Here is a 57,671-nt window from a genome sequence, read left to right as displayed (position 1 = left end):
GGCCAGCAGCGCGGCCTGGCGCAGCTGCGATGCGTCCACCCCGGCGAGCGCATGGAAGGCCGTGGCCTGGCGGTCGCCGTAGGTGATGGTGCCGGTCTTGTCCAGCAGCAGCACGTCCACGTCGCCCGCCACTTCGACGGCCTTGCCGGACTTGGCCAGCACATTGGCCTTGAGCGCGCGGTTCATGCCCGCGATGCCGATGGCCGGCAGCAGCCCGCCGATGGTGGTGGGGATCAGGCACACCAGCAGCGCCACCAGCAGCACGACATTGATCTGCACGCCGACGAAGCCGCCGATGAAGGGCAGCGTGACGACCACGGCGAGGAAGGTGACGGTCATCACCATGAGCAGGATTCCGAGCGCGATCTCGTTCGGCGTCTTCTGCCGGTTCGAGCCCTCCACCAGCGCGATCATGCAGTCCAGGAAGCTCGCGCCGGGCTCGGCCGTGACGCGCACGACGATGCGGTCGGACAGCACCTTGGTGCCGCCGATCACGCCGGACCGGTCGGTTCCCGACTCGCGCAGCACGGGGGCGGACTCGCCCGTGACGGCGGCCTCGTTGATGGTGGCCAGGCCTTCGGTGATCTCGCCGTCGGCGGGGATGAGCTGGCCCTCCTCCACCACGACCAGGTCGCCCGGGCGCAGCTCGGCGGCGGGCACGCTGGTCTCGTGCCCGTCCTGCAGGCGGCGCGCCACCAGGTCCTTGCGCGCACGCCGCAGCGAGGCGGCCTGGCCGCGGCCACGCGCTTCTGCCACAGCCTCGGCGAAGTTGGCGAACAGCACGGTCAGGAACAGGATGGCGGTCACGGCCCAGCCGAAGCCGGCGCCCGTCCAGCCGGCCAGCGTGGCCACGGCAGTGAGCACGGTGCCGAGCCAGACCACGGCCATCACGGGGTTGCGCACGGCATGCTGCGGCGCCAGCTTGAGAAAGGCGTCGGCCACGGCCGGCTTCAGTTGCATTGCATCCATGGGAATCTCCTCAACGGGCCAGCAAGGGGGTGAGCGACAGGTGGTCGGCCACCGGCCCCAGCACCAGCACCGGCATGAACTGCAGCAGCGTGAGGATGAGCACGATGCCGATCAGCGTCAGCGCGAAGGTGGGGCTCTCGATCTGCAGCGAGCCCGAACCTTCCGGCGCGCGCCGCTTGGCGGCCAGCATGGCGGCAATCGCCAGCGGGATCACCAGCGCCGGGTAGCGGCCCAGCGCCAGCACCAGCGCGCAGGTCACGTTCCACCACGGCGTGGCGTCGCCCAGGCCCTCGAAGCCCGAGCCGTTGTTGGCGAAGGCCGACACGTATTCGTAGAACACCTGGCTGATGCCGTGAAAGCCCGGGTTGGAGATGCCCGCCACGCCCGGCAGCGCCAGCGTGAGCGCCGTGAAGCCCAGGATCACCACGGGCTGCAGCAGCACCAGCACGGCCAGCAGCCGCACCTCGGGCCCTTCGATCTTGCGACCGAACAGCTCGGGCGTGCGCCCCGTCATCAGGCCGGCCAGGAACACCGCCAGCAGCAGGTAGACGATGAACTGCTGCAGCCCGCAGCCCACGCCGCCCCAGACCGCGTTGATGAGCATGTTGACCATGGACACCAGGCCGGTGAGTGGCGCGGTGGAGTCCAGCATGGCGTTGACCGAGCCGTTGTTGACCTGCGTGGTCAGCGAGGCCCACAGCGCCGAGGCACCGGTGCCGATGCGCAATTCCTTGCCCTCCATGAGCGCGATGTCGGTGGCGGTGCGCGAATAGCCCTCGGACCACAGCGCCAGGCCCGAGGAGATCACCGACATCGTGAGCATGGTGCCGAACACCAGGGCGCCGAACCGGCGGCGGCCAGTGAAGGGGCCGACCATGAAGACGATGCTGACGGGGATCAGCACGATGGCCACCATCGACATGAAATTGGACAACGGCGTCGGGTTCTCCAGCGGCACGGCGCTGTTCGGGCCGTACCAGCCGCCGCCGTTGCTGCCCAGCTGCTTGATGGCCACCATGGGCGCCACCGGGCCGAGCGGGATCTTCTGCTCCTTGAACTCCGCACTGGCCTCGACCGGGCTGGCCACCGGGCCGGCGGCCAGCGTGGCGGGCACGCCCTGCCAGGTGAGCAGCGCCGACAGCGCCAGGCACAGCGGCAGCACGAAGCGCAGCGTGGCGCGCACCACGTCGGCCCAGTAGTTGCCCACGTCGATGGCCTCGCTGCCGGCCGCCTGGCGGCCGCCAAACAGCCCGCGCAGCGTGGCCGCCACGATGGCCAAGCCCATGACGGGCGTGACCACCTGCAGGCCCACGATGCCCGTCATCTGCGACAGGTAGGACAGCTGGGCCTGGCCCGCGTAGTGCTGCTGGTTGGTGTTCGTGAGGAACGAGACCATGGTGTGCAGCGCCAGGTCCCAGGACATGTTGGGCACGCCGTCGGGGTTCAGCGGCAGCCAGGCCTGCGTCATGAACAGCACCCAGACCGCGAGCGCCAGCAGCGCGTTGGACAGCAGGAAGGCGCCGGCGTATCCGCGCCAGGTCATGCCCTGCTGCGGGTGCGTGCCCAGCAGCCGGTACAGCGGCCGCTCGATCCACGCAAACAGCGCATCGCTGCGCATTGCGTCGCCGCGCATGACGGCGGCCAGGTAGTGGCCGAGCGGCCAGGCCAGCGCCAGCACGAGGGCCAGCAGCAAGAGGGACTCAGCCATGGTGGGTGGCTCCGTCCGGGTCGAAGAAACGCATGTCGTATCCGCGGTCGCATGGCAAAAGTGCCGGCCGTCAGTGTTCGACGGGAGGGCATCAAATTGCCATTCGCGGCAGGCGGGTGGGCGTCAAATCTTCGTAAATTCGGCCGGTGTGGACGAGCGCCGTACGGCTGCAACCGACGACTGGCCGGGGAACGTCACCACGCGATTGCGCTTCGCGTGCGGCGTCTATCCAGGCGCCGAGCACACCAGCGACTGCACCATCTGGCAGAAGATGCCCAGATCGAAGGGCTTCGTCAGCACCTGCATCTCGGCGCGGAGTTGCCCATGCTCCAGCACGGCCCGCTCGGCGTAGCCTGTCACCACCAGAATCTTCAGATTCGGCCTCAAGGCCCGCGCGCGGTCGGCGACCTGCCTGCCGTTCAGTCCGCCAGGCAGGCCGACATCGGTGATCAGCAAGACGACCGACGGGTCTGCCTCCAATGCAGCCAGCGCGCTGGGCCCATCTGCGGCTTGCAGCACGCGGTAACCTATTTCTTCCAACACTTCCACCATGAGGCTGCGGATCGCCGCCTCGTCGTCCACGACGAGGATGGTCTCGCCCGTGGCGGCCGGCGCCGTGGTCGCGATGCCGCCGGCAGCCGCAGTCTCCGGGCCCGCCTCGCCGTCGTGCCGGGGCAGGTACAGGTAGACGCTGGTGCCCGCCCCGACGTTCGATTCGATCCGCACACGGCCGCCGGACTGGCGCGCGAAGCCATAAACCATCGACAGACCCAGACCCGTTCCCACCCCCACAGGCTTGGTCGTGAAGAAGGGATCGAATGCGCGCTCGATCACGTCCGGCGGCATGCCAACGCCGCTGTCCGTCACGCACACGCATGCATACGCGCCGGGCTCGCCGCCGTGGGCCTGCGCGTCTGCCGCGTCGATGTTGCAGTTGAAGGTCCGAATGGTGAGCAGCCCTCCATCGGGCATGGCATCGCGTGCGTTGATGCACAGGTTCAGCAGTGCGTTCTCAAGCTGTGCGTGGTCGGCTTGCACGAGCCAGAGGTCGGCCTCAGCCTCGACACGCAAGGCGATCTGCGGCCCGATGGTGCGACGCACGAGGTCCTGGAATCCGCTGATCAACTGGTTGACCCGCACCATCGTCGGGTCAAGCGGCTGCAGCCGCGAGAACGCCAGGAGCCTGTGCGTCAGCGCTGCCGCACGCTTGCTGGCGGCTCGACCGATGTCGACCAGGCGCAGCACGTCCTTGTGCTTGGGCAGTCGGCGCTGCAGCATCTCGAAGCTGCCCGAGATGGCCGCCAGCAGGTTGTTGAAGTCGTGGGCGATGCCGCTCGTCAGCTGGCCCACGGCTTCCATCTTCTGCGACTGGCGCAGGGCGGCCTCCGACGCCTGCAGGGCCTGCGTGCGTTCGCGCACCTGCTCTTCCAGTGATGCCGCCAGATCCCGCAGTTGCCGCTCGGCGCGGCGCCGTTCCACGGCCTGGCGGATGCGGTGCGCGACCTCCCGCACCAGCCCCGTCTCTTCAGGCGTCCACGTGCGAGCTGTGGCATGCGTCAGGTACAGCAGCGCGACCAGGGCACCGTTTTCATGCACGGGTACGTTGATCAGCGCCTGCGCATCGATGCTCGCCAGCGCATCTGCGGTGGCAACGGTCCTGCCGTCCAGGCGCGCATCTGACACGATCACCGTCTCGCCGCGCTTGAGGTTGTCGATGTAGCTGCCGAAGTCGCGGAACTGCAGGGTGCCGCTCAAGGTGCTGATGCCTTGCGCGTTCCAGTCGCGCCCGATCGTGATGGTCTCTGTCTGCGGGTCGACCACACCGTAGCCTGCCCGGCTGACATCCAGTACGCGGCCAAGTGCCCAGGATGCGGCAAAGGCAATCTGCGCCGGATCCTCGATGGTGCCGAACACATCGCGGTCCAGCGTCTCCAGCAGTTCGGTCCGCTGGCGTAGCAGCATCTCCTCCGTGATGTCCTGGGAAATGCCGGCCATGTAGCTGGGCTTGCCCTGCGCGTCCAGTTCGAGGCGGCCGAGGATCCGGACCCATCCCAGGCCACCGTCTGGGCGCTGGATGCGGTACTCGATGCGGTACTCGCTGCCCTTGGCGATTGCCTCCTTCACCGCGGCCTGCATGCGCTGCTGGTCGTCCACGTGCACGGCCGACTGCAGGTCCAGGTAGGTGAAGGGCTCATTCACGCTGCGCCCGAAGTTCGCCTTGCAATGGCCTGACGCCACCAAGTCCAGCGTCCGCAGATCCAGCTGCCACAGGCCCAGGTTGCCGGAGTCGGCAGCGGCCAGCAGCCGCGCCTCGACGGTTTTGACCGCCGCCGTCCGGTCGGCCAGTTCGGAGGTGAGCACGACATTGACGCGCTGCAGCTCCCACAGCTGCTCGCGCTCCAGCGTGACGTCCATCTGGCTGGAGTAGAAGTACACGACCTCGCCATCCGGGCCCGGCACGGGCCCGATGCGCAGGCGGTTCCAGAACGCGGTGCCGTCCTTGCGGTAATTGCGCAGGTCGGCTTCGGCCTTCGCATGGGTACTCACCGCCTGGCGGATGGTTTCGAGCGCCTCGCCGTCGGTCCCGGGTCCCTGCAGGAAGCGGCAGTTGCGGCCGATCACCTCGTCGCGGCTATAACCGGTGAGTTGGCAGAACGCGTCGTTGACGTAGACGATGGGGTTGTCCGAGCTTCTGGAATCGGTGATCGCCATGGGCATGGGCGTTGCGGCCACCGCGGCAAAAAACGGATCGGTGTCGTTGGAACTCAGACTTGGCAGCGACGAACGGTTCGGCGGTGCGCTGTACAGGGGCCCCGCAGGGTTCGATGGCATGTCCAGGTTGATCCTCCAAGGTGACGTCGGCAAGCCCAGGGCGCGCACGCGCTGGGCGGTCCGCCAAAATGCCGTGCCGTGCATCATGCCAACTTTGTGGCCGGTCCTGCATGACAGCCTTACGTGTTGGATCCAACCCCCGCCATGAATCTGCGCTGTCCTACCCAACCCGCTCTGTCTGCACCGCAACATATACAGGCGCCTCGTTGAAAACCAAGCGCTGTATCAGGAAAAATCTGAGAGAAAAGTCGATGCCGATCCACAAGTCCAGTGCCACGCGCGTGCTCGACACGTCTACAGGTGACCTCAGCAAGGAGGGCCACAACGTCTTCTTCGCCGCGGTACAGACCACCCGCATGCCGATGCTGGTGACAGATCCACACCAGCCGGACAACCCCATCATCTTTGCGAACCAGGCGTTCCTCGAGATGACCGGCTACAGCGCGCAGGAGATCGTCGGCGGCAACTGCCGCTTTCTGCAAGGCCCCGACACCGACCGTTCCGTCGTTTCCCGCGTGCGCACGGCGATCGAGCAGCGCACGGAGATCGCCGTCGAGCTGGTCAATTACCGCAAGGACGGCTCTGCGTTCTGGAACGCGCTGTTCATCTCTCCGGTGCTCAATGAGTCGGGAGAACTCACGTACTTCTTCGCGTCGCAGCTCGACGTGAGCCGCAGGCGCGATGCGGAAGACGGGCTGCGCCAGGCACAGAAAATGGAAGCGCTGGGCCAGCTGACGGGCGGGATCGCGCACGATTTCAACAACCTGCTGCAGGTGATCCTGGGGCACACCGATATCGTGCAGCGTGCCCTGGAAGAACCGCGCCCCCCGCGCGAGAAGATCGCGCGCAGCACCGAACGAGTGCGCGCCGCCGCCGAACGGGCCACGGCGCTCACGCAGCAGCTTCTGGCGTTCTCGCGCAAGCAGAAGCTGCACGGGCGCGTGGTCAACCTGAACTCGTTTGTCGAGTCGACGCGCGAGCTGGCCCGGCAGTCGCTGCCAGGTGTGGACGTCCGCATGGATCTGGCGCAAGCGGTCTGGAACAGCCGGCTGGACCCCACCCAGACCGAGGTGGCCTTCCTCAACATCTTCCAGAATGCCCGCGATGCGCTGGCGGGCCGCGACGCGCCGCAGTTCAGTGTGCAGACCAGGAATGTCGAGGTCGATGCCCAGCAGGCGACCCACTTCGATGCCCTGCTGCCCGGCCGCTACGTCAGCGTTTCCTTCACGGACAACGGTGCGGGCATGTCACCCGACGTGGCGGCGCGGGCCATGGACCCTTTCTTCACGACCAAAGCGGAAGGGCTCGGAACCGGGCTGGGCCTGAGCATGGTCTATGGGTTTGCCCGCCAATCAGGCGGCATCGCGCGCATCTACTCCGAAGACGGCGTCGGCACCACCGTGCGCCTGTACTTTCCCGCCGCCGACGAGGCACCTGACAAGGTGGCCGTGCAGCCAGTGCAGCCGCGCCGGCACGGGAGCGAGCGCTTGTTGATCGTGGACGATCGCCAGGACGTGGCGGACCTGGCTCGCCTGATCCTCGAAGACTTCGGCTATGAGGCCGATGTGACACACAGTGCGGCGCAGGCGTTGGGGCGTCTGGAGTTGCAGACGTACGACCTCCTGCTGACCGACCTCGTGATGCCGGGCGGCATGAACGGCGTGATGCTGGCGCGGGAAGCCAAGCGGCGCTGGCCCGACATGCCCAGCCTGCTGATGACCGGCTACGCGGAGAGCTCGATCGAGCGCACGGACCTGGGGGGCACCGAGCTGCCAGTGATTTCCAAGCCGTTCTTGCCGCAGGACCTGGCGCACAAGGTTCGGCAAGTGCTGGATGGTGCGTCCGGCGTGGAGTAAAAGCGCAACGGCCCACGCGGGATCTGCCGGAGCGCCCCCTGAGCCCACAAAAAACTTGAGACGACGAGCCGGACGGTGCGGCGGTCCGAGCCGGCAGTGTGCTCGCCGCCTTCAGTCGCGCAGCGTCCTGGCAACGACTGTCTCGAAGCTTTCCAGCACCCCGTGGATGGGGTAGCCCATCTGGGCGTGGACGATGGCGCCGTCCATCGCCAACGTGAGCGCACGTCCCGTCGACTTCGAAAGGCTGCCCAACGTCTCCTCCAGCACGGACGACACGTCCTCCTTGTGCCGACGGACGGTTGCGAGGATGTCGGAATCGGAGGCACCGAGTTCGGCTGCGGCATTGAGAAACGCGCAACCCCTGAAGTCGGGCTGGCTGAACCAGATCCTGAGCGTCGTGACGAGGGCGTCGACCGCCGAAGCCCCCTGGCCGGTGGCTTGCGCCAGGTTGGCCCGGAACCAGGAAAGCCACTTGTCGTGCCGGTCATCGAGGTACGCCCGCACCAGTTCGTCCTTGCTCGCGTACTGGCGATAGAAGGTCACCTTGCTCACCGCCGACCGCTCGATGATCCTGTCCACGCCTGTTGCCCTGATCCCTTCTCCGTAGAAGAGGGCGTGGGCCGCCATCAGGATGCGCTCCCTGGGGGGCAATGGCTCTGCCGCTGGTTCGGAAGTGTTCATGCGGCCATTGTAGACAGGTCGTTCCACATGGGCTAGCATCTGCATGTAGACAGATCGTTCTACATCTTATGAAAGGTGACATCATGGAATCACGCCCACCCCTGCCGCCCTTCTCGCGGGCCACCGCCGTGCAGAAGGTCCGCCTGGCCGAAGACGGTTGGAACACACGCGATGCGGCCAAGGTCGCCATGGCCTACACGCCCGACACGAAGTGGCGCAATCGGACGGAGTTTGCCGACAACCGTGCCGAAGCCCAGGCCTTTCTGGACAGAAAGTGGAGGAAGGAGCTCGACTACCGGCTCATCAAGGAGCTCTGGCTGCATGGCGAGGACCGCATCGCCGTTCGGTACGCCTACGAGTGGCATGACGACGCCGGCAACTGGTTCCGCTCCTATGGAAACGAGAACTGGGAGTTCGAGGCCAATGGGCTCATGCGGCGACGCTTCGCCTGCATCAACGACATGCCCATCAAGGAGGCCGAGCGCAAGTTCCACTGGCCGTTGGGCCGTCGCCCGGATGACCACCCTGGCTTGTCCGAGCTCGGTCTGTGAACTCCAGCTACCCCGCGTTGCGGCGCAACGGCCGCACACGGCCGGCGCCCGGTGCGCCCAGCGCCGCCAGGCTGGCCGCCGCGCGGTACTCGAACAAGGCCGCGCGCTGGCCCTGCGCCAGCTGCAGCGCCTGCCCGAAGCAGGCCCGGGCCGACGCCTCGTCCCGGGCCCGCAACCGCAACTCGCCGTGCAGGCGGTGCAGCTCGGCCGTGTACCAGTGCTCCCCGGTCTGCGTGGCGATGGCCAGGGCCTCCTCGACGCCCGCCAGGGCCACGTCCAGCCGGCCGGCCATGCCGTGCATGCGCGCGGCGACCGCCAGGGCGTGCGGCAGGGTCAGCAGCGTGCCGGCCTCGCGCCAGGCCCGCAGGCCCGTGTCGGTCAGGCGCTGGCCCTCCTCGTGTTGCGCCCGGCCCGCCAGCGCTGCACCGCGCAGGATCTGGCCGCCCGCCTGCCACAGCGGGTAGCCGCAGTCCACGCAGATGGCATCGAGGCGGCGCGTGGCGCGCTCCACGCGGTCCAGGTCGCCGTCGTCCAGTGCGATCACGGACTCGACCCACAGCATCTGCGCTTCGCCGAACGCGTGCTCCAGCCGGTACGCCAGCGCGGAGCCGGCGCGCAGGTGGTGCTCGGCGGCGTCGGCATCACCCAGCACCCAGCGCGACAGGGCCGCGTAGTGGTGGCTGGCGATGGCCGGGTCCTCGCCGTAGGTGGCGGCCAGGTGGCGGTGCGCCTGTGGGTCGTACAGGGCCAGCGTCTGGTCCACGTGCTCCAGCGATGCCGCTGCGCCGCCGACGAACAGCTGCGCCGTGCCGCGCACGTTGTGCGCGAGCATGGCCAGCACCACGTCGGGCTGGCGGCGCAGCTGCGCCAGCACCTGGTCGGCGATCTGCTGCACCTGGGCGAAGGCGCCGCGCGTCAGGTAGGAATTGAACAGGCCCGACAGCGCCGGCCCGATGGCCGCGCCGTCGTTGAGCTCGATGCCCAGCGCCAGCGCGCGCGTGTAGGTGGCCTCCACCTCGGGCGCGCCGTAGCCGCGCACCGTCAGCAGGGCCGCGCCCTCGATCAGGCGCAGGCGCAGCTCGGCCAACGGCCGGCCCGGCCGGTCGGCCGGGGCCGCGGCGAGCAGCGCCAGCCCCTTGGCCGCGTGGCCCAGCGCCTCGGGATGGGCGTAGCGGTGCAGCGCCTTGTCGCCCGCGTCGATGCGGTGCTGTGCGGCCTCCCAGGGCTGGTGCGCATTCTCGAAATGCAGGGCCAGCTCGGCCGCGATGTCGCCGCTGTGCCCCTGGTAGGCGCGTGCCAGGCGTGCCGCGATGGCGGCGTGCAGGCGCATGCGGCGGTCGCTGCCCAGCCGCCGGTACAGCGACTCGCGCACCAGGTCATGACGGAAGCCGTAGCGGCCACTGACGGTGCCGTCGCGCCAGGTGGCCAGCCCCCTGGCCTCGACGAACTGGCCCTGGCGCGCCAGCGTTTCCAGCACCTGCTCGGCCTGCTCGGCCGGCATCTGCAGGGCGGCGGCCACGGCGGCCGTGGCGAACTCGGCGCCGGCCACGCTGGCCGCCTCCAGCACGCGCAGCTGCTCGGCCGGCAGGCGGGCCGCCTGGGCCTCGATCAGCTCGCCGACCCCCGAAGGCACCTCGCCGGACAGGCCCGCGCCGTCAGGAAGGCGCTGCAGGTCGTCGGCGATGTGCACCATGAACAGCGGGTGGCCCTGCGAGCGCCGGAACACCGCCGCGGCCAGCGCCGGCACGGCCGCGCGGCCCTGCATGCGCTGGCGCACGTAGTCGCGCACCTCGGGGGCCGCGAGCCGGCCCAGCACGAGCTCCTGGGCCATCTGCCGCGCCACCAGGTCCCGCTTGACCTGCTGCAGGGGATGGCCCTGCACCGCCAGCTCCACGGGCCGGCAGGTGGCGATCACGAGCAGCCGCGAGCGCTCGCGGCGGCGCGCCAGCATGGCCAGCCAGTCCACCGTGGAAGGGTCGCTCCAGTGCATGTCCTCGAACACCAGGACGAGCGTGCGGTCGGCCGCGGCCAGGTCGACCACGTCGGCCATCTGGCGCGGCATGCGCTGGGCCGCGCCGGCGCCGGTGTCGGCCGGGCCCGGCGGCTCGGCGCCGAACAGCCCGGGCATCTGGGCCGCCCAGGCCGGCGCGTGCCGGCGCAGCAGTGCCACCAGCGGCCGGCCGCCGCGCTGGCGGCACAGGGCCGTCACCGCGTCGAGCAGCGGCAGGTAGGGCTCGCCCGCGCCGAAATGCTCGATGCACTGGCCGTGGCTCACGAGGTCGCCGCTGGCCTCGGGACTGGCCGCCAGCTCGGCCAGGAAGGACTCGACCAGCCGGGTCTTGCCGATGCCCGCCTCCCCGGCGATGAACAGCACCTGGCGCTGGCCGGCCGCGGCGCGCCGGTAGGCCTCGCGCAGCCTGACGCGCTCGGCGCCCCGGCCCACCAGCAGGGCGTCCATGGTGGGCGGGGCCAGCGGCGCAGCGTCCGCCGCCACGCGCTCGACCGGGGGCTGCGGCACGACGCCGGCATTGCCGGGCGAACGGTGCGCCACAGGCGCGATGAAGCGGTAGCCGATGCGGTGCGCCGTGGCGATGAAGCGCGGCGCGCGCGCGTCGTCGCCCAGGGCCACGCGCAGCTCGCGCAGCGTGGTGGACAGCACGCCTTCGCTGACCACCACGTCGGGCCACACGCGCGCCAGCATCTCGTCCTTGGTCACGACCTCGCCGGCCCGGCCCGCCAGCATCCACAGCAAGGCGAGCGGTTTGCGTGGCAGATCGACGGTGCTGCCCTGGTCCAGCAAGGGCCCATGCGGCCCGAGGAGGCGGAAGCCTGCGAACCGGAGTTCGCCCGAAATCGGAGCAGCAGAAGCAGAATTCACAACATCTCGCGCACGTTTTGTTTCAATCAGGCGGCGGTAGTGTGCCGAAAGTGTGAACTTGTGTCTTGCCAGCCTCAGATAAAGCCCAGAACTTGCTCAGGACACAGTGCGGGCCCTGGCATACCGTTCGCGGAATGACCGAAACGTCGCAGCCACAACTGTCCCCGAAGCGCGCCTCTGTGACCTGGTGTGCGCAGCGATCCGCGACGAAACCGCATCAATTGCTCGCTCGGAATGCATTGATGTATACCGTTACAGAGTGTTTGGCGGCCCTGGTGGCCGCCCATACCAGGCTGCGCCCCTACCCCATCGCCGCGAGCCCACGGTGAGCCCCGCGCCGAGCCTGGCCGCGCCTGCGGGACGCGCCGTGTCCACCCCGAACCGATTCCGTTGGCTGCCGCCAGGCAGCCGGCCGTGGCATGCGGCCAGCCCCTTGCTGCACCCGGCGGCGCGCACCGCGCGCCGCCGGCAGCCCCCTCACGAGCAGGGCTGCGGCCCGGAGAGAGCGTCATGAAGAAGAAGACAACGACCGCCACCCGCCCCGCCACCGGCCTGAGCGCCCTGGCCCGCGACCTGCTGCGCGGCTGGCGCGCCGCTGCATCGCCGGCCGGTGACGCGCGCACGCCGGCTGCGCGCCGCAGCGCCGCGCGCGAGGCCAGCCCCTACGAGATCGAGGCGCTGGAGCCGCGCCTGCTGCTCTCGGCCGACCCGGTGCTCGCGCTGAACGGAGCCGGCATGCTGCAGACCACGCTCACGCAGGGCGCCGACCACCTGGTCGTACAGCGCGTGGGCGGCGCGGCCGACGGCAGCGCGGTCATCGACCTGACCGTCAACGGCACGACGCAGCGCTTCGGCAGCGCCGAGCACGGCGTGCGCGCGCTGCAGGTGGACGCCGGTGCCGGCAACGACAGCCTGCAGATCGACGTGCCGGGCCTGGACGTCACGGTGGACGGCGGCCTGGGCGACGACGTGTTGCGCGGCGGTGTGGCCGACAGCACCTGGAACATCGACGGCGCCAACGCCGGGCACGTGGCCACGCTGCGTTTCATGGGCATCGAGAAGCTGGCCGGCGCCGACGGCAACCAGGACACCTTCGTGCTGCAGGACGGCGGCTCGCTTGCCGGCGGCGTGGACGGCGGCGCCGGCGGCTACGACATCCTGCGCGTGGACACCGTCGGCAGCCCCGACCTGGTGTACGAGGCCACGGGCGCGCAGTCCGGCCTGCTGCGGGTGGACGGCCGCAGCGTCGCCTTCGCCGGGCTGGAGCCGGTGAGCGTGCTGGCCGGCGCCAGTGGCGACGTGACCGTCTCGCTGGTGGGCATCGGCCGCACCGATGCCACGCTGACCTACGACAGCATCACCAACCAGCTCGCCATCGCCCCCACCACGCCGGGCGTGGGCGACTTCGAGACCTTCCTGTTCCGGGCGCCGACCAACCACACGCTGACCATCAACTTCGGCTTCGGCGCCGACAGCTTCCGCGCTGCCGACCTGCGCGGCCTGGCCGATGTGGGCAGCTTCACGCTGGCCATCACCGATGCGGACGACATCACCCTGGCCAGCAGCGTGCTGCTGGACGGCGCGCTGGACGTGAACGCGGGCGGCACCATCACCGTCGCCGACAACGTGGACATCACCGTGGCCGGCGACATCACCATGCTGGCCAATGCCGACTACGCGCTCAAGCCCGAGGCCTTCTCCTCGCTGAACCGCCAGATCGACGCTGCGGCCGCCATCCGCATCGGCGCCGGTGCGCGCCTGGACGCCGCCAACATCTCGATCACCAGCATCGCGACCAACCAGCGCTACCTGGACTTCTTCGTCAACGACATCGGCATCGCCTCGCTGACCGAGCATCAGAAGGTCGGCCTGCTGGTGCCCGCGCTGCCGCAGGACGCGATCGTGAGCTTTCGCGACAACGGCAGCGACCCCGACACCATCGTGCGCACCGACACCCAGGGCAACTGGGCCGCCGACGGCTTCCTGGCCGGCAGCTGGATCGAGGTGCAGGGCAGCCAGAGCAACGACGGCTACTACCAGATCGCCTCCGTCACGCCGACCACGCTCACGCTGCGCCCGGGCAAGGCCGTCACGGCCGAGACCGGCACCGGCGACATCGACATCCGCGCCGTGAACTTCATGGCGCCGGGCGCGGAGCTGACCTTCACGCACAACGACGTGCTCTCGTCCGACACCGTGCGCCGCAACGACGGCGGCAGCTGGCTCGCCGAAGGCTTCAAGAAGTTCCAGCTCGTGCGCTTCGCCGGCACGGGCGTGAACGACGGCGAATACCTGATCTCCGGCGTCACGGCCGACACGCTCACGCTGTTCTACCCCTCCAGCATCGTGGCGCAGACGGTCACGGGCGCCACGGCGGCGTCGCAAGCGGGCGACCCGGGCGCCGTGCCGATCGCGCTGGCCGACCCCGCCGTCACGCTGGACAGCCATGTGCCGCTGGTGTTCTCGGGCGCGGGCGGGCGCAACACCGTCACCCGCTCCGACGCGGGCGGCAGCTGGCTGGCAGAAGGCTTCGCTGTGGGCCAGCAGGTCACCGTGGCCGGCAGCGCGCGCAACGAAGGCAGCTGGCGCGTCACCGGCATCAGCGCCACCGTGCTCACGCTGGACAGCGGCACGGCCCTGGTCCAGGAGACCGCCACGCGCGCCGGCATCACCGCCGTGGGCGCTGCCACGGGCGGCGCGGCCCCTGGCGGCGCGGAGCAGGACGTGTTCGAGGGCCAGGTGCGCTTCAGCGGCGCCACGGTCACGCTGTCCTCGGGCAGCTGGGCCGCAGGCTATGCCAAGGACCGGCAGCTCACGGTGTTCGGCAGCGCCGGCAACGACGGCGTGTACCGCATCGTCTCGGTGGCCGGCGCCACGCTCACGGTGGAACGCAACTTCGCGGCCGATGCGGCCACGCCCGGTACCGCCAGCTTCTCGCACAGCGATGCGCTGACGCTGAACCTGGCCGGCAGCACCATCACGCGCTCGGCCGGCACCTGGGCCGCGGCCGGCTTCGCCGTGGGCCAGCAGCTCATCGTCGACGGCGCAGCGGATGCCAACAACGGCAGCTACGTCGTCACGGCGGTCAACGGCGCCGTGCTGACGGTGGGCGCGCCGGGCTTCACGGCCTTCACGGCGGAAAGCTCGCAGACCGCCGAGGTCGTGTACCTGGCCGCGCACGGCGATCCGCTGCTGGGCTTCGACGCCACGCGCAAGACGCTCACGCGCGCCAGCGGCACCTGGGCCGACGACGGCTTCGCCAGCGGCCGGCAGATCCAGGTCTCCGGCACCGCCGGCAACGACGGCAGCTACACCATCGCCGCCATCTCGGCCGACGGCCGCACGCTCACGCTCACGGTGCCGGACGGCAACGCGATGGCCGACGAGCTCGTGCGCGGCGCCAAGGTGCAGGGCGTCCTGCCCGGCGGCACGGTGGACCCGCAGAACCCGAACAACCCGCTCACCGCCGGCCTCATCGCCGAGAGCCTGTTCGGCGCCATCCCCAACAGCCTGCTGTTCGGCCCGCTGCAGCAGATGCCGGCCAGCATCGCCCAGATGGCGCACGGCACCGCCACCAGCACCGTGACGGTCGGCGCCAACGCCCTGCTGCGCGCCCGGGGCGACATCGACATCGGCGCCAACGCCGACTCCAACGTCAGCCTGCTCACCGCCGCGGTGCCGCTGGGCGCCACCTACGCGAGCTCCAAGGCCTATGCCACGGCCGACGTCGTGGCCGGCGCCACGCTGGACGCCGGCGGCCAGGTGCGGCTGAACGCGACGGTCAACAACGCCATGACGTCGGTGACTCAGGCGGAGAACAAGCGCCGCGGCCTGCCCACCCCGTTCGTGGGCCTGGCCGTCGGCGTGGCCGAATCGGTCTCCAGGGTGGTGGTGGGCAACGATGCCAGCGTCTCGGGCGATGCGGTGCAGATCCGCGCGGCCAACGAGCAAAACGAATTCCTCGTGCTGGCCGACGGCAAGGCCAAGAAGCGCCCGGCCTTGAAGGGCTCGCCCGGCATGGCGGGTGTGGCGATCAGCGACATCCACACCAGCGCCACGGTGCAGGTCGATGGGCTGGTGCGCGCGCGCGGCACGGCCGGTTTCACCGATGCGGACGGCACGGCGCAGCCCAGCCTGGCCATTGCCGCGTTCTCGGAACTCAAGGAGAACGACAGCGCCGCGCTGTCCATCATCAAGAAGGGGCTGGGCACCGCCCTGGCCGGCGCCACCGTGCTGGCGCGCAGCGACAACAGCGCCAGCGTCACGGTGGGCGGCACGGCCCAGCTGCGCAGCGCAGGCGACATGGGCTTGTCGGCCTACGCAGAGGACAACCACCAGGCCTATGCCATCGCCACGCCGTCCGGCGCCCCCGCCAGCGCGGCCGGCGCGCTGCTGTACACGGCCTATGCCAACAGCGCCACCGTGCGCGTGGACGACGGCGCCACGCTGAACGTGGCCGGAACGCTCGGCATCGGCGCCGAGGCCAGGATCCCCAGCCCGCTGCGCTACGGCGGCTACCTGGACAAACTCAAGGAACAGCTCGACGTCGACAAGCCCGTGCTGACCGATCCGGCGAACCCCGCCAGCGCCAACGATTCCACCAACCCCATGGCCGGCGTGCAGGGCGCGCTGGACGCGGGCGCCACGGCGGTGGGCAACGTCGCCACCTGGGGCCTGGACACGCTGCCCAACGTCGCGCAGGCCCTGCTCGACCTGGTGCCGACGATCCGGCACCGGCTGGTCGTGCCCGAGATGCTGTCCACCACCTACGCCGAGGCTTCGGCGCCCGAGGGCCAGGCCGGTGGCGTGAGCGGCACGCTGAACAGCACGCAGGTGGCAAACACCGCGCGCGCCTCGGTCGGCGCCAACGTGCGCATCAACCAGGACCCGGCCCTGGCCGCGCTCGCCACGCAGGCCGTGCTGGTGGCCGCGCGCACCAGCGTGGACTCGATCCACATCGGCGGCATGGCCTCGCCCCTGCCCTTTGCCAAGGGCGTGGCCGGTGTCGGCAAGAAGCCCGCCGTGGGCGTGGGCGGCTCGGTGCTCGACCTGGGCTACACCGGCACGGCCGAGGCCTGGATCGAGGACGGCGCCCAGGTCCGCGCGGCCGGCGACATCGAGGTGCATGCCGAGCAGACCGACCAGACCGTGGCCGTGGCGCAGGCCGGCGGCCAGGCCAAGGCGGCCAGCGCGTCCGCCACCCTGTCGACCTTCGAGGGCACGCACCGCACACGGGCGTGGGTCGAAGACGGCGCGCGGCTCACCACCGGCGGCAACCTGGCCGTGCATGCCGAGCTGTCGCAGTTCACGGTGCAGGTCACCGGCGCCATCCAGCGCGGCAAGGGCGCCATCGGCGCGGCCGCAGCCTTCACCGACACGCGCGACACCACCGAGGCCTTCATCGGCCAGGCGCTCACCCCAGCGAGCGCGCCCGCCCTGCCCGGCCGCATCGACGTGGCCGGCGACGCCAGCGTCACCGCGCGGGCCGACCAGCAACGCGTGGCCCTGGCGGTCGCCGGCTCCGTGGGCCAGGTCGGCGCAGCGGCCGGCGCCGGGGCGCACAACAGCGCGCAGAACCTGGTGCGCGCCTCGGTCGCCGGCACCACGCTGACCGTGGGCGACGCCACCGCGCCCAACGGCGCGCTGGCCATCGCCGCCACCGGCCACAGCCAGGACTTCTCGCTGTCGGGCACCGTCGCGGGCGGCCCCAAGGCGCTGGCCGGCATCGGCGGCGCCGTGGGCCGCAACGACGGCACGACCGTGGTGGAAGCCTCCGTGGGCGGCACGGTGCGCGCGGGCACGGTCGCCGTCACGGCCGAATGGCAGGCCGAGCGCACCGCCATCAGCGCCGGGGCCAGCGGCGGCGGCACGCTGAGCCTCACCGGCTCGGCCACCGAGAACCACGCCATCACGCGCGTGTCGGCCAGCGTGGCCGAGGGCGCCAGCGTCACCACCAGCGGCGACCTGGTCGTCACCGCCCTGGGCCACAGCCGCACCGTGTCGGTGGCCGGCGCGGCCGGGCTCGGCACCAGGGCCGGGGCCGGCGTGGGCGCGTCCACCGACATCGGCGACATCACCCACGACGTGCAGGCCTGGATCGGCGACGCGCAGGTGACCACCGGCGGCAACCTGCTGCTGCGCGCCGAGGCGGTCAACGACCTGCTCAGCATCGGCGCCAGCGCGGCCGTCTCACGCGTGGCGAGCCTGGCCGGCACCGTGGCCACGCTGGAGCTGCAGACCACCGTGCACGCCGAAGTGCGCAGCGGCGCCGACGTGCGCGTGGCCGGCAGCGCGCTCATCGAGGCCATCGACGACCAGCAGGCGCTGGTCGTCGCGGGCGGCGCGGCCTTGGGCCGGCAGCTGGGCTTCGGCGCCTCCAGCGCACGGCTGGACGCACGCCGCTCGGTGCTGGCCGGCGTGGACGACGACGCCGAGCTCGACGCGCTGGGCCGCGGCACGGCGCCGCTGGCGCGCGACGGCACGCGCACGGCAGGCGTGGCCATCCTGGCCGGCGCCACCGAGACGCGCGTGGTCGTGGCGGCTGCGGGGGCCATGTCGCAGATGGCCGCGGTCGCGGCGTCGGCCAGCCTGGGCGGCATGGACAGCCGCGTGGACGCCCGCATCGGCGAGCGGGCCAGGCTCAACCAGCGCGACCAGGGCAACGCCACGGCCGCACAGGGCGTGCGCGTGGACGCGCGGCAGAGCCTGCACACCACGGGCGCGGCCGGCGGGCTGGCGCTGGGCGGGCGCGTGGGCATCGGCGCGGCGGTGGACGACGAGAGCTTCACGGTGCACACCGGCGCGGCCATCGGCGCCAACGCCGCCGTCGCCGCGCGCGACGACATCGCGGTCACCGCCAGCGAGGCGCTGGACATGACCAGCCTCAGCATCGCGGGTGCCGTGGCCTACAGCGGCGCGGGCACGGCGGTGGACGGCAGCGTGGGCGTGGTCACACTGGTGCGCGACTCGTCCGCCACGGTGGGCGACGGCGCCGTGCTGGCCGCCGACGACGACGTGGTGGTCGACGCGCGCGCCAGGCTCAACCTGATGCTGCTGGACGTCGGCGTGGCCGGCGGCAGCGGCACCGGCATCGGCGGCTCGGTCGGCGTGCTGAACCACACCGCCACCGTGCGCGCGGCCATCGGCAGCGGCGCCAGCGTGACGGCCACCGGGGACGTGCTGGTTTCCGCCGACCACCAGAACCGCCTGCTGGCCCTGGCCGGCAGCCTGGCCGTGGGCGCGCAGCAGGCCGGCATCGGCCTGTCGGCCATGACGGTGCTGCAGAACGAAACGGTCGAAGCACTGGTGGGCAGCGACACGCGCATCGTGGCGCGCGGCCAGGGGAACGTGGCCAGCGTGGCCACCGGCGCGGGCGACGCGATTGCCACCGACGCGGCCTTCCACGGCTTCAGCCTCACGGCCACGCACCAGCAGGACGTGCTGGCCGTGGCCGCCGGTGGCGCACTCGGCGGCAGGGTCGGCGTGGCCGGCTCGGGCGCCACGCTGGTGCTGGGCGCCACGGTGCGCGCAGCCGTGGGCGACGGCGCGCGCATCAATCCCGCGGACGAAGGCGCGGCGGGCCAGGGCATCAACCTGCTGGCCGGCAACACGAGCAGCGTGCTGGCCCTGGGCGGCGCGGTGGGCGCGGGCGGCCAGGCCGGCATCGGCGCCGGTGTCGGCGTGGTGCAGCTCACCAAGACCACCGAGGCCCTGCTCGGCGGCGACAGCCATGCGCAGGGCCATGTGCGCGTGCAGGCGCTGGCCAGTGAGGACGCGGTGGCCGCAGCCGGCGGCGCGGGCGCGGGCCAGGCCGTGGGCATCGCCGGGGGCGTGGCCGTGACGCTGCTGGACCTGCGCACCGCGGCGGCAGTGGCAGCCGGCGCCAGCGTGGACGCCGACGGCAGCGTGGTCGTCGCGGCCGATGACCGCAGCACGCTCGACGTGGTCGGCGGCAGCATCTCGGGCGGCACCACGGCCAGCCTGGGCGGCGGCGCGGCGGCCACCACGCTCACCAAGTCGGTGACCGCCGGCATCGGCGCAGGCGCCCGGGTGGACGCCCGTGGCCACAGTGCGCTGGACGTGCTGGCCGGCAGCTTCGGCGCGGCCACCTACACACCGACCACCGCCAGCAACGTGCAGGTCGCCGCCCCCGCCGGTACCGCCGGCCACAGCGACAACGACGACGCCTCGCTGGTCGGCGCGCGCGGCGTGGCGCAACAGCGCACGAGCGGCTTTCGCGGCCTGTCGGTCACGGCCACCAACCGCGACGACATCGGCTCGCTGGGCGTGAGCGTGGGCGGCTCGGGCCAGGTCGCGCTGCAGCTGTCCGCCGCCGTGGTCGTGGCCCAGGTGGACACGGCCGCCGGCATTGGCGCGAACGCCGCCATCAACCAGCGCGGCAACGCGGCGGCCCATGCGGCGCAGGACGTGAACTTGGCCGCCGCCAGCGACTTCCACCAGCTCGGCATCTCGGGCGCAGGCGGCATCGCCCGCACCGCGGCCGTCACGCCGTCGGCCGACGTGGTGACGCTGGCGGCCGGCACCCGCGCCACCATCGGCGCCGGGGCCGATGTCGACGCGCTGCGCCACATCGGCGTGCAGGCCGATGCCACGGTCGACGTGCTGGCCGTCTCCGTCGCCCTGGCCGGCGGCGCCACCGCCGGTGTGGCGGGCTCGGTCTCGGTGCTCGACATCCAGACCGCGACCCAGGCCCAGGTGGGCAACGGCGCCGCGCTGCATGCGGGCGGCAACGTGGTCGTCGACGCCCGCGACGACACCGACCTGGACGTGATCGGCGGCACGGCCGCCGTCGGTGCCCAGGGCATCGCCTTCGGCGGCGCCGTGGGCGCGATGGTCGTGCACAAGGACACCCAGGCCACCATCGGCGCGGGCGCCACGGTGGACGCGCTGGCGCAGGCCGGCAGCGTGGCCGGCGTCATGAACGGCACGCAGGACGCCGCGACCGGCGCCTTCGGCACCGACACCCAGCGCGGCGTGGTCGTGCAGGCCCGCTCCAGCGAGGACCTCTCCGGCATCTCGGTCAGCGCGGGCGTGGGCCAGTACGTGGCCCTGGCCGGCGCGATCACCGTCTCCATCGTCGACAGCGACACGACCGCGGCCATCGGCGGCGGCGCCCACGTCAACACCGGCAGCACGGGCGAGAACGCGGCCCAGGCCGTGACCGTGGCGGCCGGCAACACGCTCACCATGCGCAGCGCCGACGGCGTGCTGGCCGGCTCCACGCGCGTGGGCCTGGCCGGCGGCGCCGATGTGGCCATCGTGCGCAACGACACCCATGCCTTCCTCGGCGACAGCGCCGCAGGCGGGCGCGGCGACATCCAGGCACAGGGCGATGTCGCCGTGCACGCCCTGGCCTTCAAGGATCTGCAGAGCGTGGTGGTCTCGGCCGGCATCGGCCAGGTCGGCATCGGCGGCGCCGCGGCCGTCTATACCCTGGGCGGCAACTACAGCGACCGCTACAGCTTCGACGACAACGGCCAGACGCGCGGCGAGAACGCCATGGCCGGCACGGACGGCAACATCGCCAGCGCGGTCGACGGGCAGTCGCGCCCCACGCAGCTGGTGGACGCGCTGAAACAGTACGGCGGCGTGAACCGCTTCGGCGCCGGCAGCGTGGCCGGCGGCGTGATCGTGCTGGCCGGCGACCCGGCCCTGCACACGGGCAACGCCGTGGTCTACCGCAAGGGCGCGGCCGGCAACGCCGCGCTGGCCGGCCTGGTGGACGGCGGCCGTTACTACGCCATCGTGAACGCCAGCGACCCCACGCGCATCCAGCTGGCCGCCACGCGCGCCGATGCCCTGGCCGGCCGCGCGCTGGCCGTGCACGGCGGCAGCGGTGCGGACCACAGCATCGCCACGGCCGCGGCCGATGCCACCACCCGCAGCACGCAGGCCGCCGCCACGCGCATCGGCAGCGGCGCGCCGGCCGGCCGCGTGGCGCAGGCCACCGACGCGACCAGTGGCACCAGCGCCGGCACGCAGGCCTTCATCGGCACCAACAACACCGTCACCAGCGGCGGCACGATCACGGTGGACGCGCACGAGCGCCTGGCGCTGGAACTCATCGTGGGCGCCGCAGGAATCGACGCCACGGCCCAGGGCGCGGGCATCGGCGCCTCGATCGGCATCGTGCAGAACCGGGCCGACGTGCGCGCCGAGGTGCGCGACGGCGCCGTGCTCGCGGCCGGCGGCGACATCGTGGTGCGCAGCGACTACGCCAGCCGCATCGAGGCGCTGGCCATCGCGGGCGGCGTGGGTGGCCTGGTGGGCCTGGGCGCCACGGTCATCGCCGTGGACGACGGCGCCACCTCGCAGGCCTTCCTGGCCGACGACACGGGCGCGGGCGGCGTGCGCGTGACGCAGGCCGACAGCGTGACCGTCGATGCGCGCTACGACACGGAGCTGCGCGCCTCCACCGGCGCGCTGGCCATCGGCTACTTCGGCGGCGTGGCCATCGGCGCATCGGTGACCCTGGCCGACGTCAGTGGCGGCGCCACGGCCCGCGTGGGCCAGGGCGCGCACATCGGCACCGGCGCGACCGACGCCGTGGGCCAGCTCAGCGTGACGGCCGCCAGCGCATCGGCCGTGGCCGGCTACCCGGGCGTGGCCTCCATGGGCATCGCCATCGGCATCGGCGAAGCGGGCGGTGCGGCCGCCGGCGTGGTGCTGGTGCACAGCGAGGTCGACACCGTCGCCCGCATCGGCGCGGGCGCCGACATCGCGCTCGGCGGCGACCTGCGCGTGCAGGCGGACTCGCAGGTCGGCATGGACGTGCAGGCCGATGGCGGCGCACTGGGCCTGGGCGTGGGCCTGGGCGCCATGGTGGCGCGGGCCGAGGTCGCGGGCGCCACGCGCGCCGAGCTGCCCTCGCGCGCCAGCGGCGGCAACACGCGCATCCGCGCCCGCAACGTGGCCGTCTCGGCCGATGCGCACGACACCGAGGTGTCCGTGCGCGCCGTCGGCGCCGGCGGCGGCGTGATCGCCGCCGGCACGGGGGTGTCGACCACGCTGACGGTCACGCCCGACGTGGCGGCGACCGTCGGCGACGGCCTGCAGATCCAGGCCAGCGGCGACGTCACGCTGGCCGCCGCCCATAGCGCCGATCACCTCACCGCCGCCGCGCTGGGCGTGGGCGTGGCCGGTGGCGTCTCGGTTGCCGTGGCCGTGGCCGACGCGCAGCTGGCCGCCACCGTCACGGCCGGCATCGGCGACGGCGCACAGGTGCTGGCCGACGGCGCCATCGTCGTCCAGGCCACGGGCAGCAGCGGCCACCCGGTGACGGCCGAGGTGCGCCCGTTCGCCGGCAGCGTGCTGGGCGCCGGCACCGCCGCCCGGGCCGTGGCCGGCGCCCGTGGCAGCGTGGACGCCGGCATCGGCGCCGGCGCCACCGTGCGCGGGCTGCAGGGCACCAGCCTCACGGCCGATGCGGACAACACCGCCCATGCCGAAGGCTTCAGCGTGACCGTCGGCCTGCTGGCCGGCGTGGGCGCCGTGGTGACCGACGCCGTGGTGGACGGCGACACCCAGGCCCATGTGGACGAAGGCGCCCGGCTCACCGGTGGCAACCTGCGCGTGCACGCCGTGGCCGAGGACAACGCCTTCTCGCTGAGCCGGGCCGCCAGCGGCGGCATCTTCACGGGCCGCGGCGCCGACGCCACGTCCACCACCACCACGCGGGTCTCGGCCCGCCTGGGCCAGGGTGTGCAGGCCGATGTGGCGGGCGTCACGCTGCTGGCCGAGTACCTGCCCGAGGCCGATGCCAACGCCAAGGGCTACGGCGGCGGCGTGATCTCGGCCGGCGTGTCGGTAGCCGACGGCCATGTGACCGCCAACGTGGACGCCGGTATCGGCGCGGGCAGTGTCGTCAACGCCAGCGGCGACGTGCGCGTGCAGGCGCTGCGCCAGACGCCGGCCGCGCCCGGCGCCGACCGCGTGCTGGCCGTGAACGGCGCCAACGACACGCTGACCTACGGCGACTTCGGCCTGGCCGCGGGCGACGTGGTGCAGTACCAGGGCACCCCCGCCATCGGCGGCCTGCAGAGCGGGCGCGACTACGTGGTGCTGCGCGCCGCGCCCGGCGCCGCCGGCCAGCAGGTCCTGACGCTGGGCCTGTCGGTCGACGGCCAGACCAGGACCACCACCTCGGGCGGCAGCACCGTCACCTACGGGCTGGACGCCGACGCCGATGTGCTGCGCTTTGCAGGAGCGCACCTGCTGCAGACCGGCGACGCGCTGGTCTACGACGGCAGCGACGGCACGGCGCTGTCCATCCGCAACGCCGACGGCACGACAGCGGCCATCGCCACCGGCCAGACGCTGTATGTGCGCGTGATCGATGCGCGCAGCGTCAAGCTGTTCACGAGCCAGGCGGCGGCCAACGCCACGCCTGCGCTCAATGTCGACGGCAGGACTGCCGTCAACGCCGCCACGGACCGCATCACGCTGGCCGGCCACGGCTTGGCCAACGGCCAGGCCGTGACCTACCGCACCGCACCCGCGCAGGGCTTCAGTTCGGGCTTCATCGACCTGGCGCTGGACGGGGCCGGCATGCCCGTCAGCAACCCCGATGGCAGCCTGGCCACGGCCGACAGCAACAGCATCTGGTTCCAGCAGGCCCACGGCTACGTGACCGGCCAGGCCGTGCGCTACCACAGCGACGGCGCGCCCCTGGCGCTGGCCGGCGGCGGCCAGCTGGTCGAAGGCGGCGTGTACTACGTGATCCGCCTGGGCGACCAGGCCCTGCAGCTGGCCGCCACGCTGGCCGCCGCCAACGCCGGCACCGCGCTGGCCATCGTGCCCGGCGCTGACAGGAACCTCGGCCACAGCCTGTCGGACCCCGGCATCGCGGGTCTGCAGTCGGGCCGCACCTACTACGTGGCAGGCGCCGACAGCAACAGCTTCCAGCTGGCCGCCGCGCCCGGCGGCACGGCCGTGGACATCGCCTGGTCGGCCGACCCGGCCGCCGTCACGCAGCGCCAGTCCATCCGCACCGAGGGGCTGGACCTGAACGCCTCGCCCGGCCAGCAGCGCCTGCGCATCGCCATCGCCGACGGCGCCACGCTCAGCGGCACGCAGCGCCTGCTGGGCGCGGGCGGCGTGCCGCTGGGCGAGGTCTCGCCGCCCGCCGGCGACGGGCGCTCCTCGGCCGCGGCCAGCGCCTCCTCGGGCGGCCTGGTCACGGTGGACGTGGGCAGCGCCGAGACCATCGTGGACCAGCGCGTCAACGCCAGCGTGGACGGCAGGGTCACGGCCGGCGGCAACGTGCTGGTGCAATCGGATGGCGCCAGCGACGCCAGCAGCACCATCACCAACAGCAGCGGCGGCCTGGTGGCCGTGAAGGTGTCGGACGCGACGGTGATCGTCGCCAGCACCTCCGGCGCGCAGCTGGGCGGCACCATCACCGCCGGCGGCGACGTGTCCGTGCTCGCAGCCAACAGCACGCGGCACAGCGGTAGCGCGCGCGCCCAGGGCGGCGGCTTCGTCGACGTGGCCACGGCCCACGCGGTGTCCGATTTCGCGGCCAGCACCACGGCCGGCCTGGCCAACGGCACCGTGCTGCGCGCAGGCGGCGCGCTGGACATGCAGGCCACGCTGGGCGCCCGGCAGATGGCGCAGTCGCTGGTGCTGTCGGGCGGTTTCGTCGCCAGCGCCGATGGCGAAAGCCAGGCCACCGTCGGCGGCTCGACCCGGGTCCTGGTGGGCACCGGCGCGGACGTGCAGGCCGGCACCGTGTCGCTGCTGGCGCAGGGCCGCAACATCACGCTGGACGCGGTGACCACCACCTCGGCCGGCGGCCTGGGCGTGAACAACCAGGCCGACGCGCTGGCCGCGCTGCAACAGGACGCCACGGTGGACATCGCCGCCGGTGCCGTGCTGAGCGGCCTGCGCGGCGTGGACCTGCGCGCCGGCTACGCGCCCGCGCACATCCGCGCCGTGGCCGACGCCACCACCATCGCGCTGGGCGCGGGCACCACCACCCACGCCACGGCCGAGGCCGACAACGACGCCAGCGTGGTCGCGCACGAGGGCGCGCGCATCGTGGCCTCGCCACGCGCGCCGGGCGCCGGGCTGCAGGCCGTGACAGGCTACGGCGCCCTGGCGCTCAACGTGGAGACCTTCGGCACGGCGCAGCTGCCGCAGGCCGAGGAGTACCGCACCGGCGCCCTGTTCGACTTCGGCAGCAGCAACAAGAGCGCCACGGAAGAAGGCGCCGGCCGCATCGTCTGGGACGCCGACGTGACGCTGAACACCGGCATCAGCCCGGACATCGTGATCGACGCCAGCGGCGCCGTGACCAGCCAGCCCGGTGGGCCGATCATCACCACCAGCGGCGACACCGTGAGCATCGGCGACATCGTCAACGTGAGCGGCCTGCAGGCGCGCATGGTGTCCGATGCGATCTCCGATTCGGACGCCAACTCCCCGGCCGGCGCCGGCCCGACCTTCAGCGTGCGCGACAACTTCGCGGCGGTGCACATCACCAACCTGTCGAGCCGCTCGCTGGCCATCGGCAACATCACGACCGTCGGCCTGCAGACGCCGCAGATCGACCTGCTGGCCGCAGCCGTGACGCTGGGCTTCGACATCGACCGCGAGGCCAGCGGCACCGACATCGTGATCGAGAACCGCTCGAGCGTGGGCGCGCCGGACATCATCCTCACCGGCACCATCACCAACCCGCTGGGCAGCACCACGCTGCGCACCCTGGCCGGCGACATCGTGGCGCGCACCGACCGCGGCCAGACGGTGGCCGGGCGCACGGCGCTGATCCAGACGCGCAGCCTGGTGCTGCAGGCCGACGCCGGCAGCATCGGCTTCGACAAGGACGCCACCGACCACGACCAGGACGGCGCCGCAGGCCGCCGCCGCATCGCGGTGGACCTGGTGCGCTCGGCCTCCGGCGACACCGGCCTCACGGCCACGGCCGGCGGCGATGTGTTCCTGGACATCGCGGGCCGCTTGCGCGACCCGGCCGCCCAGGCGCTGTTCAAGATCGACACCGTGCAGGCCGGCCTGGCCGGCAACGGCGGCGTGGACATCGTGCTGCAACAGGCGCTGTCGGAGACGCCGGGCAACGGCCAGCCGGCCGGCCGCGTCCTGGTGCGCACGCCGCTGGACGCCGCCCACCCCGGCGATGCGCCGGGCGACTTCTACAACGGCCGCTTCCGGCCCGACACGGCACCCAGCGCCACAGCGGGCAACGCCTACTACGGCACGAACCCGGTTGCGGCGGCCGGCAGCTACCAGTTTGGCGCCGATGCGCCGGCGGTGGCTCCGCGGGCCATGCGCGTCGCCGCGTTCGCGGCGGCCGCCGAGCCCATCGGGATCGTGTCGGCCGGCACCGGCGCGATCCGCGTCGCGGCGGCCGACGCCGGCAACACCGACCCGGCGCGGCAGGTCACCGTGTCGGCCACCATGGACGTCGCCGGCAGCGGCGCGCTGTGGGCCGACGTGAGCGGCGCGCTGGACTTCACCGAGACCACGGGCGACCTGCTGATCGACCGCGTGCAGGTGCGCAGCGGCGACGTACGCCTGGCCACGCGCGACGGCGCGATCCGCGACATCCACCACGGCGCGAGCGACACGGGCAACACGCCCTGGGTGATCGCCAACGGCGTGCGGCTGCAGGCCGTGGGCGGCAGCATCGGCAGCGCCGACGACCTGCTGGAGATCGACTCGGCGGCCCAGGCCGCGGGCGCGGTGTGGGCGTCGGCCGACGCCAGCGTGTTCCTGCGCGAGACGGCAGGCCACCTGTCGCTGGACGGCGTCGTGGCGCGCAACGGCGACGTGGCGCTGGCCACCCTGTCGGGCGCCGTGCTCGACGCCTTCGGCGACCAGGCCGCCGACATCCAGGCCACGCGCATCGACATCGCCGCCGCGGGCGGCGGCGTGGGCACGGCCACGCAGGCCGTGCAGATCGAAGGCGCGGGCACGGGCCAGCAGCAAAACCCGCTGCAGCTCGACGAGGCCGTGCCGGCCAGCGGCCACCTGGTCGTGAACGCGGCCGGCAGCGTCCACCTGCAGGGCATCGACGGCACGCTGAACCTGCTGCGCGCGGTGACCACAGCCGGCGAGATCCACATCGGCACCTACGACAGCGCACGCGGCAACGAGAGCATCGTGCTGCTGGCGGGCGGGCAGACGGTCTACGGCGCCACGCTCACGCAGGCCCTGGTGCAGGCACCGGGCACGGTGGAGCTGCGCGCAGGCGACGACCTGGACGTGGTGGCCGGCAGCCTGCTCTCCAGCGACACCGCGGTGCAGCTGCGCGTGGACCAGGACCTGGCCGGCGACGCCCAGGGCGGCACCATCGACCTGCGCGGCACGGTGCGCGCGCCCGCGCTGCTGCTGGAAGGCGGCGCGCAGGTGGACTACCTGCAGCTCAACGACGCCAGCGGCAGCAATGCCGGCGGCACGACCACGGTGCGCGGCAACGGCGGCGACGACCGCATCTTCGCGCGCGCCACGGCGGGCGCGACCACGCTGCAGGGCAACGACGGCGCGGACCGCTTCTACCTGTCCAGCAACGCCAGCAAGGCGCTGTTCATGGGCGGCGGGGCCTACGACGACGGTGCGGGCGATGCCCCGCTGGCCCTGCTGACCGGCACGCTGGCCCGGCTGGGCGGCATCCAGGTGCAGACCGGCGCGGGCGGCGCCGGTGGCACGGCCGACGGCATCTACCTGAGCGCCGACGCGGCCACGGCCGCGCTGGGCGGCCAGATCGCCACGGGCGCCGTGAGCGGCCTGGGCATGGCGGCCGGCAAAAGCATCGGCTTCAACGCCGACGTGGGCGCCGCGCTCTACGTGGAGCTGGGCGGCCTGGACGACCAGCTGCGCGTGAAGGAACTCGCGCCCACGCTGTTCGCCAGCGTGCTGGGCGGCGCGGGCAACGACACGCTGAACGTCTACGACGACGCCAACGGGGTCGGCGGCATCGCCGGCATCGTGTCCTTCCAGGGCCAGGCCGGCAGCGACACGCTGAACGTGCGCGGCGACGCGTCCACGGTGGCGGGCCAGCTCAGCGCCATCGCCATCACCGGCATGGGCATGGGCACCAACCAGCAGGTGGCGGTGCACAACACCAACTTCGGCGCGGGCTACGACCTCACGAACGCCAGCTGGCCCGGCGCCATCTACTACGGCAAGCGCGCGGTCGATCTGCAGGGTGCGTCCACGGTCACGAGCGACGTGGAGGCCGTGAACGTGCAGCTGGGCGCCGGCAACGACCGCTTCCAGGTGGACAGCAGCTACGCCTATGGCGTCACCACGGTGCGCGGCGGCAACGGCACCGACACCATCACGCTGGGCAGCACCGCCACGGGCCTGTTCCCGCAGGCGCTGCACCGTGTCGACTACCTGATGGGCACCGTGCACGTGGACGGCCAGGCCGGCGCCGACCTGGTGGTGTTCGACGACGCGGGCGACGACAACGCCAACACCGGCGCCTGGAACGGCAGCGGCGTGAGCGGCCTGGACATGGTGGGCCAGGTGCTGATCGACACGCAGGACGACGTGCGCGTGCTGCTCGGCCAGGGGGCCGACAGCTTCTCGGTGCAGTCGCTGGCCGCCGGCCTGCAGCTGGCGCTGGACACGGGCGGCGGCAAGGACCGCGTGGACGTGGGCGGCGGCAACCTGGCCGGCATCCAGGGCCGGCTGGCCATCGACGGCAACGGCCCCGAGGCCGAGGACGTGCTGCGCCTGAACGACCAGGCCACGACCGACGCCCAGCAGTGGACGGTGAGCAACCAGCCCGATGCGGCGCTGACCGACCTGGGCGGCGTCGCCTGGCGCGACGACACCACGACCGTGCAGCGCAGCGGCGCCGGCACCGTGACCTACCGGCGCATAGAGACCGTGTCGCTCGACGCGGGCGCGGGCGACGACACGGTGAACCTGTACGGCACGCACCGCGAGCAGTCGGCGCTGGGCAGCAATTCCACCTTCACGGTCAACGCCGGTGCGGGCAACGACACCGTGAACATCGGCGCGCCCGTGGCCACGGGCGGCTTCTCGCTGTCGAGCTTCCTGATCGATCCCAGCAGCACGCACACGGCCGACGGCCCGCGCGGCATCCCGGTCACCGTGAACGGGCAGGACGGCGCCGACCGCGTGCAGTACCTGGACACCGCCACCACGGCGAACACCAACCTCGTGGTCACGGCCGCGGGCCAGGTCGTGCTGAGCCGCAACGGCGTGATCGATCCGCTGAACGTCGGCAGCACGGGCGTGGAGAACCTGGCCGTGTCGCTGGGCACCGGCAACGACGTGGTGCAGCTGCAAAGCAGCGTCTACGGCTTCGGCACCACCGTCTACGGCGGCGCCGGCAAGGACACCTTCAACATCGCCAACGGCTTCGACAACCGCGGCTTCACGGCCACGCTGAACGGCGAGGACGGCGACGACCTGTTCTTCGCCGACTTCGAACCCGGCGTGCCCAACGGCACGGCCAACCTGGCCTTCAACGGCGGCAACCAGGGCAGCCTGGGCGACACGCTGCGCGTGGCCGGCGACGGCCGGGCCAGCGGCAGCTTCACGCCCAGCGGCATCGATGCGCGCGCCGGCGAGGTGCTGGTGGGCGGCAACCGCATCGCGTTCTCGGGCGTGGAGCCGCTCGTCGTGCATGGCCTGGCCAGCTTCAACGTGAACACGCCGACGGACGCCGCCGCCGACCTGCTGGTCGACAGCGTGAACGTGGCCGACCTGAACCTGACCAACCTCGTGCTGCACACGCTGACCGTGGACGGCGTCGTGAGCTGGTCGCGCGACACCAGCCTGGCGCAGCCGGTGGCGGCCGACACGCGCCACACCGGCAAGGTGGTGGCCCTGAGCGCCGACGGCAACACCATGGCGGTGGGCGGCGAGCTGGATGGCAACGCGCAGAACGGCGTGGTCTTCGTCTACGGCTGGAGCGGCAGCGCCTGGGTCGAGCAGGCCAAGCTCTACGCGCCCGACCTGCAAAACGGCGGCGGCCAGGGATTCGGTGCGTCGCTGGCGATCGACGGCAACACGCTGGTCGTCGGCGCCGCGCTGGACGACACGGGCGGTGCCAATGCCGGCGCGGCCTACGTGTTCGCACGCACCGGCACGGCCTGGGCCTTGCAGGCGCGCCTGCTGGCCCTGGACGGGGCCGCCGGCAAGACCTTCGGCCAGAGCGTGGACGTGAGCGGCGACAGCATCGTCGTGGGCGCGGCCGGCGGCACGGGGGCGCAGGAGGCGGCCTATGTCTTCACGCGCAGCATCGCGGCCGGCACCGGCGCGGCGGTGTGGACGCAGCAGCAGCGCATCGCCATCGGCGGCACGGCAGACGCGAACTTCGGCTTCGCGGTCAGCATCTTCGGCAACCAGCTGGCCGTGGGCACGCCGCAGAGCGCCAGTGGCGGCAACGTGGTGCTGTACACGCGCACGGGGGCCACGTGGTCGCAGAGCGCGCAGCTCACGCCCTCCAACCCCGACGCCAACGAAGCCTTCGGCCATGCCATCGACATGGACGCGAGCCGCGTGGTGGTGGGCGCGCCACTGTGGGACGGCGTGGCCGACAACCGCAACGACCAGGGCCGCGTCTTCGTGTTCCAGAACGCCGGTGGCACCTGGACGCGCGTGGCGCGCCTCACGGCCGACGCCGGCCTGCCCGAAGCCGAGGCCGCGAACAACGGCCGCGCGGGCGACCGCTTCGGCGACAGCGTGTCGCTGTCGGGCAACTACGTGGCCGTGGGCACGCCCGGCTACGACCAGGGCACGGCGCTGGACGTGGGTGCCGCCTATGTCTTCATGCAGCTGCCCGACCAGGGCAGCGGCAACGGCGCGAGCTGGGTGCGCAGCACCGGCGCCACCGGCGACGGGCGCCTGGGCGCCGTGGCGCCGGCCGGCGCATCGACCGATGTCGTGGCACCCTACAACATGGCCGACCGCTTCGGCACCAGCGTGGCCGTCGCGGGCGGCCGGCTGGTGGTGGGCATGCCGGGGCGCAACGACGTGGCCGGCAGCACGCTGCTGCGGCCCGACGTGGGCGGTGTGCGCACCTTCGCCACCAGCGGCGCCCTGCCGGCGGCGACCAATGCGTCGCTGTGGGCCGAGACGCTGGCCGACCCGGCCAACGCGACGGCCACGGCCTCGCGCTACGGTGCGGCGACGCACTACGACGCCGCCTCGCGCAGCCTGTTCGTGGGCGACGCCGCGGACCGCAGCATCCACGTCTACATCAACGAGGGCCTGTACTGGCGGCTGGCGCAGACCATCACGCCGCCGCCTGGCGAGACGGGCAACGGCTTCGGTGCCGACGTCGATGTCGATGGCAACTGGATGGTGGTCGGCGCCCCGCAGAGCGACCGCGTCTACATGTACCGGCGCGATGCCGGGGGCGAGACCTGGACCTTCTTCCAGACCCTGGCACCAGGCGCCACGGGCATCCGCTGGGGCGAGGCGGTGGCCATCTCGGGCAACCGCGTGGTGATCGGCATGCCCGGGGCCACGGCCAACTACAAGTCGGCCGGCCAGGCCGACCCGGCCTACGCGCTGCCGCTGGGCCAGACCGGCGGCGCCTTCACCTATGTCTTCGGTGGCGCGTTCTGGGACCCGGACAAGCTGCTGATGCCCGACGATGCGGCACTGCCGCTGGTCACGTCCTACGTGCGCAACATCGTGCTGCCCAGCACCGTCACCACCACCGGCGGGCCCTTCACGGCCCACACGCTCAACGCCGACCAGAGCGCTGCCGGCGCCTACAAGGGCGTCTACAGCACCTTCACCGACATCACCTTCGGCACCACCGGCACCATCGGCGCGCATGTGGTGATGGCGTTCGCCGACGTGCCGGGCCCGGACGACGGCGAGACCACGGTCGGCAGCGGCTTCATCTACAACAACGGTTCGGGCACGCTGGTGTCCGGCTTCACCGCATCGGCCCGCGACCAGGACACGGTGCGCAGCCGCACGTCGACCAGCGTCGCCACGGGCACGGCCAACTACACGCTGCGCAGCACCTTCCGCAATGACGTGGAGAAGGTGTTCGTCGGCACCGACGTCGGCCCGTTCTGGGTGGAGATCAACGACAACGGCAATCGGCGCACCTACACGAACCAGATGCAGATCGATTTCGACACCAACGTGACGGACAAGAACATCACGTCGATCCGGATCGCCCCGCGCACCGTGGTCATGCTGTCGGACACCGAGGACTTCGAGTGGGTCGGCGCGCTGATCTACGCCAACGACACGGACACGGCCATCAACGTCACCATCCCCGGCGACGAGCGCGGCAACACCGATTTCGACCGCGTCTACGTGGCGAGCACGCGGCCGATCCCCGGCACCAGGATCGAGCAGGCGACCTTCACCAGGCTGGCCGGCGCCCAGTGGGGCACGGCGGTGGACATCGTGGGCGACAAGGTGGTGCTGGGCGCACCCGGCAATGCGGACAGCAAGTCGCGCATCGTCTCCTACGACCTCAGCGCCGCGGAGACGGCCGCCTGGTCTGCCACCGTGGGCGGCATGACCGACAACCCGCTGCGCGCGAGCCAGATCATTGCCGTGCCCGTGGGCCAGGGCGCGGAGCTGGTCAGCACCGCCGGCAACCTGTTCGCCATCGGCGGCGCCAACGGCACGCTCACCTCCTACACCCGTGCCAGCGCGACCACCTGGAATGCCGGCGTGAACCTGGCCAACCCCACCGGCGGCACCGCGTTCAACGGCGGCAACGAAGTGCTGGACCTGGCCGGCAACCGGCTGCTGGTCGGCCAGCCCGCAGGCGCGGGCAGCATGGCCGTCTACAGCGCAACGGGCAGCTACCTGGGCCTGAACCTCACGGGCTACCGCTACGACACGGCCACGCGCACCATGGCCGTGGACACGCGCGCCACGCTGGGCTTCGGCGCCGGCGCGCAGGTCGTGAGCGAGGGCTTCTACGTCGCGGGCACGGCCAACACCGACGCCATCGGCAACGCGCTGTACAACTTCCGCCAGCGCGGCGCGGCATGGACGGCGGTGGGCGCCGAGCTCACGCCTGCTGCCGTGGTCACGGCCAAGGCCGGCGCGGCCGTGGCCATCGACGGCAACACCGCCGTGGTCGGCGCGCGTGACTACGACGGCCGCGGCGCGGTCTTCGTCTACACCGCGCTGGGCAACGGCCAGTGGTCCGACGCCACCGTGCTCCAGGCCGGCGACGGCGTGCAGAACGACCAGTTCGGTGGCGCGGTGGCGGTCTCGGGCAACAGCCTGGTGGTCGGCGCGGCGAACAAGGGCGCCGGTGCCGGCGCGGTCTACTTCTACCAACGCCTGGGCAGCGACTGGTCGCTGCGCAGCACGGCCACGGGCGCGGCCGGTGCGCGCCTGGGCACGGCGGTGGACGTCTTCGGCCCCCTGGCCGTGGCCGGCGCGGCCGGCATCAACCAGGCCGTGGTCTACAGCTTCAACGGCCAGGCCTGGGCAGCGGGCCAGACGCTCACGGGCAGCGGCACGCTGGCCGGCGGCTTCGGCAGCGCGGTGGCGATGGACCAGGGCGTCATCCTCGTGGGCGCGCCCACGGCCAACGCCAGCCGCGGCGCGGTCGGCAGCTACGGCCTGGTCGGCAGCAGCTGGACGCTGCAGCAGACGCTGACGGCCGGCGTCACCGGCGCGGCCGGCGACCGCTTCGGCGCATCGGTGGACACCAGCAACGGCGTGGCCGTGGTCGGCACGCCGGGCGCGAGCGGCAACCGCGGCGCCGTCCACAGCTGGGAGCGCAGCGGCGCGGCCTGGCAGAACCAGCGCACCGTCACGCTACCCGGCGCCGTGGCGGGCGACCAGTTCGGCTCGGCCGTGGCGCTGGACCACGGCCTGCTGGTGGCGGGCGCGTCGGGCCGCGACGCCAACCGCGGCGCGGCCTACAGCCTGCGCCTGGCCGGCATCGGCTGGGTGCTGGAGACGCAGCCCAACCCGGCCAGCCAGCTCACGCCGAGCGACAGCCAGGCGGGCGACATGGTGGGCTACGCGGTGGCCGTCTCGGGCCAGAACGCGCTGATCGGCGCGCCGCAGCTCCTGGGCCGGCCGGGCGTGGCCATCGACACGGCCGGCACGGGCACGGCCTTCGTGCGCTCGGTGTCGGCCCCGACCACGGTCACCGTGATCGAGGACCAGACCCAGCTCATCGCAGGCGCCAAGGCCAACACGCTGAGCGGCACCGTGGGCGGCCGGGCCATCGCCGACCTGCGCTTCTTCGACATCGCCAGCGTGGCCGTCAACACCGGCGCGCGCGACGACACGATCACGGTCGCGGCGGCCGGCATCAATGCCTACGGCCTGCGCAACCTCACCTTCACGCTGGGCGCGGGCAACGACGCCGTCACGCTGCGCAGCGACCAGCTCACGCCCACGGCAGTGGGCAGCTTCGTGCCCGGGCCGGGCACGCCGCCGACCTACACGCAGGTGCAGGGCCGCTTCCTGATCGATGGCGGCGCGGGCAGCAACAGCGTGGCCGCCAGCTTCGACACCGACTGGACGCTGGACACCGCGCGGCTCACGGCCGGCAACGGCGAGCTGGTGCAATTGGCCGGCATCGCGCAGGCGCAGATCACGGGCGGTGCGGGCGTGAACCGCATCCGCGTGGAGCGCTGGACGGGCCAGGCCGTGCTGGACGGCGGCGCCGGCTCGGACAGCTTCGAGATCGAGGCCGCCGCGTTCGACGCGGTGCGCCTGGCGGACGCCGGCGGTGCGCTGGACCAGCTCACCGTGAACGGGACGGCCGGGGCGGATGTCTTCGGCGTCAACAACAACGTGGTGCAGCTCGGCACCAGCGTGCTGAACTACGCCGGCATGGAGGTGCTGTCCGTCGCCAGCCTGGCCGGTGCCGACCAGCTCACCGTGTACGACAGCGGCGCGCAGCGCGTGCTGCTGGACGGCGGCGCCGATGGCGACATCTACCGCGTGCTGGCCGGCAGCAGCGCCACCCGCGTGCTGGTGCACGACAGCGGCGGCCTGCCCGCCCCGCAGAACCTGGACACGCTCGAAGTGCCCGCGGGCTCGCCTGGCACGGCCTGGCATTTCGACGTGGGCAGCAAGCCCGTGGACTACGACGCCACCATCGAGAACTTCGCCGCGCCCACGGTGGCCAACCCGGTCGGCGTGTGGAACCTGGGCGCGGGCAACGACACGGTGACCATCGCCGGCAGCACGCTCGGCATCCGCATCAACGGCGGCGCGTTGCAGAACATCGACCTGCGCAACTACACGCAGCTCACCTTCAACGGCGGCGCGGGGAACGACAGCTTCAACCTGGCCGACCTGCCCGACTGGATCACCTCGCTGGTCGTGCACGGCGAGGGCGGCACCGACACCATCGCCGGCGGGGCGCTGTGGCGTTTCAACGCGGCTGGCGCCGGCACGGTGAGCGCGGCCGACGGCGTGACCGACCTCGTGAACTTCGACGGCATCGAGAACGCCACGGCCAGCGGCGCGGGCCAGCAGTTCCGCTTCCTGAACGCCACGGCGTCGCTGGCGGGCACGGCAAGCGGCACGGCCGCGGCGCTGGACTTCAGCGCGCGCGGCGCGGCCGTGGCGGTGAACCTCGGCGGTGCCAACGCGGGCACGGTGGCCGGCGTGGTCGGCGCTTTCGCCGGCGTCGGCAGCGTGGTGGGCTCGGCCGCTGCCGACACCCTGGGCGCGGCCAATGCCGCCCATGCCTGGGCCATCACCGGCGTCAACGCGGGCACCCTGGACGGCACGCTGGCCTTTGCCGGCTTCGAGAACCTGGTCGGCGGCAACCAGGCCGACACCTTCGCCATCAGCGGCGCCGGCCAGGTCACGGGCTCGGTGCAGGGCGGCGCGGGCAGCAACGTGCTGGGCTGGACGCTGGGCGACGCGGCCGATGCCGTCACGCTCACGGCCACCGGCCTGCAAAGCGGCAGCCTGCGGCCGGTCGCCAGCTTCGGCGGCATCGGCGAGCTGCGCGTCGCCACGGGCGGCGGCGACGACAGCGTCACCGTGGCCGACGGCGGCGTGGCCACGGCACTGCTGGTGCTGGACACGGGCACCGGCGACGACACGGTCACGGTGCAGAACTTCGGCACCCGCGCCCTGGGCATGACGCTGGCCACCGGCGGGCAGCGCGACCGGCTGGTCGTGGTGGCCGGCGACACCGGCAGCCTGCTGGCCGGCGCGGCGAACGCGACCGTGCGCACGGCGGACGGGCTGGGCCAGGTGGCCTATGCCGGCGTGGACACGCTGGAGCTGCGCGGCGGCGCGCGCGACGAAAGCATCACGGTCGACCTGCCCACGCTGGGCGTGCAGCACCTGCGCGCCGACGGTGGCGCGGGCAGCAACAGCCTGGCCGTCGACCTGGGCGCGGCCGACAACCAGGTCACGCTGGATGCCGCCGTGCTGACGGCCGACGGGCTGGACCTGGCCCTTGCCGGGTTCGCCCGGCTCGACCTGCGCACCGCGGCCGGCGCCGACACGGTGACGGTGCGCGGCACGCAAGCCGGCAGCACGTCCATCGACACCGGCGCCGGCAACGACACGGTGCGGGTGCAAGGGGCCAGCGGCAGGCTGGACATCGCCACCGGTGCGGACCACGACACACTGCAGGTGGCGGCCAGCAGCGCCGTGCTGGGCCTGCTGGGGGGCGACGGCGACGACGCGTTCACGCTCGGCAGCGCCGACGCCGGGCTGGCCGGCATCACGGGGCCGGTGACGCTGGCCGGCGAGGCCGGCAGCGACGCCGTGCAGATCCTGGCCGGCGACAGCGCGGCCACGGCGCGCTCGGGCAGCCTGGGCGCGGCCAGCCTGTCCGGCCTGGGCCTGGGTGCGGGCCTGGCCTACACCGCGGTGGAACTGCTCACCGTGCAACTGGGCGATGGCGACGATGTGCTTGCCATCGCGTCCACCCACGCCGGCAGCACACGCGTGCTGGCCGGCGGCGGCGCCGACGCGGTGCGCGTGCTGGCCACCACCGGCGCGCTCGACGTGCAGGGCGAGGCCGGCGCGGACACGCTGACGCTGCAGGCCAATACTGGCGCCGTGACGCTGGGCGGCGGCGAAGGCCGCGACCTCGTCACGCTGGGCGGCGGCACGCTGGCCCTGGTGGCTGGCCCGGTCCGCGTGCAGGGCGACGCGGACGAAGACGCGCTCGTGCTCGACAACACGGCCAGCACGGCAGCCGCCAGCGGCACCGTGGGCGCCACCGCCATCACCGGCTTCGGCATGGCGCAGGGCGTCGTGCAGTACGGCACGCTGGAAGCCCTCACCTTGAAGCTGGGCAGCGCGGCCGACTCCGTGGACATCGCCGGCACCAGCGCCGACCTGACCAGCGTGGACGGCGGCGGCGGCAACGACACCGTGACGCTGCTGGCCGCCAATGCCGGCGCGCTCATGATCGCAGGCGGCGCCGGCAACGACGCCATCCGCGTGCGTGCCTCGCAGGCCGACCTGGTCATCGACGGCGGCGCGGGCAACGACAGCATCCAGCTCGGCAGCCTGGCACCGGCCCTGTCGGGCAGCCTGGCCAGCGGCATCGCCGGCCTGGTGACCGTGCACGGCGGTGCCGACCGCGACACGCTGCGCGTGGACGACACCGGCAGTGCCGAGCCGCGCCCGGGCACCGTGACGGCCACCACCGTCACCGGCCTGGGCATGGCGCAGGGCGTGGTGTACGACGGCATCGAGTCCGTCATCGCGACACCGATCGCACGCGACCCGCACCGCACCTGGCAGCTCTCGGCCGGCAACGACAGCGTGACGGTGGACGGCGCCGTGCTGTCCATCCGCTACGGCGACACCGGCCTTGCCGAAAGCTTCGACCTCACGGGCACGACCGAACTCACGTTCCACGGCGGCGAGGGCAACGACAGCTTCACGCTGAGCGACCTGCCGGAGTGGATCACGGGCGTGAACATCCACGGCGACGGCGGCAACGACAGCCTCACCGGCGGCGCGGTGTGGACCTTCGACGGCGCAGGCGCGGGCACCGTCGGCGCGGCAGACGGCGTGCCGGCCCTCACCGCCTTCGACGGCATCGAGAACGCCACCGCCACGGGCGCGGGCCAGCGCTTCGGCTTCGCGAACGACGCGGCGCGCCTGGCCGGCACGGCCACGGGCAGCGGCCAGGCTCTGCTGGACCTGGGCGGCAGGACGGCCGGCGCCGCCGTGACGATGACGGCCGCCGGCAGCGGCACCGTGGCCGGCGTGCTGGGCCAGTTCGCCGGTGTCGCCAGCCTGCAGGGCAGCGCGGCCAGCGACACGCTGGCCGCGTCCAACGCGCAGCATGTCTGGACCCTGGCCGGCATCGACGCGGGCGACATCGACGGCACGCTGCAGTTCAGCGGCGTCGAGCACCTGGTGGGCGGCAACCAGAACGACGCATTCGTGTTCGACGGCAACGACCAGGTCACGGGCTCGGTCCAGGGCGGCGCGGGCGCCAACACCCTGTCGTGGACGCTGGACGGTGCCGACGACATCGTCACGCTCAGCGCCACCGGCCTGCAGCGCGGCGCGTTCAGCCCCGTCGCGGCCATGGGCGGCATCGGCGAGCTGCGGGTCGCCACGGGCGGCGGCGACGACAGCGTGACGCTGACGGACGGCGGCGTGGCCGCCACCGTGCTGCGGCTGGACACGGGCGCGGGCAACGACAGCGTGACGGTGCAAGGCTTCGGCAGCCGCGCGCTTACCATGGACCTGGCAGCCGGCGGCCAGCAGGACGCGCTGCTGGTCACCGCCAGCGACACGGGCGGCCTGCTCGGCAGCGTGCAGAACGCCACCGTGGGCACCGTGGGCGGCCAGCAGACGCTGCGCTACACGGGCGTGGACACCCTGGACCTGCGTGGCGGCGCGCGCGGCGAAAGCATCGCCATCGATGCACCGAGCACCGGCGTGCGCACGCTGCGGGTGGACGGCGGCGCCGGCAGCGACAGCCTGCGCGTGGACCTGGGCGAGGCCGACGACACCGCGGTGCTGCGCGCAGGCAGCCTGGCGCTGGGCGCGCTCGACGTGGCGGCCTATGCCGGCTTCGAGGCGCTGGCCCTGAACACGCTGGGTGGTGCCGACACGGTGCGCGTGGAAGGCACGCATGCCGGCAGCACCACCGTCAAGGCCGGTGCCGGCGACGACCGCGTGACCGTGCTGGGCACCAGCGGCGCCCTGGCGCTGGAAGGCGAGGCCGGCAACGACCTGCTGGCCGTGGGCGCCGCGGGCGGCGCCGTGACGCTGCGCGGCGGCCAGGGCGACGACACGCTGCGCCTGGGCAGCACGGACGCGACGCCGGGCAACGGCCAACTGGCCGCGCTGCGCGGGCCGGTCAGCGCCAGCGGCGACGAAGGCAGCGACGCGCTGGTGCTGGACAACAGCGGCGACACGGCCGCGCGCAGCGGCACGCTCACGGCCACCGGCCTCAGCGGCTTCGGCCTGGCCTCTCCCCTGGCCTACGCCAGCGTGGAGACGCTGCGCCTGCAGCTCGGCGCCGGGGCCGACCTGCTCGCGGTGAACGGCACGCACGCCGGGCTGACCCAGGTGGAGACCGCGGGCGGCGCCGACCAGGTCGCCATCGCCGGCACGGAGGGCGCGCTGGGGGTGGCCACCGGCGCCGATGCCGACACCATCCAGGTGCGCGCCACCACGGGCGCGCTCACGGTCAGCGCGGGCGCGGGCGACGACCTGGTCCAGCTGTTCGCGCCGCTGGCCTCCGGGCTCGGCACGCTGAACGGCATCGCGGGCAGGGTCACGGTCGAGGGCGATGCGGGCAGCGACAGCCTGCTGCTGGACGACGCGGGCGACACGGCCGCCAACACCGGCACGCTGACGGCCAGCAGCATCACCGGCTTCGGCATGGCGCAGGGCCTGACCTTCGGCTCGCTGGAAAGCGTGAGCCTGAAGCTGGGCAGCGGCGCCGACATGGTCACCATCAGCGGAACGCACGCCGGCCAGACCGCGCTGGACAGCGGCGCGGGCAACGACACCGTGACGGTGACGGCCGCCAACGCAGGCGTGCTGACGATCAGCGCCAGTGCCGGCAACGACACCGTGCAGCTGCGGGCCTCGGGCGCGCCGATCACGGTCAACGGCGGTGCCGGCGACGACAGCTTCCACCTGGCCACGCCGGGCGGCGGCATCGTCTTTGCCAGCGGCACGACGCCCATCGGCCCAGGCACGCCCACCGGCGGCACCTTGAACAACCTGGCGGGCCAGATCACGCTGGACGGTGGTGCGGGCAAGGACACGCTGTTCCTGGACGACACCGGCGACCAGGCGGCCAATACCGGCACGCTGGGCGCGGGCAGCATCACCGGCTTCGGCATGGCCCAGGGCGTGGCCTACGGCGCACTGGAGGTGGTGAGCGTCAAGCTGGGCCAGGGGGCCGACAAGGTCACCATCACCGGCACGCACGCCGGCCAGACCTGGCTGGACACGGGCGCCGGCAACGACAGCATCACGCTCACGGCGGCCAACGCGGGCGAGCTGCGCATCGGCGCCAACGCCGGCAACGATGTCGTGAACGTGCGGGCCTCGCGCGCAGTGCTGGTGGTCAGCGGCGGCCTGGGCAACGACTTCATCAGCCTGGGCAGCAAGGCCCCGGGCCTGGGCGGGCGCGCCAATGTGCTGGCCGGCCCCGTCACCGTGACGGGCGACGGCGGCTTCGACGTGATGCACGTGGACGACTCGGGCAACCCGGTGCCCACGGCGGCGCGCGTGCGCAGCAACACCATCACCGGGCTGGGCATGGCGCAGGGCATCACCTTCGGCAGCATGGAATGGGTGGTGGTGACGCCGGCGCGGCCGCACCTGCTGCCCGCCATCGCGTGCTGGATCTCGGCGGCCAACGCCATCGACTGGGGCAACAAGTACCTGGACCTGCTGCCCGTGCCCGCGCCGGCGGCCAGGCCCGCCATGAACTGGATCGAGGCCTTCCTGAACCCGCTGCCGCCGGCCGCGGGCCAGGGGGCCGGCGCCGGCAGCGGGCCACGCGCCAGCACCACGCCACCCCCTGGCTTTTTCCTGTAGCCGCACCACAATCGCCCACCCTGCAACCGGAGCATCGCGACATCCATGCCTGTTCAGCAACTGATCTACGAAACGGCCGTGCCGGTCTCGGCCGCGCGCCACGGCAGCTGCGCCGTGGAGGGCGCCGAGAGCTTCGGCTTTTGCCGCCACCTCAACTCGGTGCCCGTGATGGCCGCGGAATTCGCGCGTGCCAGCGAGGACTACGCCATCGTGTTCGCCGACACCGGCACGCCCGACGAGGTCGTGCCGCTGGTGCTGCTGGGCGCACGCGCGGGCGAGAACCTGTACCTGGACGCGGCCGGCGCCTGGCGCGTGCCCTACGTGCCGGCCTTCATCCGGCGCTACCCGTTCATCTTCTCCACCTCCGACGAGGGCCAGACCTTCACGCTGTGCGTGGACGAAGCCTTCACCGGCCTGAACTGGCAGGGCCGCGGCCAGGCGCTGTTCGACGCCGAGGGCAAGCCCACGCCCTACGTGGACGGCGTGCTGCGCTTCCTGCAGGACTACCGCCAGGAGTTCACCCGCACGCGCGCGCTGGCGGCCCGGCTCAAGGCGCTGGACCTGCTAGAGCCGATGCAGGCCGAGTTCACGCTGGGCTCGGGCGAGAAGCTGGCGCTGGGCGGCTTCCACGCCATCAGCCGCACCCGGCTGCATGCGCTGGACGACGCAGCCCTGGCGGCCCTGGCCCGCGGCGGCGAGCTCGAACTGGTGCACCTGCACCTGCATTCCATGCGCAACTTCCAGGCCCTGAGCCAGCGGCTCGTGGGAACCGCCGCAACCGCCACCGCCCCCACCGCTGCCACGGCCGAGCCCGCCTAGCCGGCGATGGGGGACGACTCCGAGCTGCACGCGTTCGCAGGAACGGCCGCGCCGCGCGCCGAGGCGGCCGACTGGGCGCGCTTTGCCAATGCGCACGACGACACCGAGTTCCACCAGGCCTGGCTGGCGCTGCTGTGCGCGCAGGTCACGCAGGTGGAGTCGGCGCTGCTGGTGCGCGGCACGGTGGCCCGGGGCGGCTTCAGCGCGGCGGCGGCCTGGCCCGACCCGGCCCAGGGCGCGCGCGCGCTCGGGCCGGTGGCCGAGCGCGCGCTGGCCACGGGGCGCGGCGACATCCGCGGTGCGCTGTCGGGCGCGCTGCCGCCGCGGCCCGGCGAGCCCGTGCACGTGGCCTACCCCATCGCCGTGGACGGCGCGCTGCACGGCGCGGTCGCGCTGCAGCTGCGCGGCGTGCCGGGGCTGGACCTGCAACGCGCGCCGCGCCAGCTGCATTGGGCCAGCGCCTGGCTCATCGAGCGCATCCGCGCCCGCGCCATGCAGCCGCTGCAGGCCGAGCTGTCGCGCATGGCGCTGGTCGGCGAGCTGCTGGCCACCGCCATGCAGCACCCGCGCCTGGGCGCCGCCTCGCTGGCCCTGGCCAACGAGGTGGCCGCCCGGCTGCGCTGCCACCGCGTGAGCCTGGGCTTCGAGCGGGCCGGCAGCATCGCGGTCGAGGTGCTGTCGCACACCGCCACATTCGATGCGCGCGGCAACGGCGTGCGCCTGATCGGCCAGGCCATGGACGAGGCGCTGGATGCCGCCAGCCTGGTGCGCCACCCCGTGGCCGCCGGGCATGAGGCCGCGGACGCCATCGACCCGCTGGCCCAGCAGGCGCTGGCCGACGCGAACGACAGCGCCGGCGTGATGTCCGTGCCGCTGATGGACCAGGGCCGCACGCTGGGCGTGATGACGCTGGAGCGTGCCGATGCAGCCTTCGACGACGGCGAGGCCGCCAGCGTGCGCGCGCTGGGCCTGATGCTGGGGCCGGTGCTGGCGCTCAAGCGCGAGAACGAGCGCGGCCTGCTGCGCCGCACGGCCGATGCCACGCGCGCCGCCGCGCACGCCGTCGCCGGCCCCGGCCATGCGGGCGCCAAGCTGGCCGCGGTCGTGGTGCTGGCGCTGCTGTGCGCGCCAGCGCTGGTCACGGCGCCGTGGCGCGTGTCGGCCCGTACGGTGGTCGAGGGCGAGGTGCAGCGCTCCAGCGTGGCGCCGTTTGCCGGCGTGCTGGCCGACAGCCAGGTGCGCGCGGGTGACGTGGTGCGCGCCGGCCAGGTGCTGGCCCGCATGCAGGACCGCGACCTGCAGCTCGAGCGCACGCGCTGGGCGGCCGAGGAGGACCTGGCCGACCGCCGCTACCGCCAGGCCGCCGCCGCGCAGGACCGCGCCGAGATGGCGCAGGCCCAGGCCCGCATCGCACAGGCCGCGGCGCAGCGCCAGCTGGCCGAGCAGCAACTCGCGCGCGCCCAGGTGCTGGCCCCGTTCGACGGCGTGGTGGTCAGCGGCGACGTGCGCGCGCTGCTGGGCACGCCGCTGGAGTCGGGCAAGCTGTTGTTCGAGGTGGCGCCGCTGGACCGCTGGCGCGTGGTGCTGGAGGTGGACGAACGCGACATCGCGGCCGTGCGCACCGGCCAGCACGGCGAGCTCGCGCTGGCGGGGCTGACCGGCGAACGCGTGCCGTTCGAGGTGGCCCAGGTCACACCCGTCTCCACGGCGCGCGACGGCCGCAACTTCTACCGCGTCGAGGCCCGGGTGCGCGAGGCCTCGCCCCCCACGGCCGAGGCCGCACGCCTGCGCCCCGGCATGGAGGGCGTGGGCAAGATCGGCGTGGGCGAGGCACGGCTGTGGTGGATCTGGACGCACAACCTGACCGACTGGCTGCGCCTGGCGTTCTGGAAGTGGATGCCGTGATGCGCGCGCCACCGCAGCCGCAGGAACGACCGTGAGCCAGCGCCCCACCCTGTCCGACGACTGGTACCGCGTGGCCGGGCTGCGGCCCGCGCTGCGCGCCCACGCGCGCACGCACCGCCATGTCTACCGCGGCCAGGTCTGGTATTTGCTGCGCGACCCGGTCTCCAACCGCACGCACCGCTTCGCCCGGCCGGCCCACCGCTTCATCGCCGCCATGGACGGCCGGCGCACCGTGCAGCAGCTGTGGGAACGCGTGAACAGCCAGCTCGGCGATGCCGCGCCGACCCAGGGCGAGGTGGTCGGCCTGCTGGGCCAGCTGCATGCGGCCGACCTGCTGCAGTCCGACGTGCAGCCCGACACGGTGGAGATCTTCGAGCGCGGCGAGAAGCACACGCGCAGCAAGCGCCGCCGCGCCTGGACCAACCCGCTGGCCATCCGCATCCCGCTGTGGGACCCGGACGCCTGGCTGGACCGCATCGCCCCGCTGATCCGCGTGGTCTGGGGGCCGTGGGGTGCGCTGGCCTGGCTGGCGCTGGTGCTGCCGGCGCTTCTGCTGGTGGCGCCGAACTGGTCGGACCTGTCGAACAATTTCTCCGACCGCGTGCTGGGCACGGACAACCTGCTGCTGCTGTGGCTGGTGTTCCCGGTCATCAAGGTGCTGCACGAGCTGGGCCATGCGTTCGCCGTCAAGCGCGGCGGCGGCGAGGTGCACGACATGGGCGTGCTGCTGCTGGTGCTGATCCCCGTGCCCTACGTGGAGGCCAGCGCGTCCATCGTGTTCACCTCGCGCGTCGAACGTGCGCTGGTCGGCGCGGCCGGCATGCTGGTCGAGCTGGCGCTGGCCGCGGCGGCGTTCTACCTGTGGCTGGTGGTGGAGCCCGGCCTGGTGCGCGCGCTGCTGTTCAACGTCATGGTGGTGGCCAGCGTGTCCACGCTCATCTTCAACGGCAACCCGCTGCTGCGCTACGACGCCTACTACATCCTGATCGACCTGATCGGCATGCCCAACCTGGCGCAGCGCTCCACGCGCTGGTGGGGCTGGCTGCTGCGCCGCCATGCCTTCGGCATGCAGGACGCCGAGGCGCCGCGCGCCACGCGCAGCGAGCAGGCCTGGTTCCTGTTCTACGGCCTGGCCTCCAGTCTGTACCGCGTGCTCGTGGCCGTGGGCATCGCGCTGTTCGTGGCCGGGCAGTTCTTCTTCATCGGCGTCGTGCTCGCCGTGTGGTCGCTGGTGTCCATGGTGCTGCTGCCGCTGGGCAAGTCGTTCGCCTACCTGGCCAGCCCCGCGCTGGCCGGCCACCGGCGGCGCGCCTGGGGCGTGACCGCAGCGGCCCTGGCCGGCGTGGCGGCGCTGCTGTTCGTGCTGCCGGCGCCCTCGCGCAGCATGGCCGAGGGCGTGGTGTGGCTACCCGACGAGGCCCGCGTGCGCGCCGCCAAGGACGGCCTGGTGGCGCGCGTGGTGGCGCCCGCCGGCGGGCCGGTGCGCGCGGGCGACCTGCTGGTGGAGATGCGCGACCCCACGCTGGCGGCGCAGCTGGCGCAAAGCCGCGCCCGCGTCGACGAGCTGCGCGCGGGCTGGGAGGCGCGCTGGCGCGAGCCGGCGGCTGCCGGGGCGCTGCGCGAACAGCTGGAGCACGAGCGCGGCGCGCTGCGCCTGCTGGAGCAGCGCCATGCCGAGCTGCAGGTGCGCGCCCAAGTCGACGGCCGCTTCGTGCTGGCCAACGCGGCCGACTGGCCCGAGCGCTGGGTGCGCACCGGCGAGCTGTTCGGCTATGTACTGGGCAGCACGCCACCGATCGCGCGCGTGGTCGTGCCGCAGGAAGCGGTGGACCAGGTGCGCCGCGCCACCGAGGCGGTGCAGGTGCGGCTGGCGCACCGGCCGGCCGACGTGGGCGCGAGCCGCATCCTGCGCGAGGTGCCGCAGGCCGAGGCCTACCTGCCCAGCGCCGCGCTGGCGATCGAGGGCGGCGGGCGCCTGGCCACCGACCCGCGCGACCCGCACGGCAGCCGCACCCTGGAGCGCACCTTCCAGTTCGACGTGGCCCTGCCGCAGGCCGCGCCCTGGTTCGGCGAGCGCGTCTACGTGCGCTTCTCCCACCCCATGGAGCCCATGGGCTGGCAGTGGTTGCGCGCGGGCCGTCGGCTGCTGCTGTCGCATTTCCAGTGGTGAGGCCATGAACTCCCTGCGCGGCAGCATGGCCCTCGACCCCGGCGCGGACACCGCGGCCAACCGCCCCTACCTGGAGCGCGCCGAGCCGCAGCCGAACTGGCTGGACCGCACGGCGCACTGGCTGGGCGCGCACAGCGTGGGCTGGCTCGCCCGCCGGCTGGGCTGGCAGCGGCGGCGCATGGCGGCCATCGTGCCCCTGGTCGAGCGGCACGACGCGGCGCTGCGTGCGCTGGACGATGCGGCCCTGCAGGCGCGCGTGCGGGCCCTGCGCGCCGCGCTGCGCGCGCATGGGGTGGACGGACGCGGCGGCGACGCGCGCATCGCCGAGAGCTTCGCCCTCGTGCGCGAGGCCTCGGCGCGCGTGCTCGGCATGCGGCACCACCCCTGCCAGCTGATGGCCGGCATGGGCCTGGTGCAGGGCCACCTCGTGGAGATGGCCACCGGTGAGGGCAAGACCTTCGCCGCCACGCTGGCGGCGGCCACCATAGCGCTGGCCGGCCACCCGGTGCACGTGATCACCGTCAACGACTACCTGGCCGAGCGCGACGCGCACGAGATGGCGCCGCTGTACCGCTTCCTGGGCCTGTCGCTGGGCGTGGTGCAGCACGGCATGGACCGCCCGGCGCGGCGCGTGGCCTACGGCAGCGACATCACCTACTGCAGCAACAAGGAGCTGGCCTTCGACTACCTGCGTGACCGCGTGGCGCCGCGCGGGCGCTCCAGCGCGCTGCATGTGGCCTGGGACCATCTGCGCCACGACGCAGGCGCCGCGCCGGCCGACCCGTCGCAGGTCGTGGTGCTGCGCGGTCTGGCGTTCGCCATCGTCGACGAGGCCGACAGCGTGTGCATCGACGAGGCGCGCACGCCGCTGATCCTGTCGGCCACGGTGCAGGCCCCCGACCAGACGCGCCAGTGCCTGGACATGCTGGCGCTGGCGCGCAGCCTGCAGGGCGGCCTGCACTACACCGTGGACCACTTCGCCCGCACGGCGCGGCTGACCGACGCCGGCCGCGCGCAGCTGGACGCGCATGCCCAGGGCCGCGACGGCTGGTGGAGCTCGCTGCGCGCGCGCGAGGAGAAGCTGGAACAGGCGCTCAGCGCGCTCACACTGTTCCAGCGCGACCGGCACTACCTGCTGGGCCCGGGCGAGGACGGCCGGCAAGCCGTCGTCATCGTCGACGAGTCCACCGGGCGCGCCATGCCCGACCGCTCATGGGAACGCGGGCTGCACCAGTTCATCGAGGCCAAGGAAGGCGTGCCGCTGACCGACCCGCGCGAGACGCTGGCGCGCATCACCTACCAGCGGCTGCTGCCGCGCTACATGCGGCTGTCGGGCATGAGCGGTACGGCCGCCGAGGTGGCGCCCGAGATCCGCCGTGTCTACGGCCTGGAGGTGGTGCGCGTGCCGCTGCACCGGCCGTCGCGGCGCCTGCTGCTGGCGCCGACCTTCGTGGCCACGCAGGCCGAGAAGTGGCAGGCCGTGGTGGCCATCGTGCGCCGCGAGGCGCTCGGCCAGGGCCGGCCGGTGCTGATCGGCACGCGCTCGGTCGGCGCGTCCGAGGCGCTCAGCGCCGCGCTCACCGCGCACGGCATCGCGCACGCGCTGCTCAATGCGCGCCAGGACCAGGCCGAGGCCGCGCTCATCGCCGGCGCGGGCGACCCGGGCCGCGTGACGGTGGCCACCAACATGGCCGGGCGCGGCACGGACATCCGCCTGGGCGCGGGCGTGGCCGCGCGGGGCGGCCTGCACGTGGTGCTGACCGAATACCACGGCTCGGCCCGCGTGGACCGCCAGCTCATCGGCCGCTGTGCGCGCCAGCACGACCCGGGCAGCGCCCAGGCTGTGGTGGCGCTGGACGACGAATTGTTCAGCGTGTGCACCCCGCGCCTGGCCGGCTGGCTGGCGCAGGCCGGGGCGGCGCCACGCTGGTGCCATGGCGCCTTGCGCGCATGGGCGCAGCACCAGGCCGAAGCGCACGACGCGCAGGCCCGCGCGCGCACCTTGGAACAGGACCGCCGGCTGCGCCGCACGCTGGCCTTCTCGGGGAGTGGTGAATGAAGAAGAAGTTCGCGGCACGGGCGACCGCCGCCGCGCTGGTGCTGCTGGCGCCGCTGCATGGCATCGCCCAGGTGCCCGCGCCTGCCAGGGCACCGGCTGGCGCGCCGGCCAGCGTGCCCGATGCCTTCGAGTGCGTGATCGACGTCTACCAGACGGTGGAGCTGCGCGGCCCCAGCGATGGCCGCATCGCCGCCGTGCTGGTGCGCCGCGGCGACAAGGTGCGTGCCGGCCAGGCGCTGGTGCAGCTGGAGGCCAGCGCCGAGCAATCGGCCGCCGACGCCGCAGCGTTTCGGGCCACGATGCAGGGCCGCATCGAGACCGCGCGCAACCGCATCGATTTCGCCGGCAAGAAGCTGGCGCGCATCAACGACCTCCACCGGCAGAACTACGCGCCCGCCAAGGAGCTGGAGGAGGCCGACGCCGAGAACAAGCTGGCCGCCTCCGAGCTGCGCGAAGCGCTGGAGGCGCAGGAGCTGGCCAGGCGCGAATCGGCGCAGGCGCGCGACCTGCTGGCCCGGCGCACGCTGCGCAGCCCGTTCGACGGCGTGGTGGCCGAGCGCCGCGGCAACCCGGGCGAGCAGGCCGATGGCGGCCCCACGCGCCAGCCCATCCTGAAGCTGGCCCGCATCGACCCGCTGCGCGTGGAGGCGGTGCTGCCGCTGGCCATGTGGGGCCGCGTGCGCGTGGCCGGCGGCGCCACCGTCATGCCCGAGACGCTGGGCGGGCGCTACCGTGCGCGCATCACGCAGGTGGACAGCCTGTTCGACGCGGCCAGCGGCACTTTCGGTGTGCAGCTCGACATGCTGAACGCGCAATCGCAGTTGCCCGCGGGCATCCGCTGCAAGCTGGAATTCGACACGCCGGCCAGCGGGAGGCCGGCACCATGAGACTGCCCGCCCCTGGTCGCCGCACGGGCCGGCTGCACCGCGCCGCGCTGCCGCTGGTGCAGGCCCTGGCGCTGGCCGGGCTGCTGGCGCCGGCCCATGCGCAGCAGCCGCTGGACCCCTGGGGCGTGATGCGGCTGGCCGCGCCCGCGGACTCCCTGGCCGCCAGCGCCGACCCCGCCAGTGCCGCGTGCGCCGTGCAGGCCAATGCGCCGGCGGGCACAGCCGCGCAGCCGCTGACCCTGGAACGCGCCGTCTCGCTCGCGCTGTGCACCAGCCCGCGCGCCCGCACGGCCTGGGCCGGTGTCGCCGCCCAGGGCGCCCAGCTCGGTCAGGCGCGCGCCGGCCTGCTGCCCAACCTGAACATGGCGGCATCGCGCACGCGCGACCACCAGGACACGGGCAACACGCCGGCCACGACCGTGCAGGCCAACGGCTTGAACCTCACGATGAACTGGCTGCTGTTCGACTTCGGCGCGCGCCGCGCGTCGATCACGCAGGCCGAGCAAAACCTGCAGGCCGCGCTGGGCAGCCGCGACGCCGCCCTGCTGGACACGGTCGCCGAAGTGGCGCAGGCCTGGTACGACGCGCAGACCGCTGCCGGCGCCCTGGCCGCCACGGAGGTGGCCGGCGGCACGGCGGCCGAGATCCTGAAGGCGGCCGAAGTGCGCGTGGCCGCGGGCAGCGCCATCTCGCTGGACGCCATGCGGGCACGCAACGCCCTGGCGCAGGCCCAGCTGGCCACGGCCCGCGCGCGCAGCAACGAGCACATCGCCCGCGCCGCGCTGGCGCGTGCGCTGGGCCTGGACGTCCGCCGGCCGCTGGTGCTGTCGTTCGAGGCCGACGACGGCGCAGTGCCGGTGCCCGCGTCGACCGCCGCCCCCGCACAGGAACTGGACACGCTGGTGGGCCAGGCCCTGGCCAGCCACCCGGCCCTGCGTGCCGCACGCGCCCAGATCGCAGCCGCCCAGGCCCGGGTGGACGGTGCCAGCGCCGAGCGCTGGCCCAGCCTGAGCCTGTCCTACGGCAACTACCGCAACGGCCGGCCCAACACGGCACTGACCAGCTCGCAAAGCCGCGAGCAACTGGTGGCCGTGACGCTGTCCATCCCGCTGTTCGACGGCTTCGGCCGCAGCTACCGCATCCACGAGCAGCTGGCCGGCCTGCGGGCACGCGAGGCCGACGCCGCGGCGGCGGAATCGCGCATCGCCTTCGAGGTCTGGCGCGCCTACCAGACGGTGCAGGCCGAGACCACGGCCGTTGCCGCCAGCGGTGAGCTGGTCCAGGGCACGCAGGAAGCGTTCGCCGCCGCCCGCGCGCGCCACCTGGCCGGTGCCATCGACATCACCGAATGGCTGGCCGCCCAGCGCGAGGCGGCCATGGCACGGCAGGAACAGGTGACGGCGCTGGCGGCCTGGCGCAACGCGCGGGTGCGGCTGCTGGCGATGCTGGGCAATGCGGGGTTCTGGGCCACGCCGTAGCGGGCGGCTGCAGCAGACAGCGGCTGACGCAGCCGCTACCAGCCTGTGCTGCCCGGCCCGCCCTTGAAGGGGCCGGCCAGGTCAGGCGTGATCCACCCCCCATAGAAGGGGCCAGCCTGTGGACGGGCCTGGGATCCGCCGACGCGGCAGTCGAGATGGTGGGCATAGAAGGCCACGCAGTCGGCGAGCGGCTCGGCACCAGCCAGGGGATGGGGGTAGCTCCAGGCGACCTGGTCCAGGCGGCGCGCGTCGTCCACCAGATTCCAATAGCGCGCCGGCCCCTTCCACTCACAGAACGAGCCGCCGCCAGCGGGCTCCAGCAGTCCAGGCCGCACATCGGCCAGCGGCAGGTAGAACGTGGGAGGGTGGGCCGTTTCGCGGACGGCCCAGGCGGCACGTGTGCGCGCAATTTCGAGATCGCCCCACAGCACCACGATCTCGCGAGGTTCACGCACCAGCTCCGGCGGCCTGGGGAAGTCCCATACCGACACCTGCCCTGCCGCAGGCACGTCGGCGAAGGGGGGCCGCTGTGTGCCGCGCCACTGCCACTGCGCGCGGGTGCGATCGAGCCATTTGGAATCGGTGCTCATGCAGGCGGTCAAAATAAACGACGAGGCGCAAGCGCCGGGAGCCCAGGGCGATCCAGCACCGCCTGCTCCTAGTGTCTGCCGGCCTTGGCCCGCATGGCCTCCAACAGGATCAGCAGAAACGGCGCGCCGAGAATCCAGACCGGTAGGGCCCAACTGTGCCAGGTGCTCATGTCATCTCCTTGAGGTGGGGACGCCACTTCGGCACCCCTGACCATGGATGGTGAACCTGCCGGGCCTGTCGCGTGTCGGACGTGGCGCCGGCATGCAGTGCGCCTGCACCGGCCCCGGCGGTCGAGCAGGTTGCGCGGCCTGCGGAACGAACCTGGCCACCGACACACCAGGGTCGTCGCCCTGCCTACGAAGCACGCTCGGCGCTGCGCTGCCTGGACCTGCGCGACAGCATGTTGAGCCCCTCCACCAGCGTGGAGAACGCCATGGCCGCGTAGATGTAGCCCTTGGGCACATGCACGCCGAAGCCGTCGGCGATCAGCACCGCGCCGATCATGAGCAGGAAGCCGAGCGCCAGCATCACCACCGTGGGGTTCTTGTTGATGAAGTTGGCCAAAGGCTCAGCGGCCAGCAGCATCACCGTGACGGCCACCAACACGGCGATAACCATGACGGCCAGGTTGTCCGTCATGCCCACAGCCGTGAGGATGGAGTCGATCGAGAACACCATGTCGAGCAGGATGATCTGCACGATCACGGCCGAAAACGAGACCACCACCGGGCCGGCCTTTTCGAACACGCTGCCCGTGGGCGCCGGGTCCACGGCGTGGTGGATTTCCTTGGTCGCCTTCCAGATCAGGAACAGGCCACCGGCGATCAGGATCAGGTCCTTCCACGAGAACTGGGTCTCGAAGCTGGGCTGGCCATTGGCGCCGATGGGCCCGGCCCAGCCCAGGTCGAACACCGGCGCCGTGAGCCCCACGATCCACGCGATCATGGACAGCAGGGCCAGCCGCATCACCAGCGCCAGCGCGATGCCCAGGCGGCGCGCCTTGGCGCGTTGCGACTCGGGCAGCTTGTTCGACAGGATGGAGATGAAGATCAGGTTGTCGATGCCGAGCACGACCTCCATGACGACGAGGGCGAACAAGGCGGCCCAGGCGGCTGGGTCCGTGAACAGGGCCTGCAGACTTTCCATGGAGATGCTTTCGAGCAGAGAGAGGGGCGCGATCATGGGGCTGCACGCTGCGCAAACGACAAATGCCGGACGCCGATTCGGGGAATTGCGGCGCCGTGATGGCGCGCTGCAGGCGCCCATCCTGGTGCGCTCAAGGCCGGGCCGCCATGCGCCCAGTCGAAAAACCGGCGCATGCGCGCGACGGCGCCGACACCACATCGTCGTGCGCGCCTACACAGCACCCCGGGCCAGGGCGGGCGTGCACTGCCTAAGCTCGGTCGCATGTCCGAAAAGCTGATCTTTCTGCTGCAGCGCACCCTGCGCAAGACCTGGCTGCGCTGCACCTTCTTCGCGCTGTTCGCGGTCATTGCCGTCGTGCTGGCGACGCTGCTGGGGCCTTACATCGACGAGGATGTGGCACTCAAGCTCGGCTCCGACGCCATCGGCAGCCTGCTCAACATCCTGGCGTCCAGCATGCTGACCGTTGCCATCTTCTCGGCAAGCACCATGGTGTCGTCGTTCGGCGCCGTCGCCAGCAGCGCGACGCCCAGGGCCTCGCAACTGCTGATCGAAGATTCGACGATCCAGAACACGCTGGCGGCGTTCATCGGCGCCTTCGTCTACAGCATCATCGCCCTGGTGGGGCTGCATGCCCATGTGTATGGCGACGGCGGCCGGCTGGTGCTGTTCGGCTTCACGCTGATCGTGCTGGTGCTGGTCGTGATCGTGCTGCTGCGCTGGATCGACTACCTGTCGGTGCTCGGGCGGCTGGGCGAAACGATCCGGCGCGTGGAAGCCGCCACGCGCAAAGCCATGGACCAGCGCATCGACAAGCCCTACCTCGGCGGCGTACCACAGCGTGCAGGCGACAGAGGCGCCCACCCGCTCATGGCGCCGACGACGGGCTTCGTGCTGCACGTTTCGATGGACCTGCTCCAGGCGCAGGCGGAGAAGCTGGGCCTGCGGCTGCACCTGCACGTGCTGCCCGGCCACTTCGTCGAGCCAGGCACGCCCATCCTGTCTGCCGACGGGCCCGTGGACGCACAGGCGAGTGCAGCGCTGTGCGATGCCGTGTCGATCGGGCCGGCCCGCACGTTCGACCACGATCCGCGCTTCGGCCTGGTCGTGATGGGCGAGATCGCGGCCCGCTCGCTGTCGGCCGCCGTGAACGATCCTGGCACCTCGTTCGACGTGATGGCCACCGCCGTGAAGGTGTTGTCGTACTGGACGACGGCCATGGGCCAGCGCGGCGAGGACGCTCAAGCGCCGCAGTTCGACCGCATCGCCGTGCCGGGCATCCACGAGGCCGGCATGGTGGAGGACGTGTTCGCGCCCATCGCCCGCTACGGGGCCGGCGCGGTCGAGATCGGCATCACGCTGCAGCGCGCGCTGCGCTCCGTGGCCCGCCTGGACGGCAACATCGCCGTGGCGGCGTCGGCCATGTCGACGTACGCGATGCAGCGCGCCGTGCATGCAGGGCTGCCGCAGGTCGACCTGGACGCATTGCGGCACAGCGCGGCCTGGGCACAGGGCGCGGCACCCATCCCGGCACGGGCGGCCGCCTGAGCCCTGCGCGACCACCGGTCGAACGGCCCCAGGCCGCCATGGCGCCGGGCGCCATGCAGCTTCAGCGCCGGCGCATGCGGTGCGGACGGTCGCCCTACAGCTTGGCGATCGACACCTCGGTCGACTTGACCAGCGCCACCACGTCCGAGCCCGGCACGAGTGCCAGCTCGTCGACCGAGCGCGTGGTGATGACGGACGTGACGATGCCCCAGGGCGTCTGGACATCGACCTCGGAGACGACGTCGCCGCGGATGATTTCTTTGACCTTGCCGCGGAACTGGTTGCGGACGTTGATGGCTTGGATGGTCATGTGGGTACTCCCTGTTGAAAAAAACGAGACGGCCCTGATCGCCCAGGCGTCCACGTTCTTGCTATCGAACGCGGCGCGGCCGTCGGCCGGTGCCAGGTGGACGGGCTGGCTGTCGGTGCACTGCAGGCGGTTCTTGTCCAGCTGCCTGACCAGCAGGCAGTGCACGTTGCTACCCTTGTTCAGCGCTGCTCGCCGATGCGCAGCTCTGGCCGTGCCTGGGCATGGGCCACGGGCAGGGCCAGCAGGTTCACGGTCACGGCGATGGCAAAGACGGCGAACAGCGCCCAGGCCAGGTGGCGCAGCGCGCGTGGCCAGCCCGGCGCTGCGTCGTCGAAGGGGTTGGATGTCATGGTGGGGTCCAGGTGCATGGGAGGGATGCACGAGTGTGCGCAGGCCAGCACCGAAAGAGAACGAACAAATACGCCGCCGCTTATGCGCTTTCCAAGTAAGAAAGGCCGGCCCGGCACGCTGCGGCGCGCCCTCCCCTGTCAGCCGGCGAGCTGGCGCCGCCAGGCGCCGGGCGGCATGCCCACGGCCTGAGCGAACACACGCGTGAAGTGGCTCTGGTCGGCAAAGCCGCAGGCCGCGGCGATGTCGGCCAGCGCAAGGCTGGCGTCGGCCAGCAGCCCGCGCGCCATTTCCACGCGCTGCGCCTGCAGCCACTGGTGCGGCGTCTGGCCGGTGCTGGCGCGAAAGGCCCGGATGAAGTGGCTGCGCGACAAATGGCAGGCGTCGGCCACTTCGCTGATGGAGATGTCGCCGTCCATGCGGCTGCGCAGCAGTTCCTTGGCGCGTCGCTCGTGCACGTGCGACAGGCCGGCACGCTTGACGGGCGACCCGGCTGCGGCGCCGCCGTATTGCTCGATCAGGTGCGTGCCGATCACGGTCGCCATCTGGTCCACGAACAGCGTGCTGGCCTCGGCCGGCCGCGCCAGCGCGGGCAGCAGCGCGCGCGCCAGGTGGGCCAGAACGGCGTCCTGCAGGCCCGTCACGCATTCCAGCCCGGTCACGCGCCGGCCCAGGCGCTCGTCTGTTGCCCGCGCGAAGAAGGCGGGCGAGACCTCCAGCAGCACGAAGTCGAAGGCGCCCAGCATGTCGGCGCAGTAGTCATCGGCAAAGCTGCGCACGTAGACGCCGCTGGTCTCGAAGTCGTGCGCGGTGGCGTGGTGCGTGTGAAAGATGCGCCGGCGGTGGCCCGAGTTCAGCGACACGCCGACCAGGTAGCCGCGGTCGCTGGCGGGCGTGGTGACCTGGCCCAGCGCTGCGTCGGTGGTGCGCTTGCGGTACAGCCGCAAGCCCGGGCCGGCCAGCTCCTGGTCGTGGTGCAGCTTGCCGGCGGCGCAGCCCAGCGAATCGGTGACAGCCAGCATGGGCGCTCCCGGTTGAACAGGAGTGGCACCTTAACACCGGGCGGCGGCACGCCCGTGCAACGGCCCCGCCCGCGTGTCAGCCCTGGATGAAGGCCAGCAGGTCCGGGTTGATCACATCGGCATTCGTGGCGCACATGCCGTGCGGGTAGCCGGGGTAGACCTTCAGCGTGGCGCCCTGGACCAGCTTGGCGGTGAGAACGCTGGAGATGGCGATCGGCACGACCTGGTCGTCATCGCCGTGCATGACGAGCGTGGGCACGTCGAACTTCTTCAGGTCTTCGGTGAAGTCGGTCTCGGAGAAGGCCTTCACGCCCTCGTAGTGCGCCAACGCAGAGCCCGCCATGCCCTGCAGCCACCACTTCAGCGCCAGGCCCTCGGACGCCTGCGCACCGGGGCGGTTGAAGCCGTAGAACGGGCTCGGGAAGTCCTTGAAGAACTGGGCGCGGTTGGACGCCACGGCCGCACGGATGCCGTCCAGCACCGCCATCGGCACGCCGTTCGGGTTGGCCGCCGACTGCGCCATCAGGGGCGGCACGGCACTGATCAGCACGGCCTTGGCCACGCGCTGCGTGCCGTGCCGGCCGATGTAGCGCGCGATCTCGCCGCCACCGGTGGAGTGGCCGATGTGCACCGCCTTGTGCAGGTCCAGGTGTTGCGTCAGCGCCGCCAGGTCGTCGGCGTAATGGTCCATGTCGTGGCCCACCGAGGTCTGGCTGGAGCGGCCGTGGCCGCGCCGGTCGTGGGCGATGACGCGGTAGCCCTGCTGCACGAAGTACAGCATCTGGCCCTCCCAGTCGTCGCTGGACAGGGGCCAGCCGTGCGAGAACACGATGGGCTGGGCAGCCTGGTCGCCCCAGTCCTTGTAGAAGATCTCGGTGCCGTCTTGCGTGGTGATCGTGGGCATGGGTTGCGCTTTCTGCGGGTTGAGGAATCGGTGGGTGCGGGGATCAGGGTTGGGCCGCGGCGGTGCCAGGCGGCCGGGCGTCCTTCAGGTCCAGCGCCAGGAAGTGGTGCACGGCGGGCTTGCCCGGCCCGATGTGGAAGCGCTGGGCCTCGCCCTGCAGGTCGGCATCGGCCTTGGACACGCGGTGGTGCTGGCGCAGGTGCTCGGCCCAGGACTCGACCAGGAACCACTCGATCACCCGCTCGGGCTCGCCCGTGTGCTCGGCCACGCCCCAGGCGTAGGCGCCGTCGCGGCGCCGCTCCTGCGCCACGGCCTTCAACGCCTGCAGGAACGCGGGCACGTCGGCCTTGCGGATGCGGTACTCGATCTGCACCATGACGGGCCCGCGGTCGTGCGCCACGGGCTCGGTCAGCATGGGCTCGGGCCAGTGGTTGGAGGCCTGCAGGTCGGCCTCGCCGGTAGGCAGCTTCACGCGGTGGAATACGAAGGCCACGACGACCAGGCCGCCGCCGCCGATCAGCAGTGCCAGGGGCACGCCCACCTGCTGCGCCACCAAGCCCCAGGCCAGGCTGCCGCCGGCCATGGCGCCGTTGAACACCATCAGGTAGATGGCTAGGCCGCGCCCGCGCACCCAGTTGGGCAGCACGGCCTGGGCCACGCCGTTCAGCGTGGTCAGCGCAATGATCCAGCCCACGCCCAGCACCAGCATCAGCAGCACTGCGGCCCATTGGGGTGGCGCCAGCGACAGGGCCGCCATCACGGCGGCGGCCAGCAGCGCGGCCAGCAGCACCAGGCCATCGGTGTCCAGCTTCTGGCGCAGGCGCGGCAGGATCAGCGCGCCGCCGATGGCGCCAGCGCCGACGGCACCCAGCATCACGCCATAGAAACCGGCCGTGCCCTCGAGCATGTTGCGCGCCACCAGCGGCAGCAGCGCCCACACGGCGCTGGCGAACAGGAAGAACACGGCCGCGCGCAGCAGCACGATGTGCAGCTCGTGGCTGGCCCTGGCATAGCGCAGGCCGGCGCGAAAGGC

22 protein-coding genes (2 of these 22 cut by a window edge) are annotated in these 57,671 nt (G+C 72.6%); 10 read left to right on the top strand and 12 right to left on the bottom strand.

The window, feature by feature from the left end; genetic code table 11:
* From kdpB to ASF43_RS01920, 3 genes are all read right to left on the bottom strand, one after another.
* A protein-coding gene (gene kdpB / locus ASF43_RS01930; RefSeq protein WP_056175888.1) for a potassium-transporting ATPase subunit KdpB crosses the window boundary here: on the bottom strand, window positions 1-969 show its start. Its footprint begins 1,020 nt before the window's first position; the window shows 969 of its 1,989 coding nt (coding positions 1-969); its start codon is at window positions 967-969; its stop codon lies off the left edge, out of view.
* A gap of 10 nt (window positions 970-979) precedes the next feature.
* Window positions 980-2,677, bottom strand: a complete 1,698-nt coding sequence (kdpA, locus tag ASF43_RS01925) for a potassium-transporting ATPase subunit KdpA (RefSeq protein ID WP_056175885.1) — start codon at window positions 2,675-2,677, stop codon at window positions 980-982.
* Window positions 2,678-2,902: 225 nt separating this feature from the next.
* A complete protein-coding gene (locus tag ASF43_RS01920; protein WP_162241749.1) occupies window positions 2,903-5,596 on the bottom strand; it encodes a PAS domain-containing protein in 2,694 nt (897 codons plus the stop codon).
* A gap of 119 nt (window positions 5,597-5,715) precedes the next feature.
* Here ASF43_RS01920 and ASF43_RS01915 point away from each other — a divergent pair, with 119 nt between their 5' ends.
* Window positions 5,716-7,365, top strand: a complete 1,650-nt coding sequence (locus ASF43_RS01915; protein WP_304437949.1) for a histidine kinase famiy protein — start codon at window positions 5,716-5,718, stop codon at window positions 7,363-7,365.
* Window positions 7,366-7,476: 111 nt separating this feature from the next.
* On the opposite strand, the gene ASF43_RS01910 is transcribed toward ASF43_RS01915, so the two are convergent.
* A complete protein-coding gene (locus tag ASF43_RS01910) occupies window positions 7,477-8,046 on the bottom strand; it encodes a TetR/AcrR family transcriptional regulator (RefSeq protein ID WP_056175879.1) in 570 nt (189 codons plus the stop codon).
* 83 nt (window positions 8,047-8,129) lie between these two features.
* Between ASF43_RS01910 and ASF43_RS01905 the strand changes: the two genes are divergently transcribed.
* Window positions 8,130-8,597, top strand: a complete 468-nt coding sequence (locus ASF43_RS01905) for a DUF1348 family protein (protein WP_056178000.1) — start codon at window positions 8,130-8,132, stop codon at window positions 8,595-8,597.
* A 7-nt stretch (window positions 8,598-8,604) separates the two neighbouring features.
* On the opposite strand, the gene ASF43_RS01900 is transcribed toward ASF43_RS01905, so the two are convergent.
* Window positions 8,605-11,397 carry an AAA family ATPase gene (locus tag ASF43_RS01900; RefSeq protein WP_056175876.1) on the bottom strand — a complete coding sequence of 931 codons (2,793 nt, stop codon included), beginning with the start codon at window positions 11,395-11,397 and terminating at the stop codon, window positions 8,605-8,607.
* A gap of 588 nt (window positions 11,398-11,985) precedes the next feature.
* On the opposite strand from ASF43_RS01900, the gene ASF43_RS01895 reads away from it, so the two are divergent.
* From ASF43_RS01895 to ASF43_RS01865, 7 genes are read left to right on the top strand one after another with little or no spacing between them, the layout of a single operon-like run.
* Window positions 11,986-41,454 carry an LEPR-XLL domain-containing protein gene (locus tag ASF43_RS01895; RefSeq protein WP_056175873.1) on the top strand — a complete coding sequence of 9,823 codons (29,469 nt, stop codon included), beginning with the start codon at window positions 11,986-11,988 and terminating at the stop codon, window positions 41,452-41,454.
* A 45-nt stretch (window positions 41,455-41,499) separates the two neighbouring features.
* On the top strand, window positions 41,500-42,273 hold the full coding sequence (locus tag ASF43_RS01890) for a SapC family protein (protein WP_056175870.1): 774 nt from the start codon (window positions 41,500-41,502) through the stop codon (window positions 42,271-42,273).
* A 6-nt stretch (window positions 42,274-42,279) separates the two neighbouring features.
* On the top strand, window positions 42,280-44,178 hold the full coding sequence (locus ASF43_RS01885) for an HlyD family efflux transporter periplasmic adaptor subunit (protein ID WP_056175868.1): 1,899 nt from the start codon (window positions 42,280-42,282) through the stop codon (window positions 44,176-44,178).
* A 31-nt stretch (window positions 44,179-44,209) separates the two neighbouring features.
* Window positions 44,210-46,348 (top strand): hypothetical protein, encoded by a 2,139-nt coding sequence (locus tag ASF43_RS01880; protein ID WP_056175865.1) that lies wholly within the window; start codon window positions 44,210-44,212, stop codon window positions 46,346-46,348.
* Window positions 46,349-46,352: 4 nt separating this feature from the next.
* On the top strand, window positions 46,353-48,407 hold the full coding sequence (locus ASF43_RS01875) for a hypothetical protein (RefSeq protein WP_082497539.1): 2,055 nt from the start codon (window positions 46,353-46,355) through the stop codon (window positions 48,405-48,407).
* Entirely contained in the window at window positions 48,404-49,294 is an 891-nt protein-coding gene (locus ASF43_RS01870) for an efflux RND transporter periplasmic adaptor subunit (RefSeq protein WP_056175859.1), read from the top strand. The genes ASF43_RS01875 and ASF43_RS01870 overlap by 4 nt, the downstream gene beginning before the upstream one ends.
* Window positions 49,291-50,772 (top strand): TolC family protein, encoded by a 1,482-nt coding sequence (locus ASF43_RS01865; protein ID WP_056175856.1) that lies wholly within the window; start codon window positions 49,291-49,293, stop codon window positions 50,770-50,772. The genes ASF43_RS01870 and ASF43_RS01865 overlap by 4 nt, the downstream gene beginning before the upstream one ends.
* 35 nt (window positions 50,773-50,807) lie before the next feature.
* Here ASF43_RS01865 and ASF43_RS01860 read toward each other — a convergent pair whose 3' ends face one another.
* On the bottom strand, window positions 50,808-51,362 hold the full coding sequence (locus ASF43_RS01860; protein ID WP_082497538.1) for a DUF427 domain-containing protein: 555 nt from the start codon (window positions 51,360-51,362) through the stop codon (window positions 50,808-50,810).
* 355 nt (window positions 51,363-51,717) lie between these two features.
* The gene (locus ASF43_RS01855; RefSeq protein WP_056177996.1) at window positions 51,718-52,509 is read right to left on the bottom strand and encodes a TerC family protein; all 792 of its coding nucleotides are present in this window, start codon (window positions 52,507-52,509) and stop codon (window positions 51,718-51,720) included.
* A 261-nt stretch (window positions 52,510-52,770) separates the two neighbouring features.
* On the opposite strand from ASF43_RS01855, the gene ASF43_RS01850 reads away from it, so the two are divergent.
* Complete coding sequence (locus tag ASF43_RS01850) at window positions 52,771-54,054, top strand: DUF2254 domain-containing protein (RefSeq protein ID WP_056175853.1); 1,284 nt, start codon at window positions 52,771-52,773, stop codon at window positions 54,052-54,054.
* 94 nt (window positions 54,055-54,148) lie between these two features.
* On the opposite strand, the gene ASF43_RS01845 is transcribed toward ASF43_RS01850, so the two are convergent.
* The 5 genes from ASF43_RS01845 to ASF43_RS01825 all read right to left on the bottom strand — a co-directional run.
* Window positions 54,149-54,364, bottom strand: a complete 216-nt coding sequence (locus tag ASF43_RS01845) for a molybdopterin-binding protein (RefSeq protein WP_056177994.1) — start codon at window positions 54,362-54,364, stop codon at window positions 54,149-54,151.
* A 179-nt stretch (window positions 54,365-54,543) separates the two neighbouring features.
* Window positions 54,544-54,714: a hypothetical protein gene (locus tag ASF43_RS01840; protein ID WP_156373091.1), complete on the bottom strand. Its 171-nt coding sequence runs from the start codon at window positions 54,712-54,714 to the stop codon at window positions 54,544-54,546.
* A gap of 138 nt (window positions 54,715-54,852) precedes the next feature.
* Window positions 54,853-55,734, bottom strand: a complete 882-nt coding sequence (locus ASF43_RS01835) for an AraC family transcriptional regulator (protein WP_056175848.1) — start codon at window positions 55,732-55,734, stop codon at window positions 54,853-54,855.
* Between the two features lie 76 nt (window positions 55,735-55,810).
* On the bottom strand, window positions 55,811-56,638 hold the full coding sequence (locus ASF43_RS01830) for an alpha/beta fold hydrolase (protein ID WP_056175845.1): 828 nt from the start codon (window positions 56,636-56,638) through the stop codon (window positions 55,811-55,813).
* 43 nt (window positions 56,639-56,681) lie between these two features.
* Window positions 56,682-57,671, bottom strand: the 3' portion of a protein-coding gene (locus tag ASF43_RS01825; protein WP_056175843.1) for an MFS transporter. The gene runs 636 nt beyond the window's last position; 990 of the gene's 1,626 nt are visible here — the last part of the coding sequence; its start codon lies beyond the right edge, outside the window; it ends in the stop codon at window positions 56,682-56,684.

It is taken from the genome of Pseudorhodoferax sp. Leaf267 (assembly GCF_001422405.1).
In the GTDB taxonomy this organism is placed as follows: domain Bacteria; phylum Pseudomonadota; class Gammaproteobacteria; order Burkholderiales; family Burkholderiaceae_C; genus Pseudorhodoferax.
This window is presented reverse-complemented; position numbering and strand designations above follow the sequence as displayed.

Coding starts and splice junctions, on each gene's coding strand:
- kdpA (WP_056175885.1), bottom strand. CDS start 2,677: ATGGCTGAGTCCCTCTTGCTGCTGGCCCTCGTGCTGGCGCTGGCCTGG.
- ASF43_RS01920 (WP_162241749.1), bottom strand. CDS start 5,596: ATGATGCACGGCACGGCATTTTGGCGGACCGCCCAGCGCGTGCGCGCC.
- ASF43_RS01910 (WP_056175879.1), bottom strand. CDS start 8,046: ATGAACACTTCCGAACCAGCGGCAGAGCCATTGCCCCCCAGGGAGCGC.
- ASF43_RS01905 (WP_056178000.1), top strand. CDS start 8,130: ATGGAATCACGCCCACCCCTGCCGCCCTTCTCGCGGGCCACCGCCGTG.
- ASF43_RS01895 (WP_056175873.1), top strand. CDS start 11,986: ATGAAGAAGAAGACAACGACCGCCACCCGCCCCGCCACCGGCCTGAGC.
- ASF43_RS01890 (WP_056175870.1), top strand. CDS start 41,500: ATGCCTGTTCAGCAACTGATCTACGAAACGGCCGTGCCGGTCTCGGCC.
- ASF43_RS01885 (WP_056175868.1), top strand. CDS start 42,280: ATGGGGGACGACTCCGAGCTGCACGCGTTCGCAGGAACGGCCGCGCCG.
- ASF43_RS01875 (WP_082497539.1), top strand. CDS start 46,353: ATGAACTCCCTGCGCGGCAGCATGGCCCTCGACCCCGGCGCGGACACC.
- ASF43_RS01870 (WP_056175859.1), top strand. CDS start 48,404: ATGAAGAAGAAGTTCGCGGCACGGGCGACCGCCGCCGCGCTGGTGCTG.
- ASF43_RS01865 (WP_056175856.1), top strand. CDS start 49,291: ATGAGACTGCCCGCCCCTGGTCGCCGCACGGGCCGGCTGCACCGCGCC.
- ASF43_RS01860 (WP_082497538.1), bottom strand. CDS start 51,362: ATGAGCACCGATTCCAAATGGCTCGATCGCACCCGCGCGCAGTGGCAG.
- ASF43_RS01855 (WP_056177996.1), bottom strand. CDS start 52,509: ATGGAAAGTCTGCAGGCCCTGTTCACGGACCCAGCCGCCTGGGCCGCC.
- ASF43_RS01850 (WP_056175853.1), top strand. CDS start 52,771: ATGTCCGAAAAGCTGATCTTTCTGCTGCAGCGCACCCTGCGCAAGACC.
- ASF43_RS01845 (WP_056177994.1), bottom strand. CDS start 54,364: ATGACCATCCAAGCCATCAACGTCCGCAACCAGTTCCGCGGCAAGGTC.
- ASF43_RS01840 (WP_156373091.1), bottom strand. CDS start 54,714: ATGACATCCAACCCCTTCGACGACGCAGCGCCGGGCTGGCCACGCGCG.
- ASF43_RS01835 (WP_056175848.1), bottom strand. CDS start 55,734: ATGCTGGCTGTCACCGATTCGCTGGGCTGCGCCGCCGGCAAGCTGCAC.
- ASF43_RS01830 (WP_056175845.1), bottom strand. CDS start 56,638: ATGCCCACGATCACCACGCAAGACGGCACCGAGATCTTCTACAAGGAC.